Origin of the sequence: Myroides albus (assembly GCF_009711045.1) — a bacterium.
Lineage (GTDB): Bacteria > Bacteroidota > Bacteroidia > Flavobacteriales > Flavobacteriaceae > Flavobacterium > Flavobacterium album_A.
Map to the genome: position 1 here is coordinate 57,672 of NZ_WMJX01000011.1, position 45,438 is coordinate 103,109.

Sequence of the window (45,438 nt, forward strand, 5' to 3'; positions counted from 1 at the left end):
ATGGTTGAGGGCAAGGCTGTTATCGCTTTGCACGTAGATGGTACGTGGGCTGGTTTTTGTTATATCGAGACATGGAGTCACGGTGATTACGTAGCCAACTCTGGACTGATTGTCAATCCTACTTTTAGAAAAGAAGGGTTGGCCAAAGCGATTAAAAAACGCGTATTCGAATTGTCAAGAGAGAAGTATCCAAAGGCTAAAATATTCGGTCTGACTACAGGGTTTGCTGTGATGAAGATCAACTCAGAATTAGGCTATGAGCCTGTTCCTTATTCAGAATTGACACAAGATGAGATGTTCTGGAAAGGGTGCGAGAGTTGTGTTAACTTCCAAATTTTACAGAGCAAAGAGAAGAAGAACTGTCTGTGTACAGCTATGCTTTGGAACCCTGAAGACAAAGAAAAAGAGCTTCGCAATAAAATAGACCAAAAGGCGAAAGCAAAAGAAAGACTCAAAGGAATGCAAAAAAAGTATTCTTTGCTCAAGAGATTGCAAATGCAATTAAAGAAGACAGTCAAAAAAACGAATCTATTTTAATTTTAAATCCATCTATCATGAACAATAAGAAAGTAGTATTAGCATTTAGCGGAGGATTAGACACGAGCTTCTGCGTCATTTATTTAAAAGAAGAATTAGGGTATGAAGTACACTCTGTAGTGGTAAACACTGGGGGCTTCGACGCTGAGGAAGTGAAGGTTATCGAGGAGAAAGCGTATGCCTTAGGGGTGGCTTCTCATACGACTATAGACGAGACAGAAGATTACTATAACGATAGTGTGAAGTACTTGATATTTGGTAACGTATTGAAGAATGCGACTTACCCATTATCAGTAAGTGCTGAGCGTGTATGTCAAGCTACAGCTATTGCTAATTACGCTAAGAAGATAGGGGCAGAAGCAGTAGCGCATGGTAGTACAGGTGCTGGAAATGATCAGGTGCGTTTCGATATGATCTTTAATATTTTGGTGCCTAATGTACAGATTATTACACCGATTAGAGATTTAAAGTTAAGTAGAGAGGAGGAGATTGACTTCTTGCAAAAACACGGTGTTGAAATCAATGCAGAGAAAGCAAAATACTCAATTAATAAAGGATTATGGGGAACTTCAGTAGGAGGAAAAGAAACCCTAACTTCTCATTTATATTTACCAGAAGAGGCATGGCCTACACCGATTACTAAAGTTACTCCTGAAACAGTGGAGATTACTTTTGAGAAAGGTGAGCCAGTAGCTCTAAATGGTAAGCAACTAAAACCTACTGAGGTTATCCAACAATTACAAGATATGGCACAACCATTTGGTATCGGTAGAGATATCCACGTAGGGGATACGATCATTGGTATCAAAGGTAGAGTTGGTTTTGAAGCAGCAGGACCTATTATTTTAGTGAAAGCTCACCACACTTTAGAGAAACATACGTTGACGAAGTGGCAATTGAGCTGGAAAGAACAATTAGCTTCATTCTATGGTAACTACTTACACGAAGGACAATTCCACGATCCAGTAATGAGAGATATGGAAGCATTCTTGAGTAGTACACAGCAGACCGTAAGTGGAAAAGTTACAGTAGAGTTACACCCACACCGTTTTGTAGTGATAGGTATAGAATCAGCGCATGATCTGATGTCTAATAAGTTTGGTAGCTATGGAGAGATGAACAATGCATGGACAGGCGAAGATGTAAAAGGATTCTCTAAGATTTTTGGTAACCAAGTAATGATTTGGCACAAAGTTAATAACTAAGAGCAATAGAACTATGCAAACAATAAAAGCAGGAATAGTAGGTGGAGCAGGTTACACTGGAGGAGAGTTACTAAGACTTCTCTTACCTCATCCCGCAGTAGAGATTGCCTTTGTACACTCTAATAGTAGTGCAGGTAAGCCTGTATATGAGGTGCATACAGACTTGTTTGGAGATACAGACTTACAGTTTACGAGTACCTTGATGCAGGATATCGATGTACTGTTCTTGTGTATGGGGCATGGCGATTCTAAAGTATTCTTAGCAGAAAATGACATTGATAAGGAGATTAAGATTATAGACCTCAGTCAAGACTTTAGATTAAAAGACACAGCAGGAGAGTTCGTTTACGGATTGCCAGAGCTGAATAAAGAGAAGATAAAGAAAGCGAATTACATCGCTAATCCAGGTTGTTTTGCTACAGCTCTTCAGTTAGCCTTGTTGCCTTTAGCACATGCAGCTAAGATGCCTGAGTCTGTTTATATCAATGCTTTGACAGGATCTACTGGTGCAGGTCAGAGTCTATCTACTACATCTCACTTTAGTTGGAGAGCGAATAATATATCCGTATATAAAGCCTTCACTCACCAACACCTTAGTGAGATAGGAGAAAGCCTTGTACAGTTACAGCCAGACTATGTACAGAACATTAAGTTTATCCCAGAGAGAGGAGACTTTGCGAGAGGGATTTTTGCCAGTGTGATGTTTGAATCGACTTTGACAGAAGAGGAATTGTATAATGTTTATGAGAAGTATTATGCATCGCATCCATTTACGCATGTAAGCAAAAAGGGTATTGACTTAAAGCAAGTGGTAAATACGAATAAATGCTTGGTGTCTATCGTAAAGAATGGAAATGATGTATTAGTGACCAGTGCGATAGATAACCTACTAAAAGGAGCAAGCGGACAAGCTGTTCAAAACATGAACTTGCTATTCGGATTAGACGAAAAAACAGGTTTACAACTAAAAGCTTCGGCTTTCTAACAACGATTTATTATGATGAAATTATATGATGTATACCCACTGAACCCTATCGAGATTGTAAAAGGATTAGGGAGTAGAGTATATGACAACAACGGTCAAGAGTATTTAGACTTATATGGAGGGCACGCTGTGATCTCTATCGGACATACTCATCCGCACTATGTAGCGAGATTAACTGACCAATTAAACAAAATCGGATTTTATTCTAATTCTATAGAAATTCCTCTACAACAGCAATTAGCTGCCTTATTAGGGGAAGTAGCTGGGTTGGACAATTATCAATTGTTTTTGTGTAATTCAGGAGCAGAAGCAAATGAAAACGCTTTAAAATTAGCTTCTTTTTACAATGGTAAAAAGAAAGTAATCGCTTTTGATAAAGCTTTTCACGGGAGAACATCTCTTGCCGTTTCTGCTACTGATAACCCAAAGATAGTTGCCCCAGTTAATCAAACGGAGAACATTGTGTTCTTGCCTTTTAACGATGAAGAGGCTCTTGAACAAGCATTTGCCTCTTATGGTGATGAAGTAACAGCAGTGATTATAGAAGGGATACAAGGTGTAGGAGGAATACAAGTAGCGACTGATAGCTTCTTAGCGAAGATTAGAAGTCTTACTACACAGTACGGAGCTGTATTTATCGCAGACGAAGTACAGTGTGGATATGGACGTACAGGTTCTTTCTATGCAGTGAATGACGGTGGAGTGAGTGCTGATATCTATACGATGGCGAAAGGTATGGGGAACGGATTTCCTATTGGAGCAATGGCGATTGGAGAGCAGTTTAAGCCATGGCATGGACAGTTAGGAACTACTTTTGGAGGAAATCACTTAGCTTGTGCAGCAGCCTTATCTGTATTAGAGGTTATGAAGCAAGACAATCTAATGGCGAATACCGCCCAAGTAGGGAACTACTTAATCAATGAATTAAAGAAATTAGATAAGATACAGGAAGTAAGAGGAAAAGGACTAATGATCGGAATAGACCTTGCTCCTGAGTTAAAAGAGGTTCGCAAAGAACTATTAGTGAAAGATCACATCTTTACGGGTAATGCAAGCCCTAATGTAATTCGGTTGTTACCAGCATTAAATCTGACTCAAGCTGATGCAGATTTATTCTTGGATAAATTCAACAACAGATTACAACAATTCTAAAAAGACAATTACAATGAAACAATTTTTTTCCGTTAACGATATACCTTCCCTATCTAAAGCAGTAAATAGCGCATTAGCGTGTAAGGCAAACCCTTTTGCAGAAGAAACTCTTGGCAAGCACAAAACAATAGGTTTAGTATTCTTAAACCCAAGTTTGCGTACAAGGATGAGTACTCAGAAGGCTGCTATGAACTTAGGGATGAATGTAATGGTGATGAATATGACATCAGACGGTTGGGCTTTAGAGACTAAAGACGGCGTAGTGATGGACGGAAATACAGCAGAGCATATTAGAGAAGCCGCTGCGGTGATGGGTGAGTACTGTGATATATTAGGACTTCGTTCGTTCCCAGGGTTAAAAGATGCTGAGGAAGACTATAGCGAAGAATTGTTTAGCAAGTTCGCTAAGTACTGTGGCAAACCTGTAGTGAGCTTAGAGAGCGCGACAAGACATCCACTACAGAGCTTCACAGACTTAATCACGATAGTAGAGCACTTCGATTATAACTATGACGCTGCACAAGATAAATTAGTACCTCAAGGCAAAAAACCTAAAGTAGTATTGACATGGGCACCGCACGTTAAGGCACTTCCACAGGCAGTACCGAACTCTTTCGCAGAGTGGATGTGTAGAGCTCAGGCAGAAGGTCTTGTAGACTTTGTGGTGACTCATCCAGAAGGTTATGCGCTGAAAGAGGAGTTTACAGCAGGAGCTACAGTGACTACTAATCAGGACGAAGCTTTAGCAGATGCTGACTTCGTATATGTAAAGAACTGGTCGAGTTATGAAGACTACGGACAGATAACGTGTACAGATCAATCTTGGATGTTGACTTTGGATAAATTAGAAGCAACGAATCAAGCCAAAGTAATGCACTGCTTACCTGTTAGACGTGATTTAGTGATCTCGTCAGAAGTATTAGATAGCGATAGTTCTATTGTGATACAAGAAGCAGGAAACAGAGTATGGGCAGCACAAGCTGTATTAAAAGAAATGCTTAAAAACCAATAAATTATGCAAAGCCTTACAGTTATTAAGATAGGAGGTAATATCGTCGATGACGAGTCTGCGTTGAACGCTTTTTTAGACATCTATGCTCGTATAGAAGGCCCTAAGGTCTTAGTACACGGTGGAGGTAAATTAGCTACGCGTATGGCTACTCAGTTAGGGATAGAAACTCAGATGGTCAATGGGCGTCGTATCACTGATGAGGCGATGTTGCCTATAGCTGTAATGGTGTATGCAGGTTTGATAAACAAACAAATCACTGCACAACTTCAAGCAAGAGGTTGTGATGCGATGGGAATCTCAGGAGCAGACGCTAAGCTGATACAGAGTCATAAACGCCCTATCGAGCCGATAGACTACGGCTATGTCGGGGACTTTGAGGCAAGCGATGTGAATGTGATTCGATTACAACAATTGTTAGAGATAGGGATTAATCCTGTATTCTCTGCGATTACGGCTGATAAGGAAGGCCAACTACTAAACACCAATGCAGATACTATTGCTTCTAATATAGCAGTTGCTCTTGCTACTAAGTATAAAGTAGCCTTAGTCTATTGCTTTGAGCGCAAAGGGGTATTGCAGGACATTAACGATGAGAACTCTGTGATCACTACCATTGATCAAGAGAACTTTACACAACTAAAACAACAAGGGGTGATAGCTGATGGTATGTTGCCAAAGATAGAGAACGCTTTGGCGGCTGTCAACCAAGGAGTAGATAAGGTATGTATCAAGAAAGCAGAGGATCTATTAGATATAAAAGCTGGTACTACGATTCAACTTTAATAGAATATAACAAGACAACGACCCATAACTATATAAAACCACAATGAAAGACAACTTATCACAACAGGCAATAGCTTTATTAGAAAGCCTTATAGCATCACCATCTTTTAGTAAAGAAGAGCACTTGACTTCTGATCTAATAGCCAACTTTTTAGAGTCTCATGGAGTAGCTATTCACCGAGAGCTTTTTAATGTATGGGCGTTTAATAAGCATTATGATCCGAGTAAGCCTACGATCTTATTGAACTCTCACCACGATACCGTGAGACCAAATAAAGACTATACCCGTGACCCTTTTAAGCCTGAGGTTATAGATGGCAAGTTGTTCGGATTGGGGAGTAATGATGCTGGAGGGTGCTTGGTCTCTTTAATCGCTACATTTCTACACTTCTATGAGAAAGAGGGGATGAAGTATAACTTCTGTATCGCTGCTACGGCAGAAGAAGAGATATCGGGTAATGATGGCTTAGAATTTGTAATACCTAAATTAGGAGAATTAGAATTCGCTATTGTAGGAGAACCTACACAAATGCACTTAGCTGTAGCAGAACGAGGACTAATGGTACTCGACTGTGTAGCTCATGGGCGCTCAGGACATGCAGCGCGTAATGAAGGAGACAATGCGATATTTAAAGCGATAAAAGATATAGAGTGGTTTAATACCTATCAGTTCCCTAAGGTATCTGAGGAGTTTGGACCTATCAAGATGAGTGTGACGATGATCAATGCAGGTACACAGCATAATGTGGTGCCTTCTACTTGTGACTTTGTAGTAGATGTACGTGTGACAGATGCTTATACAAACGAAGAAGTATTAGAGATAGTGAGACAGCATGTAGACTGTGAGGTCAATGCGCGTTCTACTCGATTAAAGCCTTCGTCTATAGCTAAAGATCACCCTATCGTACAGGCGGGTATAGCCTTGGGTAGAGAGACCTATGGCTCACCTACGACGAGTGACCAAGCCTTGTTAAGTATTCCATCGCTTAAGTGTGGACCTGGCGACTCTGCTCGCTCGCATACAGCAGACGAATTCGTCTATGTAAAGGAGATAGAAGAGGGAATAGCCTTGTATATAGAGATGTTAACGCAAATCGTGTAGCAAATGAAATTATGGCAAAAGAATACCACTGTAGATAGTAATGTAGATACCTTCACAGTAGGACAAGATAGAGTGTTAGATATGAACTTGGCGGCATTTGACGTTATGGGGTCATTAGCACATACACAGATGTTAGAAAGTATAGGATTATTAGAGTCAGAAGACTTAGTCCTTATTCAAAAAGAATTAAAACAGATATACCAAGAGATATTAGCTGGTCAATTCGAGATAGAAGATGATGTAGAAGATATACACTCTCAAGTAGAGTTATTATTGACCAGAAGAATAGGTGAGGCTGGTAAGAAGATACACTCAGGACGTTCAAGAAACGACCAAGTATTAGTAGACCTTAAACTTTATTTTCGCCATGAGATAGAGGAGATTGTGACTAAGACGAAGGAGGTATTTGATACACTACAGCAATTGAGCAATCAGTATAAAGATGTATTACTGCCTGGCTATACGCATTTACAAATCGCAATGCCTTCGTCATTTGGCTTGTGGTTTGGGGCGTATGCAGAGAGCCTTGTAGACGATTTAGAGATGATGCTGGCTGCGTGGAAGGTGACGAATAAGAACCCATTGGGATCAGCTGCAGGTTATGGTTCATCATTTCCACTAAACAGACAGATGACTACAGACCTATTAGGCTTTCAGTCTATGAACTATAATGTAGTGTATGCACAGATGGGCAGAGGGAAGACGGAGCGTATCTTAGCACAAGGGTTAAGCGCTATTGCAGCTACTTTAGCTAAGTTCGCGATGGATGGATGCTTGTATATGAGTCAGAATATGGGCTTTATCAAATTCCCAGATCATTTGACTACAGGTTCGAGCATTATGCCACATAAGAAGAATCCAGACGTTTTAGAGCTTATTCGTTCAAGATGTAATAAGATACAAGCCTTGCCTAACGAAATAGCCTTAATGACTACTAATTTGCCTTCTGGGTACCACAGAGATCTTCAGTTGTTAAAAGAGAACTTGTTCCCAGCTTTCACTTCATTGAAAGAGTGTTTAGATATTCTGAAATTGATGTTGGACAATATAGAGGTGAATAAAGAGATATTAAGCGATCCGAAATACGACTATTTGTTTAGCGTTGAGGTAGTGAATGATTATGTGCTAAAGGGGATGCCTTTTAGAGAAGCATATAAAGAGATAGGGCTGTCGATAGAGGCAGGTACTTATCAACCGTCAAAAGAGGTAAACCATACACACGAAGGTAGTGTAGGTAACCTGATGAATGAAGCAATCAAAGGAGAGTTTGACCGTGTGTACACGTCATTCAACTTTGACCAAGTAAATGAGAAACTAGTAAGTTTAGTGTTGTGATAGATTGAAAGAGGCTTTTCCACGCGGTGGGAGAGCCTTTTTATTTATAATAGTTTATTTTGCCTTTTAATTGAAGCTAATGTGCATTAAAATAGGTAACGCTATTTTTTATGATATAAAGTAGATGAATTGTAAGTTTATTGCGCCTTATTTGTGCTTTTTTATAAAAAATATTTAAATTTTGTTAAAAAGTGAAATAAGTTTTGGTTGTCAAAAAAAATTAAATACATTTATACAAAATATGATAATAATCATATTTTAATTCCTGACTTTAATTCCTAAAACGAAGTAGGAGTGACCAATTAAATTAAAAGTGAAGCTAAGTTGAAAAAGAGGTTATATGAAAATATAACCTCTTTTTTGTTTTTTGTATGTAGTGATTATTGCCTTGAGCAATTTTTTAAATATCATCGTAATCAACGTAGATCTCATCAGAAGTAACAATTGCTTGACAAGACAGAATTAGACCATCTTCTACTTCTTGGTCCGTTAGAATACTGTTGAGTTTCATCGTAGCAGATCCTTTTATAATACGGCACATACAAGAACTACAGATACCACCTTGACAAGAATAAGGAGCATCTAGACCTGCCTCAAGAACACCATTTAACAACACTTGATCTTTTGCCATTTCGAAAGTAGTTTCATCATCATCAACCAAAGCAGTTACTTTAATTGTTCCTCCACCAGTTATTTCTATTGGAGCAGCTCCATCTGTATTAGGTGTAAAGATTTCAAATGAGATATTTTCCTTAGTGACTCCTCTATCTTGTAGAGTAGCACTTACTGTATCAATCATATCTTCAGGACCGCAAATGTAGAATTGTTGAAAGGTTGTATCCTTGTGTTTATTGTTAACTACAAAGTTGATTGCTGCTTTATCTATACGTCCAAAAATTGAATCGTTTTCTCTAATACGAGAGTAAACGAAGTGGATAAACAAACGTTCTTTGTACTGCTCTTGCAGTCTGTATAACTCATCGCGGAAGATTGTCTCCTCAGCATTTTTATTCCCATAGATGAGTACAAATTTGCTGTTTGGTTCTTGTTCTAATGTTGTTTTTAAAATAGCAATCACTGGAGTGATTCCACTACCAGCAGCAAATGCAGCATAGTTATTAGATACAGTAGCATTCGGTTCGAATGTAAATCTTCCTTCAGGAGCCTCAACTTCTAATTGATCACCTGCTTTCAGTATTTCATTTGCGTAACTTGAGAATATTCCATTTTCAACTTTCTTTACGGCAATTCTCAATTCTCCACTGGTAGGAGTTGAGCAGATAGAATAGGCTCTGCGAATCTCTTTCCCCTCATGTTGATATTTAATATTGAGATATTGCCCTGCTGTGAATTTATAATCCTGTTGTAAATCGGCTGGAATATCAAATGCTATTGATACTGCGTTAGGAGTCTCTCTGCGAACTTCTTTTACAGTTAATAGATTAAATCTTGACATAGTTAGTTTAGTTTGAACTGACAAAAATACAAAAGTGATTGAGTAAAAGGTAAACTTATTCTTATTATGAAGCTTTCTTTTACAGTTTATTAACTATTTAAGGTACATACTATTATGCGTGCATAGTTTTAATGCGCAGTTTATACTATAATCTACTTAGATTGTTTCTTTTGAGATGTCTTACTTTTTTTTTGAATAATTTTTCGAGTCAGCTGTAACAATGATTGAGAATGTACGTCTAATTGAAAATAGAAAGCCTTTTATTAATGCAAGCGATTCATGCGGAATATTTGATTTGTATTATTCTGTTGCCTTGGTTTGTTTTATTTTAGGACCTTAGAATAAAGGTTTTTTTATTGAATCTAAAAAGATAACATATTGTTTCTTAGTGATTTGATCTTGTTTCAAGTGTAAGGGATTATACTGTAGAAGAATTAGGGGGTAACCCATTGAATAGGAATATTTACTTTGTTTTGATTCTTTTGATGTTAGTTCAAAAGACGTAAAATTATAGCAGAGGTAATTATATTAGTTAGTAGTATGCAAAAAGGTCACTTCGAATGAAGTGACCTTTTATTATTGTGTATCTAATTAGAAACTTGCTTTAAATTGTTCTAAGAAGCGAACATCGTTTTCGTAGAACATACGGATATCTCCGATTTGGTATAATAACATTGCGATACGCTCAATTCCCATACCAAAGGCAAAACCACTATATTCGGTAGGATCGATATTACAGTTCTTAAGAACATTTGGATCAACCATACCACATCCCATAATCTCTAACCATCCAGTTCCTTTTGTAATTCGGTAATCTGTTTCGGTTTTAAGACCCCAATAGATATCTACTTCAGCACTTGGTTCAGTAAAAGGGAAATACGAAGGACGCAATCTAATCTTAGATTTTCCAAACATCTCTTTTGTGAAGTATAACAAGGTTTGTTTTAAATCAGCGAAAGAAACGTCTTTGTCAATATATAAACCTTCAACTTGGTGGAATATACAGTGTGAACGTGATGAAATAGCTTCGTTTCTAAATACGCGCCCTGGAGAAATAGTTCTCAATGGAGGTGTATTCTTTTCCATATAACGCACTTGTACAGATGATGTATGTGTACGCAGTAAGTGCTCTGGATTGGTTTGAACGAAGAAAGTATCTTGCATATCACGTGCTGGGTGATATTCCGGGAAGTTCAACGCAGAGAAATTATGCCAGTCATCCTCTATTTCAGGACCTTCAGATATATTAAATCCAATACTATTGAAGATATCTACGATTTGGTTTTTTACTAATGAAATAGGATGTCTTGAACCAATTTCTAAAGGGTAACCTGGTCTTGTAAGATCTCCATATAAACCTTGTATATCTTTTGACTCTAGTTCTTCTTGAATTGATTTTACTTTAGCCTCAACAATATTTTTTAACGAGTTGATTATCTGACCAAACTCTTTTTTTTGCTCGTTCGGCACAGTTTTAAAGTGTGCGAATAGGTCATTTAAGATTCCTTTCTTTGATAAGAATTTAATTCTAAATGCTTCAAGCGTCTCTTTATTATCGGTGTGAAATAACTCTGCTTCACCGATGTATTCTTTTATTTTATCTATCATCTTAAGTAAAGTAAAGCGCAAATTTACTGCTTTTCAATTAGACATTAAAATTTTAAAACCTTATTCTTTTGATAATTCTTTGTAATGTAGCTTATTCTATAAACTTATTCTCCAGGAAGTAATTTACAATTGCTTCTTTCATTAATACACTTTGTTCACCTGCTTTTAATGCTGGTAAGTGCTCTAAAGTTTTGTAGTGAGGCCAACCGTCATTGTCAAAGTATTCAAACTCATAGTACCCATAAGGCTCTAATAATTTACATATTGCAATGTGCATTAGGTTTATTTTTTCGTCTTTCTTATAGCGTTTTTTTATTTTTCCTAATTCTTGTACGCCTATTAAATATATAATTGCTTCTAAGTCTAATGTTTCACCATCTCCAAAGCGCTCTGATATTTTGGTAACAACCGATTGCCATCGTTGTTTTAATTGTTCATCTCTTGCCATATTATTTTATAATAAGTTGACAAAGATACAATTTGCAATTTGATTCTGTTTTATTCTGTTGAGGTTGATACCATATTTTACAAATTGGAATCATTATTGTATAACGGACTAAGATTGAATTGTTTTTTTGAGGTTTGTCTTTTTGAGATAATGCGCAAAAAGACCTGATTTTGGATGAATTATTTTTTAAAGTAAGTCATAAGATGAGTTTTTGTAATATATTCGTAATAAAAATAGGTTGATGGTTTTAGATATAATCACTGGTATTGTTTTAGTATATGGTATTTATATAGGTTTGAAGAAAGGTTTGTTTGTTTCTGTAGCAGCCTTTTTATCAATTCTTATTGGTATAATTGGCGCTTTGAAGTTTTCGAACGTTGTCAAAGAATTGCTGTTCACTAAATTAGGATGGGATACCTCTTTTCTGCCTATTATCTCTTTTATCTTGACCTTCTTCTTATCGATTTTACTTGTGAAATTCGTCGCTAATATGCTGACTAAGGTTTTCGAGACTGTTTATTTAGGTTTTGTTAATCGACTTTTTGGTGCTTTGTTCCAAATCCTTGTAGTTATCTTGGTAGGAAGTGTTTTTCTTAGTTTATTCGATGAGGTAAATAATATATTCAAGCTTGTGGAAACAGAAACTTTGCAGCAGTCTTATAGTTATAAGACTTACTTAGTTTTATCGGAAGACATTCTACCAAGTTTGTACAATATGGTTAAGTCCTTGTTTGCAAGAAGCGTGGACATGCTTACTACACCAGAGGAACCTACAGCTGTTTAATCGATTGTGTATAGGGCTAAAAATAAAAAAGGGGACAAAAGAAATTATTCTTTTGTCCCCTTTTTTACTATATCACTTTGATGGATTTCTTCTCTATCCAACCCTCTTCTTGGTTGTCCAATTGTACCTTTATCCAAAGAGATTTTTCTTCCAATACATGAACTCTTGTTCCTTCGTGGAGCTCTCTAATGGTATCAGAAGTATGTCGCGCTTCACTTTTTAGCTCTAAGACTTTGTCGAAAATGATTCCTGAATAAGCGTCACTTTTATAATGGTCTTCAAAGTAAGCGCTATAAGCTGTCACTAAACTTAAAAAGAGAAAGAGTATAAGGCAGGTAAAGCTTAGTTTCTTTACATTACTTTTAGTGGTTAAATAGTAGCAGATAAAGCAAATTAAGACTAAGAATGCTGCAAGTGTACTCAGAGTAGCCCATTGATTAACTGTTAGTATTCCTAAACTTTGGTGTATGATATCTTGTTGGTCGTATTCTTTTACAATAGTAATATCATCTTCAAGATTCTTTCGAGCATAATTTAGATTTGTGAGAAAGGCCTGGGTATCTGGAGCTAACTTTAGCGCTTTTTCATAATAGTAAATAGCATCTGTATTGTTATTTAATTTATAATAAGCATTGGCCAAATTGAAGAAAACCTCAGGAGAATTATCTTTCTCTTGGATTAACTCGTGATAGATTTCTATAGCCTTTGCATAATTCTCTTTTATATATAAGCTATTAGCATTGTCAAACTTCTTTTCCCACTGACTTTTGTCTTGTGCGAAAGAAACAGATGGTAAAGCAAATAATAGGATATAGATTATATATTTCATCATTGTTTACTTTAATTGTTTTTCTAATTGACTTATTACTTGTATAGCAGATTCGTAATCTTTGTTTGTATCTACCTGTTCAGTGGGAGTGTATCTTGCCCATTCACAAGCATTCTTTAGCTCCATAAATGCAGTAATTTGCTCCTCTGTCACTTGGTTATCTTGCAGTAGATCCTGAATTGTTTCATTACTCATCTCTGATGTTTCTATTTTTAGTTTAGCCTTAAGGAAGTTGTGTAAGCAACGTTCTAAAGCTTCATAGAAACTATCTTTGTCTTTTAAGTGCTTTTTAGCTTCCGATAAATATTTGCGCGCTAATCGGTTGTTCGTGCGTAATCGGTTTCCTTCTATGTCATTGTCTAAAGAGCGTTTTCTATTCACAGCCAATACAAAGAATGGAATTGCAGCTATTGGAAATAATGTCAATAGGTAATAAGTAGTCGACAACCAATAAGCTGTTTCGGATTCAGTAGAAATAAAAGTAGCCGTGTTCTCTATGGGTTGAAATAGTTCACTATTGTCTATTGCCTCAGAGTCTTGAGCATGTTGAATTGTTGTGTTTGTTGGCAATGCAGGCCCATCTATAACGGCAATCTTTAGACTATCTGTCGAAATGGTTTTATACGATTTACTCGATAGATCAAAGTATGAAAACTCCATAGGCTGAATATAGTAATCCCCTTTGTATTGCGGAATAATAGTATATTCATTTGCTCTTTTTCCCTGTAATCCGAATACAGTTGGAGTAACCTTCTCTGTGTAAACGGGGTCATATAACTCTAATGCCGAATGAGCTTTTGGCTCGGGAATCGTTAATAAATTCAGGTTCCCTTGACCAGATACTTCCACTTTTAAGGTGAATGGATCACCAGCTTTTAACTCTCTTTTGGAAGGAGTAACCTTAAAGTTGAGTTTTCCTACGCCACCACTGAAATTGAGTGGTTTACCTTGCTCTGGCAATGCTTTGCTATTTATAGTAACCTTATTGGTGCCAATTTCTTTTTCGACATAGCCAACTTCAGGAAAACCGAAGAAATCTCGTCTACCTGTATAAACTTGCGCTTGAACATCAAGAACAAGTGGATCTATAGTATAACTACCTACTTCTTGTGCCATAACTACATCTCTTTTGATTTCGATGTAGTTGTATGTTTCTCCTTTGTATTTCCCAACCTTTATTTCAGGTTGTCTTGTTGGGGGAATAGTATGTACCCAAAAATCTTTGTACGTAGGTATTTTTTTACCACTATAACCAGAGAGTCCTTCTTTAAAATATATTTTAAAACTAATGTTTACTGGCTCATTAACATAAGGATTCGCGTTGCTAACCTCGGTCACTAAATGTATGTGCTCGAGGGATTGTTGTTGAATTTGATTTAATTCACCACTACGTCCCCTGTTTGGAGTATTTTGCTTTTGTACTGCGTCAACAAAAGTAATGGATAGGGGATTAGTTTTATATTCTTTACCCTCAATCTCAATAGTGGCAGGTCCAATTTTGAAATTACCTTTTCGAGTCGATTGTAAGAAATAAGAATAAGTCTTCGAAAAAGTCTTTTTGCCATTTATCCATGACTGACTAACAGCTTGATTAGGCCCTCCAACGATTTTTAAACCATTGAAGTTTGGTGGGGTAAAGTTATCTCCATCACCATCCATTACGAAGTCAATACGAACATGTTCATTTAGGGGCACATTTTCTCTGCTAACTTTTGCTTCGAAAGTGTATTGTGCCCATAATGCTTGACTACAGATAAAACATATTAATAGTATGTATTTCTGAAATGATTTCATTTTCTACCAGTCTTTTTTGCGTTCATTCTTTTTGTCACCCGTATTTTTTCCTTGTGTGGCAGCCCCTTTGCCTTTGTTGATGATTCGTTGTTGTACTTGTTTCTCTTTTGTTTCAAGTGACTGTAATATCTGATTCATTTGAGCTTGTGTTGCCGTTTGTGGCATTTGACTCATATTACTTGGCATTGGCTGCTGTTGTGATGGTTGATTCTCTTTATCCTTGTCAGAGTTGTCTTTATCTCCATCTTTTTCATCAGAATCTTCCTTGTCCTCTTCTTTATTTTCTTGCTTCTTGTTATCCTTGTTTTGAGGTTTTTTATTTTCCTCCTCTTTGTTTTCTTCTCCTTTTTTATCTTTCGGATCTTTATCCTGATCCTTTTTATCTTTATCCTGACCATTTTGGTCTTTATCTTGACCTTGTTGATCTTTGTTTTGATCCTGTTGATCTTTGTTTTGATCCTGTTGATCTTTGTTTTGATCCTGTTGATCTTTATTTTGATCTTGTTGATCTTTATTTTGATCTTGTTGATCTTTATTTTGCTGCTGCTGATTTAGTTTTTTTGCGACAGCATAATTATACCTTGTTTCTTCATCTTTCGGATTATTTTTCAGTGCAGACTTGTATGCTTGTTCGGCTGCTTTATAATCCTTTAATTTCATATATGAGTTACCTATATTGTGGTAGGCAAGGTGTTTTTCAGATTTAGAATCGGCAACTTTAATAGCACGTTCATAAGCCGAAATAGCTTCTTTTGTTCTACCTTGTTTTAGCAAGGCATTCCCTAAATTATATTCGGCTGTAGCATTGTTTTCCAATTTAGAATTAGCTATTCTATAGGATGCTTCAGCTTGTGCGTAATGTTTTTGTTCATATCCTTCATTTCCTTTACTTAGGGCTCTACCAGCACTTTGTGCAAAAGTAGCTAAGGACATAAAAAAGAAAGTTATTATATATAATAAGTGCTTCATAATCAAAAATCATTAATCATTATCTTCATTCTTTTCATTGAACAGGTTTAGATTTTTCATCCATTGTGTTTTGCGCTCTAAAATGAATAAGTCAATGAAAATTAAAATAAATGCAAATGCCAAAAACCACTGAAATTGTGATTGATATTCAGAAATCTGTTGAGATTCAAAGTCTGTTTTTTGAATCTTATTCAAGTCATTTTTAACTAAATCAACGACTTCTTGGGTATTAGATCCATAGTAATATTTGCCTCCCGTTTTTTCTGCAATGTGTTTTAAAGTATTTGGATTGAGTTTTGTAATCACAATTTCGTTGTCCCAATCTTTTTTATACTCAACGCCTTTGGCAGTGCGAATAGGTATTGGACCTCCTTTTTCAGTACCCACTCCGATAGTGATAATCTTTATTCCTTTTTGAGAAGCAATAGCGATAGCGCCATCCATTTCTTCTCCGTGATCTTCACCATCAGAAATGAGGATCATCACTTTACTGGTATTTGGGTTATCATAAAAGTTACTCGCTTCATAGATTGCATCTTCAAAAGCGGTACCTTGAGAGGATACCATATCCGTATTCATGGTTTGCAAATACATTTTTGCAGCATAGTGGTCTGTTGTAATTGGAAGCATCGGGAAAGCTGTTCCAGCATAGCCAACTATTCCAACTCTATCAGGTCCGAGATTATTGATAATCTGTGAAACCAGTTGTTTCATTTTAGCCAAACGATCTGGCGCCATGTCCTCTGCAAGCATACTCTTAGAAACATCCAAGGTAAATACAATGTCAATACCCTGACGTTTGACTGTTATCAATTTGGTTCCAATTTTCGGATTAACTAATCCTATTACAATCGAAACTAATGCCATAAGATAAAGACCAGCCTTGATGATTGACTTATTCTTAGATCTGTTTGGCGCTAATATTTTCATTGCTTTGTGCGTAGCAAAAGTAGATTGCTTTCTTTTCTTCCATAGCAAATCAGCAATGATAAGACCTACAATTGCTGCAATTACAATTAATAAAAGAAAGTATTTTTTATTATCAAGTTCCCACATAATAAACTTATATAAATCCTCTAAAAAGAGTTTTTCTTAGTATTATTTCAATGCTTAAGAGAATAAAACTTATTAAAGCAAACAAGTGAAATTTCTCATCTGTATTAACGAACTTTTGCTCGTCTATTTTTGTCTTCTCTAATTGGTTGATTTCTTCATAAATATTTTTTAAGCTATCTGTGTCAGTTGCTCTAAAATATTGTCCTCCTGTCATCTGAGCGATTTCCTTCATTAATTCTTCGTCAATCTCTACTTGGACTTTTTCATATACAACTTCTCCATTAGGTTTCATACCTACTGGTGAATCTGCCAAACCATTTGTACCTATACCAATAGTGTAAACTTTTATGTTGTATTCCTTTGCTATTTTTGCTGCCAATATAGGATCAATTGCTCCCGTATTATTTACTCCATCTGTTAATAGGATAATGACTTTACTCTTAGCAGGACTATCTTTTACTCTGTTTATCGCTGTTCCCAATCCTACGCCAATAGCAGTACCATCTTCAATTTCATTGCTATACGTTATGGTGCGCAGTGCATTTAAGATAAGTGGCTTATCACTTGTAGCTGGAGTTTTTGTATAAGCTTCAGCAGCGTAGATTACAATTCCTATGCGATCACTTACGCGTTGTTTGACAAAGTCAGCAGCTACAGTTTTCAAGGCTTCCAATCGATTAGGCTGTAAATCTCTCGCTAACATACTTCCTGAGATATCCATTGCCATGATAATATCTATACCATGTGTAGAATGTATCTGATGATCCACACTGATTATTTGAGGTCGTGCTAATGCTACAATCAAGGTTGATAAAGCTAATAGCCTTAGTACAATAGATACAGGTAGTAGCTTTATGAGAATTGATTTACTATTTCTTATTCCTTTTGTCGTACTTAACTTTACTGTAGCATGTTGTTTTTTTCTATTGATATACCAAATATAAAATGCCACTGGTAGCAATAGAAAAAGCCAAAATAACTCTGGATTTAAAAAAGTTACATTTTTCATTATCATTTTTCTTCATTGTATTGAATTGATTCAAATACTCTTTGAACTAATTCAACTGCAAGTTTATCATTATTTCGATAGAAAACCCATATCTGACTACGGTTCTCACCATATTGGGTCAGTACTCCTTCAAATTCTATTTCTTCTATTTTACCTGTCTCCGTATCTTCTAATTTGAAACTACCAAATACTTCTGTACCTACTATACCTTTTGAGTTCTCAAAGTCATCTTCCTCATATTGTATATCCGTTACTTTGTAATTTTGCGTAATTGCCTTTATCGCATGAGCGATTATTTCCTTCTCAGTTGATTTGAACTCTTTAGTCGTTACTGAATTACTCAATATCATACTGATAGGGTCCTCCAAAGTTTTGAATCTAAACTGCTGTATTGATTCTAAACCATCAAGTTTCGCTTCTTGAATTACAGTTTCATTTTTGCGTACTAACACGACTGGAGTAGTAATAGTGATACCTGGATTTGACCCATACGTACTACTAATCCATTCTTTTTCCAATAGTTTCTTTGTGTTGTTAAACGTAAATAGACTGTACTCTCTTTCACTTGCAGTAGTGAAGTAATAGCCTATTCCTGTAAGTAACATTAAGAAAACGGATACGCCAATTGGCAACCAAATACGAAAGCGCATACGGCGTCTTTTCCTTTCTTCTCGTCTTCTAATTCGCTCTGTCTGAGTAGCTGCAGATATAGGATAAGCCTCGTTAATCTTATCTACGATTCCCTGTATCTTACTCGTATCTCCTTGGATTTCACTCTCAGTTGGTTGAGATTTGGCAAACTTTACTAAGTCAGCTGTTTCGAGAATTCTTTTGAACTCATTGATAACCTCTGGTTTTAGTTTGATATTCTTATCTCTTAAAGTGTTTTTTAAGAGTATCATAATCTCATAGGTGGTCATTTCTCTTGCAGAAATATCAAATGTATCTTCAAGAAAGTTTCTTACGACATTACTCATCTCTGAATAATATGGTTTAGCATCTCCTCTCGTCCAGTTCTTTTTCTCCTCAAGTTTTTTTAATTTCTTGACTGCTTTCTCATAAGGGGTTTTATATTTATCGTCCTCAGTTAGGTTTTTCTCCTGCTTGTATTTAATGAATAAGTACAATGCTATACCTACGACGATGGATAAAACGACGAAAATGATGTAATACCAGTAAGTAGAAAATGATGCACCCTCTTTTGAAATACCCTTAATTTCATATAATGGAGTTTTTAGAGTATCTACTTGTACAGGTAATACGTTAATTCTTACCGAATCAGTCTTGAACATTGATGCATCTACAATGACTGGTACCTGCGGAAGAGTGTAGGAACCTTCATCGAATTGCGTTAAATCATACTTCTTGATTAACTCTATATCATCTTGTTTTACAACTGTATCTGTCGGATAGTTCTCTATGACTTCAAAAGCTCCAATTTGTTCTGTTTCAGGAAAAGTAATCTTTGTCCCTTCTTTAGTATGGGCTGTAATTGTATAGGAGAAACTATCACCTATTTTTATTTGAGTGGTATCTACTTTAGACTCAATTCTATTTTGAGCGTACAGCGTACTACTAAAAAATAATAAAGTTGTGAGTATATATAGAAATTCCTTTTTCATGATTGTTATCTTGATTTGAAGTAGCCTAAGAGTTTTTTTACATAACTGTCATTTACCTCTATGTTGATTGTACCTGCTCCACATTTTTGAAATACTTTTAAGAATTTCTTTTCCTTTTTCTGGAAGTAGGCTTCATATTCTTTACGCGTACTTTGACTTGAAGTATTGAGTACCACTTCTTCTCTTGTCTCAGCATCAAATACTGTTATTAAACCGACATTAGGTATTTCTTGTTCGCGTTTGTCATAGACGCGAATACCAGTAATGTCGTGTTTCTTTGCAGTAATCCTCAATGTAGATTCAAAGTTCGGTGTGATAAAGTCTGAAAGGACAAAAACAATAGCTTTTTTCTTTAAAACTTTCGTAGCGTACTCTAACGCATGTGCTAAATCAGTATGCTGACTCTTAGGTTTGAAATCTAATAATTCGCGAATAATACGCAGAACATGCGTTTTTCCTTTCTTGGGAGGAATGAATAGCTCTATCTGATCTGAAAATAGAATTAGACCAATCTTATCGTTGTTTTGTGTAGCTGAAAAAGCTAAAGTTGCTGCTATTTCGGTTACGATTTCATTTTTAAAAGTATCTGTTGACCCGAAGTTTTCAGAGCCACTAACATCAACCATTAACATTAGTGTTAATTCGCGTTCTTCTTCGAAGACTTTGATATAAGGTTCGTTATATCTTGCCGTTACATTCCAGTCTATTGCTCTTACATCGTCCCCAAACTGATATTGTCTAACTTCGGAGAAAGTCATCCCTCTACCCTTAAAGGAAGTATGATACTCCCCTGAGAATATATGATCACTTAATCGCTTTGTTTTTATTTCAATTTTTTTGACTTTCTTTAAAATGTCTTTGGTATCCATAGCATATCTTTCAAAATGTTCAAACTTCAAAACCTATTTGTAGATCAGTACAAATAGGTTAAATCAATTACCAGAAGAACCTTAATTATTAAGGCACTTCTATTTCATTTACAATTTGATTTATAATATCTAATGAAGTGATATTTTCAGCTTCAGCTTCGTATGTCACTCCAATTCTGTGTCTTAATACATCTACTACTACTGCGCGTACATCCTCTGGAATAACATAGCCTCTGCGCTTAATAAACGCATAACACTTGGCAGCTGTTGCTAAGTTGATACTTCCACGAGGAGAAGCACCGAAACTAATAAGTGGTTTTAATTTTTCTAATTTGAATTGCTCAGGATATCTTGTTGCAAATACAATGTCTAAGATGTATTTTTCAATCTTCTCATCCATGTATACCTTCTTAACAACCTCTTGAGCTCGTTTGATCTGTTCTAAAGTTACAACAGGGTTTATTTGCGGTTTTTCTCCCGCTAAATTTTGACGAATAACAAGGCGTTCTTCCTCTAACTTTGGATAGTCAATCACCGTTTTCAACATGAAACGGTCCATTTGAGCCTCTGGTAATGGATAAGTACCTTCTTGTTCAACTGGGTTTTGGGTAGCCATTACCAAGAACGGTTGCTCTAATTTATATGTCTCATCACTGATAGTTACTTGTTTCTCTTGCATCGCTTCCAAAAGTGCAGACTGTACTTTTGCCGGTGCACGGTTTATCTCATCTGCTAATATAAAATTGGCAAAGATTGGCCCCTTACGGATACTGAAATCATTTTCCTTTACATTGTAAATCATTGTCCCTATAACGTCCGCAGGTAGTAAGTCTGGAGTAAACTGAATTCTATTAAAACTTCCATGTACTGCTTTTGAAAGTGTATTAATAGCTAAGGTCTTTGCTAAACCTGGTACTCCTTCAAGTAGAATATGACCTTGTCCTATCAATCCAATTAATAGACGATCAATCATATGTTTTTGTCCTACAATAGCTTTGTTCATTTCCATTGTCAACAAATCAATGAAAGAACTTTCTCTTTCAATTAATTCGTTTAATTCACGAATATCATAATTTGAAGCTGTATTATCCATACTTGTTTGTTTTGTTAAATAGACTCTTTTTTAAACCTTTACGCAAATTGGAAAAATATTCTTTATATAGTTGTTAATATATGGTTAAATGTAAAATGCTTAATTTGTAATTAAGCGTGAATTATGACTTTCTTTTTATAATTTTAAGAAGTAAAATTGAAATGATGTGATTAACAAACGTTTACTAATTAAAAATATACTCGGGTATTACGACGAAAATAGCTTCTACGATAAGAAAAGACAGCTTAATCTACATACTAAGTCAGGCAAAGCTAAGTTTCTAAAACATATCTGTGCCTTGTCTAATTCAAACCCTAACAACAATTCCTACTTGCTTGTGGGCATTGAAGATACAGATAATTATATTACGGGCGTAGATTTTTATGACGATAGTAAAATTCAGAATCTCGTAAACGCCTATTTGGAGAATGCACCCAGCATTGTCTACGACAATGTTCCTTTTGGTTTATTGCCTAAGGATAAGGTAGTTGGATTAGTGACGATTAAGCCAAATGGACTTCTAACTACGTTTAAAAGAAAAATTAATGAGATAGAGGAAGGGACCTTTTTTTACAGAGTTGGGAGTACTTCTGTTCCGAATGAAAAGGTACCTATCGAAGATAATAGCAAAGTTGTGACAAGTATCGAGAATGTTTCACAGATCGACTTTAAGACGCTTTTAGATACAGTTGTCAGTTTTGTAGCTGATACTCACAAGGATTTAAAAGCCAGATATAGTGTCTTTAAGGAGCAGTTTATCATTTGTTGGGCTGGAAACAAAATGAAAGTTCGCGGAACTCCTTTTTACTCCCGAGTGGATATCCTGTTTGTCAACGAGCAGATTCAGCTTTTTTACTCTGATTTGGATGCTGTTACTATCTACTATGACGACAATGAATTTGTTATTACTGAGTATCTAAATTTGGGTCTGAATGACAAAACATCTTATTATCCTTTCGAAGAGGTAGCTATTCACTTTTACGACAATGGAACTTATGGTATTTCAAATACTTTATTATTTGATCCGCCCAGCTACAATCGAAATATACTAGGGCATATTTATGGGAGTAGTATGAATGTCATTTATAAAATCCAAAATGAAATGCGATTGACCTCTAAAGAAGAACGCGTTTTAAACAAATTGTGTTTCAATATGATGTTGTGTTACCTCAATGGTTTCGACAAAGCTATTGACGAACTACTCGAGGTTAAAGATTACCTAAAAAAACACAGTGATCCTCAATTGTTTGTAGCCTTTAAAGAAGTAATGCGTATCTTGCGTAAGCTTAAATATGAAATGGATTAGGTAATGAATAGAACACTTGTTATTGGTGATATTCACGGTGGATATAAGGCTCTGCTACAAGTTTTAGACCGTGCAAATGTCACTGCAAATGATACTCTTATTTTTTTAGGAGATTATGTAGATGGATGGAGCGAATCCGCTCAAGTAGTAAACCTACTATTAGAATTAAAACTAAAACAGAAGTGTATCTTTCTTCGAGGAAATCACGAAACGCTTTTGGTACATTGGTTAAGAACGAAAGAAACGAATAAACTATGGGAGTATAATGGAGGAGATGCCTCTATGAAATCGTATAGTCAGTTAAGTGAAATAGAGGTACAGAAACATTTAGATTTTTTTGACTCTTTAATGAATTACTATATTGATGACAAAAATAGATTGTTTGTACATGCCGGGTTTACTAATCCAAGAGGTATTACGGATGAACATTTTGAAGAAAGTCTGTATTGGGATCGTACTTTGTGGGAGCTTGTCATGAGTATGAATGCGAATCTTTTTCCAGATGATATCTTGTACCCTCGACGCTTAAAGCATCACAGCGAAGTATACATTGGTCACACACCAGTGACTCACTTTGGTTTTACAGAACCAACAAACTTTGCTAATGTGTGGAATATTGATACAGGAGCTGCTTTTTTAGGAAAGATATCCATACTTGATATTGATTCTAAGGAGTTTTGGCAAAGTGACACCGTGGCCGCTATGTATCCAGATGAAGAAGGTAGAAACCATAAATAACTGAGTATTTTATTATATTTGCTGTTAAATCAAATTAGAATATGAAAAAACTATTTTTAGGACTAATGTTTTTAGCTTGTACTTTTGGAGCAAAAGCACAGGCTTTAAATGAGGTTAAAATAAATGTTTTGAATACATTAGTATTAGCTTCTGTTGAGTTAGGGTACGAACATTTTATCGATCATAACCAATCGATCGGTGCAAATTTCAATATCAATGATCGATTTTCTTATCACGCTGAAAAGAACAGTAAGAATCAAAAGTTTAAGACAAATAGTTTAATGGTTAATTACAACTATTACTTTGGAGGTAAGACTGGTGCTAATGGTAGTGGTTATGTGGTTACTCCTTTTTTGAAATACAGATTTGGAAACTTTGAAGAAGATAAATGGAATGAAATAGATGCTGTAGATCAAACTGTAAAAGTAGATATGGACAGTTTCATATTTGGTGTTGGAGTAGGGTACAAATGGGCTTTGGGTGATTCATTTACTATCAATCCATTTGCAAATATTGCAAGAAACTTCAGTAGTGAGGTGAACGACCGCTTTTCAGCTATTGAGTTTAATGCAGGTATCAATATTGGATATAGATTTTAGAACGTAATAAGAGATAAATACTTTTTCAAAAGGAGTTCCTTCAAGGAACTCCTTTTTTTTGACTTTATGCCCTATATTGATTGTGCTTATTTGTCTGTTATTCACTTCATTATTGGTGGTTTAATGTTTGATTTGTATAATTCTTTTAGTGTGAATTAGTGTAAATTTAGGTGATTGTTCAAGGATGTTTTTAAAGGGAATACTCTATTTCACTGTACTACATTACTGGCTTAGGTTGCTGTTTTGACTCTGCCTGGAGTAGTTGAGTTTAATTCTTTGATCGACCGTGCCTGCTTCAGTAGTAGTATATAATTAGCAATGAGGACTAGTATTAATTACCTAAAATATGATCTGTTATGAGTAGATTTCAAAAGACGGGAGCACTTGTCTGCTTCTTTTTTATACTTATTTTTAGTTTGTACCTTTCTTTTTTTAAGGGGAGTGGTATTAGTTTTTTGAACTATGAAATGTATCTTAACAATGCTGACTTTTATTTCAACCTACTTTTAATTTTGATTGCAGAGGGATTAGTTTTGTACTCTTTTTTAAAATTAATTAAATCCTTGTAAGATTGGTAGATGCGTTCGTTAATACGGCTCAGAATAGTGTATAGCGCGTGATTCATTGTAGCTTATAGAGATAAAATATAAAAAGGGTTCACTCAGTGAACCCTTTTCTGTGTATTGCGATAAGTATTTATTATCTATTCGTTTAGAAATCAAATTTAATACCTTGAGCTAAAGGTAACTCAGTTCCGTAATTGATGGTATTGGTTTGACGTCTCATGTATGCTTTCCAAGCATCTGATCCGGATTCTCTACCACCTCCTGTTTCTTTTTCTCCTCCGAATGCACCACCGATTTCAGCTCCAGATGTTCCGATATTGACATTGGCTATTCCACAATCTGATCCTGCATGAGATAAGAACAATTCCATTTCTCTCATGTTAGTAGTGAATATAGATGAAGATAATCCTTGAGGAACGCCATTTTGCATAGCTATTGCCTCTTGAATATCGCTGTATTTCATAACGTATAAGATTGGGGCAAAGGTTTCTGCTTGTATGATTTCGTAATCATTTTTACCTTCTATGATACACGGTTTTACATAGCATCCACTTTCATAACCTTCACCTGAAAGAACGCCTCCTTCTACAATTATTTTACCTCCTTCTTTTTTTGCTTTTTCTATTGCGTTTAAGTAATCTTGAACAGCGCCTTTATCAATTAGTGGACCTACGTGATTAGTTGCATCAAGAGGGTTGCCTATTTTTAACTGTGCATACGCTTTTTGAAGTACTTCAATGGTTTTGTCATATACGCTTTCGTGTACGATAAGGCGTCTTGTACTTGTACAGCGTTGTCCTGCTGTTCCTACTGCTCCAAAAACAGCACCAACTAAAACCATGTTGATATCTGCATGTTCAGAAACAATAATAGCATTATTTCCTCCTAATTCTAAGATGGTATTTCCAAATCTTTCAGCTACGGTTTTTGAAACGTGTCGGCCAATGCGTGTTGATCCTGTAAAGGAAACTAACGGGATACGGTGATCATTATTGATCAAATCACCACATTCGTTCCCAACTACGAGGTTACATACTCCTTCAGGAATATTGTTTTCCTTGAAAACTTTAGATACTATATTTTGACATGCTACTCCACATAGAGGCGTTTTTGAACTTGGTTTCCATACACAAACGTCTCCACAAACCCATGCAATCATTGTATTCCAACTCCAAACTGCTACTGGGAAGTTGAATGCTGAAATAACACCAACAACACCTATCGGGTGCCATTGCTCATACATCCTATGCTGTGGTCTTTCAGAATGCATCGTTAAGCCATACAACTGACGAGAAAGACCTACTGCAAAATCACAGATATCGATCATTTCCTGTACTTCTCCCAATCCTTCTTGTAAGCTTTTTCCCATTTCATAGGATACAAGCTTTCCAAGATATTCTTTGTTTTTGCGTAATTCATCACCTATTTGACGAACAATTTCTCCTCTTTTTGGAGCGGGTACATTTCTCCAAGTCTTAAATGCCTCCGTTGCCGTTTGCATTACTTTTTCATAATCATCAGCAGTAGATGCCTGTACTTTGCCAATTAAAGCGCCATTTACTGGAGAGTAAGATTCAATTATTTTTCCATTTGAAAATGAATTTAATCCCGTAGATGAACCGTGATTTATTTCTTTTAAGCCAAGCTTCTGTAAAGCTTCTTCAATACCAAATTGGTTATTTAAGTTTGCCATTTTCTAATTTATTAGGTTTTTATAGTTGATTGATTGCTAATATATAAAAATTGCGGCAAATGATTATAAGTGTCTTAAAATCTTTGAGATTACTGTTTGATTAGTTTACTTATTTCATTCATTTAAGGCGCTTTATCATAGCTATACGTGTTTTTTTGAACCTTTCATAGCCGTGTTTTATAATTTTCGTCTTGGGCAGTCAATAGGGGATAGCCGAGGCATTGTGGTTTCTTGTTATTCGAATTGTTTATTGCTTTGTTTTAGAATGGTGATTTGTGTTGTTTTCCTCGCACTTTTTCTGGGTATGCTTAGGGGTTTCTGGGAGTTTTCTTCGGAAAACACCCCTTTTTCCGAAGAAAAGTGCAAGAATACCCCAAGAAAGGTGCAAAAAACTCCCAAGGTATTGCCTCTTTTTTTGTACTTAGGAGGTCTTTAAGTCATTAGTCATTTTATCTACTTCGTAGAGGGGATTAAGGCTCTATTTTGAATGTGTTCTTGGGGTAAATTGGTTTGTTTAGTAACTGCTAATCTTTCAGTAATGTACAAGCATTTACGGAATAGAGAATTTTCACGGACTATATTTTTAGCATAGTCACTTATCTTTGGAATAGCTGATGCATTGCTATATGAAATTTTTAGTTCGTTAAAGAAAAATCCCCATTGTTATCTTTAAATAACAATGGGGATTTTTTATATGGATAGATTAAGTGTTATTTCACTTAGTGAATTTTGGGTCTGATTCCATAATGTGGTTACAGTTCTTACACGTTCTTAATTCTTCTGAGGAATAAAAGTCGTTAAAATGGGGTAAGAAGTCAGTTTCTATGTTTGTTAGTTCAAAGTAGACTTCGTGTAGTTTGTGGTTGCACTGCTCGCAATACCACAATAATCCATCTTTCGTATTTTGTCCTTTCGCTCTCTTCTTTTCAATCACTAAGCCAACTGAGTTCTCTGTTCTAATTGGTGAATGTGGAACTTTGGCTGGCAATAAATAGATATCACCTGCTTCTAAAGTGACTCTTTTTCGCTCGCCATTTTCTTGAATGTCAATGTAGATGGTCCCTTGTAGTTGAAAGAAAAACTCCTCTGCTTCGTTATAGTGAAAGTCTTTACGAGCATTCGGTCCTCCAACGACCATAACGATATAGTCATCTGATAACGGATAGATGTTTTTGTTGCCTACAGGAGGTTGAAGTAAGTTTTTATTATCTTCAATCCATTTATATATATTGATACTTTTTTGATTACTCATTGCTTTAAGCCTTTTTAATTACTTCTACTCAACCAAGATTGTGGATTGTTAATATCCGCATTATGAGTTAATAAGAATTTTAAGACAGTCTTACCACTGCTATTGGTATTAATGACACCAATGCTTTGTTTCAGACTTACACTATCTCCTTTTTTGACGTATACTTCACTTAGGTTTTGATATACTGTGATATAATCACCATGTTGAATAAGTACAGCCTTATTTCCCCCTGGTAATACTTGGACTTGTAGGACTTCTCCTTGAAAAACAGCTCTTGCTTGTGCTCCTTGTTCAGTCGAGATTTCTACACCACTATTGTGTATAGTCAAATGTTTTTGTACTGGGTGAGGCTGATCTCCGTACGACAGTGATATATATCCTTTTTCTACTGGCCAAGGAAGTTTTCCTTGGTTAGCTTTAAAGTTATCAGCGACTAATTTACCTTCTGGAGTTAATTCAAATGTAGCTGACGATGAAGTCGCCGTTGACTTAGTCGTTGTCTTACCCGCTTTGGCTGCTGCTTCTCTTGCTTTTCTATTTGCCTCGGCAATTGCTTCGCGGATAAGCTGTTGTATTTTTTTGTCTATTTCTTTTGTTTGTTCTTGTTTCTTTTTAATCTCGTCATTGTATTTCTTTTGATCTTTTTTGACGATTTCCATTAAATTAGTCTGTGAACTTAAATCTTGTTCTAATGCTTTTTGATTGCTTTTTTGCTCCTCAAGCAGAACTCTTTGTTTTTCTTTATCTATGGCAAGTTTGGCAATCTTTTTATCGAGAACTTCTTTTTTCTCCTGTAATTCATCCCCTTGTTCTTTTCGGTATTCAGCATATTGTTTCATATACTGTAGGCGTTTGTAAGCTTGCAGAAAGCTATCTGACGACAGTATGTACATTATGCGGCTTTGATTGGATTTACTTTTGTAGGATTTTTCTATAATATTAGCATAGTCCTTTTTTAGTTTCTCCAATTCAGCTTCAAGTACGTTGATCTCTTTTTGAGTTTTCGCGATATTGTTTGTCGTTACCGTAATTTGCTGTTGAACATTATTGATCAATTGGCGATTAAGGGATATTTTGCGATTGAATTCTTCTATTTCGGATAATATATTACGCTCTTTTGTTCTCTCTACTTGCAATAGCTTTTGCACAGACTTGATTTCGATCATAATCTGTTGCTTTCTGCGTTCAAGTTGTGCTTGAGTTTCTTTTTGTTGGCTCCAGCTGAATGCAGATGTAAGTAGTAGTGCTATTGTAATATATTTTGCTCTCATATGTAGCGAGGTTCCCTATTGATTTATTTTAATTTCTTTGTATCCGCTTGGTACTTTATATTGAAAATTGGTTTTTTCATTAAATGTTACCTTTTCATAACGAATGTTCAAATTTATGCTTTTTTCTTGTTCAGCCTTAATATTTATTTCAGTAGGCGCTGTGTACTTTCCAATTCGCTGATAATTTGGATAGCTGATAGTTACTTTTCTATTTTGCTGTGGTTCCGAAATTTCTTCTTTTTTCAACAGGCCATTTTTGTCCTCGAAATAATAGGTAGATTGTACATCAGTATCGATAGTTGATTCTATTTTATGTAAGCCTTCTGCAATACTTGATTGAAGGTTGTTTGTTTTGTCTTTGCTATCGAGCGCTTGTCCCAGTAATAGGTTTTGAAATCGGTTAAAATCCAATTCAGTACCAATCCATTGCGTAAGGATATCAAAGGTGCCTTTGAAGTAAACTTTGTTCCACTTATCATAGAATTGAACTTGCTCAGGTGTGATCAACGCTTTAGCTACTGGAAAACCAATGTAGCGTATATTGAGCATGATTTGCTTGTCTTTTTCTATGGAGATGTCTATAGCAAACTTTTGACTTTGCTTATCTGTTTCATAAGAGGCTGAACTTCGAATTAAGGTTGTCTTAAAGTTCTGTGCGTGTTTACTGTGTTCATTTAAGATAGTAAGGACAGTTTTTGTATTTGTCGCATTGCCTTCGTCAAGGTTTAAACTATTCTTGTTTTTTTTACAAGCTACTAAAAGGGTAAGACAAAATACCACCAACAAGATTTTTTTCATATCAAATTTGCTTCTTAAACGGGTTTAATGAACCAATATAACTAAAAAAAATCCGTTTTAAACTGCTTTTAAAACGGATTTAAGATTTTTTATTCTAAAACGGAATAATCTCCAATACTTATATTAGTGTGTTTGCCATCATAGACAGCGTGGTTTCCTACCATCGCATTGTCTAAGTTTGCATTGCGAATAATTGAGTTTGTTTGGATCAAACTGTTTTTGATTGTCGCATTTTCTACTTTTGTGTTTTCTCCTAAGGAAACATTTGGACCTACTGTAGCATTTCTTAAAACTACATTGTCTCCAATAAAACAAGGTGGTATGATTGTGCTGTTTTCATTTACTACAGTTGGAGAAATGTAATTTGCATTTTCAGCTTCTAAGAAACCAAGCATTCTATTGTTGGTGTCTACTGTTACATTTTTGTTACCACAGTCCATCCATTCATCTACTTGCCCAGGCATGAATAACATTCCTTTCTGTTTCATGTTTTCTAAGGCATCAGTTAGCTGATATTCTCCTCCCTTGATGATATTATTATCCAAGAGATATTCTAATTCACTGCGTAAAGTTTCTCCACTTTTGAAATAGTAAATCCCTATAATTGCTAAATCTGAAACAAATTCTTTCGGTTTCTCCACGAAATCGATAATTTGCTTTTTGTCATTCATTTTTACAACTCCAAAAGCACTTGGGTCTTTTACTTGCTTAACCCAAATAACGCTATCGGCATCTTTGTCTAAGTTGAAATCAGCGCGGAATAATGTGTCTGCATAAGCTACGACAATTGGTCCTTGCATACTTTCTTTAGCACATAGGATAGCATGAGCCGTTCCCAATGCTTCATTTTGATAACAAATGGTTCCTTTCGCTCCTAATTTCTCAGCAATAGTGATCAGATCTTTCTCAACATCCTTTCCAAAGCTTTCGTGAATAATGAATGCTATTTCTTCTATCTTGTCATTTAAAACCTTAGCAATATCCTCTACTAATCTGTGTACTATCGGCTTTCCTGCTATTGGTATTAAAGGTTTAGGTACTGTAAGTGTATGGGGGCGTAAGCGAGATCCTCGTCCTGCCATTGGAACTATAATCTTCATTTGTTAAATCTTTTTATTAATATTTTCTTTTACTATTTGCGACCTGTACTTCCAAATCCACCTTCTCCTCTTGTGGTTTCAGTTAATACTTCAACGGGTTGCCAAGCAATTTGTTCATATTTTGCTATAACCATTTGAGCGATTCTCTCTCCATTTTCGATTGTGAATGGCTCTTTGGATAAGTTGACTACAATCACTCCTATTTCTCCTCTATAGTCTGCGTCGATTGTCCCAGGACTGTTTAATAGAGTGATTCCCTTTTTTGCAGCTAATCCGCTTCGAGGGCGTATCTGTGCTTCATATCCTTCAGGTAGTTCTAAGTACAATCCTGTAGGTATAATTGCTCTTTCTAAACTTCCCAAAGTTACTGCTTCACTTAAGTTTGCTTTCAAATCCATACCTGCAGATTGTGCAGTTTCGTAATTTGGTAAAGAATGTTGGGATTTATTAATAATTTTTACTGTAGTCATAGTCTAATTTTAAATAGGTCACAAATATAAAAAAGTTATAGCTAAGTAAATAATATTACTCCTATTAGTAGACAATATATCCCTGTGATTGCTGTATTATGAGTTTTAATTTTCAAATAATTTGATTTCATTATGGGTGTTTTTGTTCGCTTTTCTAAGGTATAGACCTGGTTTCAATGGTAACTTTAGGTACTATTTACTTTTGTTGTATTTGATTAGTAAATGCTATAATAAGTTCCACTTTTGCGATGAAGAGTGCCATGGCTTTCTTATACCCAAAAGTGCTTAAGTGATTCAAAACAATTTCTATAGTAGTTTGTAATCAGCGAAAGGCAATTGACAACTTATTTTATAAATCCCTTTTTTAGAGTTGTTTGTTATTGTTAATCAGTTTGTTATATGGTGTTTTGGACTTTTGTGTGTAATGCTAAAGTTAGTAGCAAAGCATCTTTATTTATATTGATATAAAGGTTGTATTTTTGTTAGTCTAAGTTTTTTGCCGTGAAAGAGGAAATCAAGTGGTTTACATTAAGTACTATTTTAGGTAGGGTAAAACAGATATTTGACGAGTCTATATCTGGACATACTTTTTGGATGAAAGTGGAGATCTCTCAGTTTAAGAGAGATAGGAGAGGGCATGTTTATTTAGAATTGGTAGAGAATAGTGACGGAGTTATTCTTGCTAAAGCAAGGGGAACCATTTGGAATCACGTGGCGAATGTCATCTATTCTAAGTTGGATAAAGAGGCAAATAATATTCTAAAAGAAGGTGCTGAAATCTTGTGTTTATGTGAAGTTGTTTATAATGTGGTTTTTGGTCTTTCGGTTAATGTATTAGACGTTGATTTGAGTTTCTCATTAGGCGAAGTTGAACGAAGAAAGCAAGAGGCAATTAAGAAGTTAGAGGCTAATGGATTACTCGATTTGAATAAGAAGCTTTCTTTTCCTCTTGTTATTCAGAAGATTGCTTTAGTTGGATCCTTGAATACTGCTGGGCATATTGATTTCATTAATCAGTTGGAGTACAATGAGTATGGATTTGCCTTCGATATTGATTACTTTGATTGTCGTGTACAGGGAGATAATGCTCATGTGGAAATTATTAATAAGCTAAATCAGATTCCTGAAAATACCTATGATGTTGTTGTTTTGCTAAGGGGAGGTGGTGCAGCTTTGGACTTGGATGAGTTTAATAACTATGCCTTGGCAGAAGTATTAGCGAGATTGCACACAGCTGTATTTACTGGTATTGGTCATGAAGTCGATACAACCGTAGCTGATTTTGTGGCTAATAAAAGGTTTAAAACACCCAGTGCTGTCGCTGCTTTTATTGTTGAAAGAGCTGTTCAGTTTCACACGCAGGTAAAGAGCCTTTATGATAGTATCACTTCTATTGCCAAGCAGCAAGTTGAGATTCAGGGACATGTATTAGAAAAACTTAGTTCTCATTTGAAAATTGAAACTTCAAGAGTGTTGTTGTATGAGAAGAACAAGCTAAAATCGGATGTTAATTTGCTTGTTGTTGAATCGAATGGACGGATTCAAAAAGAGCGTTCGGCGATTAACCTTGCAAGTCAAACCATACATTATGCTCCAAGTTCAATTTGTTTAACTGAACGCAACAAACTGCGTGAGAAGGGAAGCCTGGTAGCGTACTTGTTTGGTGAGAATCTGAGAAGTAATAAGCAGAACATAGCACAACTCCGTGAGGTTTTGGAGTTGAGGGTTTCTTCGACTTTGAAAAAGGAAAAACTCAGAGTAGAACACTTGGAGCAGATTCCGAATTTATACGACTTGGATTCACTGATGAAAATGGGACTGGCTATTGTCTGGTATCAGAATAAGACAATTAATGAATTTACTTCACTTCGTGAAGGGGATGTCATTCAAGTGGATGTATTTAATAAACGTTTCGAAATTGTAATTAAAGATATAAAAGAGAAAGAAAAATGGAAACACTTACCTATGAAAGCGCAGTAAAAGAATTAGAAGCTATTCTAAGCGAATTAAAGGATAACCAAGTGACAATTGATGATTTGGCAGTTAAGGTGGAAAGAGCTTCTACGCTGATTGTATTCTGTAAGGAGAAGCTATCTAATACAGAGTTAAAAGTAGAGAATATTATTGAGAAATTAGGTTTATAGTCAATCACTTGGGTGGTGTATTGATGATCAAGTGATTGACTGTAAATCTCTTAATGTTTACTATTTGAAATGAATTGTCTCACGTCGTCAGAAGATGGTAATTCATATACTTCAAGGTGAAAATAATCTACTGCTGCAAAAACATGGTCAAAAATGTCTGCCATGACATTTTCGTAGAATACCCATTGTGTACTATTGGTAAACATGTATAGTTCAATTGGCAATCCATGTTCTGTAGGTTGTAAATGCCTTACCATTAAGAAATATTCCTTGTGGATATGGGGGTTTTGTTGCGCGTATCTCAATACATAAGCCCTAAACATTCCTATATTTGTTATTCTTCGGCCATTGACAGGCATTGATTGATCTGCACCAGTGTTGGCATTATATTCTTCAATCTCCTTTTGTCTTTCTTCGATATAAGGTTTTAATAGTTGAATCTTTTTGAGGTTCTCTATTTCATCTTTTTCTAAAAAGCGGATAGAGGACATTTTAATATTGATACTCCTCTTAATTCTCCTTCCTCCTGCATTGTGCATCCCTCTATAGTTTTTAAAGGAATCGCTAATTAGAAAATAGGTTGGTATTGTCGTAATTGTTTTGTCAAAATTCTGAACCTTTACAGTGCTCAAGTTTATCTCTAACACAGTTCCATCTGCACCAAACTTTGACATCTCAATCCAATCACCAACTCTTACCATATCATTGGTTGAAACTTGAATACTCGCCACAAATCCCATTATTGTATCCTTAAAGACCAACATTAGAATAGCCGATGCTGCTCCTAAGGATAAAAAGAGATTTGCTGGTGATTGACCTGTAATAGTTGTATAGATAAAAATTGCAGCAAAGAAATATAAGAATATTGACGAAACTTGCGAATAACTATCAATGGGTTTGTCTGCTAATTTTGGTTTTGTTTTGGCGTAATCTCTGATACTCTTGATGACTGATCTCAATACCAAAGTCAAAGCTATAATTAATAATATATTAGTTACAGCTATCATGAATTGGGTTAGATTAGGAAAGCCTTTAAAGAATATTGGAAAGAATATCTTAGCTACAAAAACAGGAATAAGATGCGTAAAATTGTGTAGTAACTTATTTTCGATTAAGATATCGTCGAATTTGGTTTTACTTTTAATAGCAAATGACTTCACTAATACAATAATAATGTTTTTGAGTACATAGTCAAATATAAACATTATAACAGTGAAGGTTAACAGTAGGGTAATAGTGGTCGTGATATGAGTTTCGTATTCTCCTAACCCAAATGCTTTGATCATTTTGTAGAACCAATTGTACAGCCCGTTAAAGTTTTCAGGATCAATGATGTTATCTATTGTAATTGAATTCAAGTTGTATTTGTTTTTTAATTACTATTCTAATGTGTTTTAACAATATAACATTATTATTTTGTTATGCAAGTTTAGTTGTTTTTAAGCTACGTTTTTCTTTTTTAACTTATGATTTTAAGTTGTGATAAGTAGTGTTTTTTGTTTTTCTGTATTTTGTTTAGGTATATTAAAAAAATGAGATAACAATTGTTATCTCATTTTATATTATAGTGCATTTAGCATTGAATTAATTTTGTCTAAGTTAGGGGTAAGTATAACTTCAATTCGCCTATTTTTCGCCTTACCTTCTGGTGTATCGTTTGATTGTAATGGTGCATATTCACTTCGCCCTGCGGCAGTTATATTGCTTTTGACTATATCTGGATTAGAGGTTATAATTTCAACGATAGCCAGGGCTCGTTTTGTAGACAAGTCCCAATTTGTTTTAACACCTTCTCCTAATTGGCCAACAATCTTGTCGTTATCTGTATGTCCTTCTATTAACACAGTTATATGAGGATTGTTTGCTAATACTTTTGACAATTCATTGACTGCTTGAGCTCCTTCCTGGTTTACAGACCAACTTCCAGATCGAAACAGCAACTTGTTTTCCATCGATACATATACACGGCCGTTTTTCTGTTCTATGCTTAAACCTTTTCCTTCAAAAGCGTTTAAAGCTGATGATAAGCTCTCTTTCAAATCGCGCATTTGCTTGTCATTCGCTGCAAGTATAGCTTCTAACTCCGCTATACGAGTTGATTTACTTGCAAGTTCACTTTTGGCTGAAGATAAGCGTGCCGCTTCAGCTTCTAAAGCATCGCGATTATTTTTTTGTAGTGTTTTATACGACTGTTCTAAATCCTTTAAGCGATTTTCAGCAGCTATGATTTCAGCATTGAGGTTCTTGCGTTCTTCTTGCAGTTCCTTTAACTGTTTAGCAAGTTCTTTCTTCCCTTTTTCTAAATCACTATTAGAACTATTAAGCATAGCTAAGTCATTAGAGAGATTGTCGTTTTCTTTGAGTGCTTCTTGATATTGCTCTTCTAAATCGTTGTATAATCTTCGGGTTACACATGATGAAAGTAATGCCGTGGCTATTAGGCCGAGTACGATCGTTCTAAGATTCATTTTTTAGCTTTTGCGTTTTATATTGCCTTTATTATTTTATAACTACTGAAATAGGACAGTGGTCAGAGTGTACAACGTCAGCTAATATTGACGCAGATTGGATGCGATATCTTAGCGTTTCTGTTACGAGGTTATAATCTATTCGCCATCCCTTGTTGTTGTTTCTTGCATTTGCTCTATAGGTCCACCAACTATAATTGTGTGGTTCCTTGTTAAACATTCTAAAGCTATCGATGAACCCATTGTTGATAAACTTGTCTAACCATGCTCTTTCTTCTGGCAAGAATCCTGATACTTTAGCATTGCGAACTGGATCGTGAATATCAATAGCTTGGTGACATATATTGTAATCTCCACAGATAACGAGATTAGGTACGTCCTTCTTAAGTTCTGTTATATAAGTGAAAAAATCATCCATATATTGATACTTAAAGTCTAAACGATCAATGTTTGATGCTGAGGGTAGATATAAAGACATCACTGAAATATCGTCAAAATCAACTCTTACATTTCTTCCTTCAAAGTCCATATAATCTATTCCCGTCCCATAAACTACATTGTTGGGTTTGTGTTTACTCAATATTGCTACACCACTATAGCCTGCTTTATTTGCTGAAAAGTAATATTGGTATGGATACCCTGCAGCAGCTAAGTCCTCTACTGGAATCTGGTCTTCTTTCGCTTTAGTTTCTTGTAAGCAAATGACATCTGCATTTTCTTCTTGTATCCAATCAATGAATCCTTTTTTGATTGCAGCACGTATTCCATTTACGTTATATGATATTATCTTCATTTTAAATTGTTTTAATAGCCCAAAAATAGAAAAATTATAAGTTTATGCTATATTACTTATGTATGTTTTAATCAGTTATTTAGGTTTTTTTTAAATGGTTTTGGAGTAAAAATCAGCTACTTATGTTGAAATAAAAGAGATTGCCTAAATATTTTAGTATATTTGTATTATTAATTATGATTATTAAATGGGGTTAGTAACAGCTAAAGAAGTAGCTAAGGCAATTAATGTTGACAAATACGGTGTTTTTGGCACATTGACTGGTTGGATGTTGATGAAAACGCTTAAGATTACTACATTAAATAAGATCTACAATAAGAATAAGCATCTTAACGATTTAGAGTTCCTAAATGCTATTTTAGAAGAGTTTCAAATTGATTTTGAGATAGATCCAGAAGAATTAAAGAGACTGCCAAAAAAAGGTCCTTATATTACTATTTCTAACCATCCTCTTGGTGGCATAGACGGTATTCTGTTGCTTAAATTGATGATGGAACACGATCCTGATTTTAAGATTATTGCTAATTTTTTACTTCACAGGATAGAGCCTCTTAAGCCTTTCATTATGCCTGTTAATCCTTTTGAGAATAACAAGGATGCGAAGTCTAGTGTGATAGGTCTTAAAGATACACTTCGCCATCTAAGTGATGGAAAACCCTTAGGGATTTTTCCTGCTGGAGAAGTGTCTACCTATAAGGATGGTAAATTAGTTGTTGATAAACCTTGGGAGGAAGGGGCAATTAAGCTGATTAAGAAAGCTAATGTTCCTGTCGTTCCTATTTATTTTCACGCACAGAATAGTAAGTTGTTTTATTTTTTATCTAAGATAAATCCAACTTTGCGTACCGCTAAACTTCCTTCAGAATTGTTAACTCAGAAGAATCGTACAATCAAGATACGCATAGGTCGTCCAATTTCAGTTGAAGAACAAAATGAGCATTATGATTTATCAGATTATGGTAACTTTTTGAGGTTTAAAACTTATTTGTTGTCTAATGCTTATAAAGGTGATATCAATCGTTGGATTAAGGTACCTTCCTTTAATTTTAAGTTGCCGAAAACGGTAAAAGAAATTGCATCTCCATCTTCGAATGATACTATTAAGTCTGAAATCGAAGCACTTCGAGAAGGTGATTTCCGTTTACTTCAGTCTAAGAATTATGAGGTTTTCTTGTGTAAGTCAGATAAGATACCGACAATTATGCGTGAGATAGGTCGCTTAAGAGAGATTACTTTTAGAGAAGTAGGAGAGGGAACAAATAATTCAACCGATATTGACCAATACGACTCTTATTATCACCATATGTTCTTGTGGGACTCAGAAGCTGAGCAACTCTGTGGAGCTTATCGTATGGGATTAGGATCTGAGATTTACAAGAAACACGGTATTAACGGTTTTTACTTGAACGAATTATTTCGCTTTGAGTCTGAATTGTATCCAATGATGGCTCAATCTATCGAAATGGGGCGTGCTTTTATTATTAAGGAGTACCAACAAAAGCCTATGCCGCTGTTCTTACTTTGGAAAGGGATTGTGCATACAACGCTGAGATACCCTGAACACAAGTATTTAATAGGAGGTGTGAGTATTAGTAATCAGTTTTCCGATTTTTCTAAATCGTTGATGATTGAGTTTATGAGATCTCACTATTTTGATCCTTTCATTGCTCAGTATGTTACTCCTAAAATGGAGTATAAGGTCAATCTAAAGGAATCTGATCGCGATTTAATTTTTAATGAGACAGATTCAGATCTGAATAAATTTGATAAAGTTATTGAGGATATTGAACCTGGTAAGTTGAGAGTACCTGTTTTGATTAAAAAGTATATTAAGCAAAATGCAAAGGTAATTGCTTTTAACGTTGATCCTTTATTTAATAATGCTATTGATGGTCTGATGTATATTAAGATTGCCGATCTACCTGAAAGTACTGTTAAACCTGTAATGGAAGAGTTTGAGGCAGAACTTGAACGCAAGATTCAAGAGGAAAATCAACAAAGAGAAAGAGAGAAGAGTATTTAATCTTTATATATTTAATTTCAACAGAAAGGGCTTAGTGTACACTAAGCCCTTTTTTATTGTATCGTGAAAAGCACAGTTACAGTTTTTTGATTTTATCTATAATTACTTGTGCTAGTTTTTCTTTACTCTCGATTGTCCATCCAGCAATATGTGGCGATAAAAGTACATTTTTAGCTTGTATTAAGTATTGCATTGGTTCTGGCAAGCTGTTCTCTGTGAACATATTTTCAAAACTTGATTTCTCATACTCTAATACATCTAATGCTGCACCTAATACTTTTTTTTCTTTTAATGCTTCAACTAAGTCTGCTGTATTAACAGCTTTACCTCTTGCTGTATTTATCAACCAAAATGGCTTCTTGCAATTCTCTATAAAAGCTTTGTTTACTAAGTTAATTGTTTGTGGAGTTTGCGGCGTATGTAAACTAATAATATCAGCTTCTTCTTGTAACTCATGAAGAGAAACTTGTTTGGCAAATTGATTTTCTAAATTGTCTTTTATATCATAGAAAATTACCTTACAATCAAAACCTTGTAGGCGTTTTGCAAATGCATTACCCATGTTGCCATAACCTATCAGACCAACAGTTTTACCCTCAATCTCTATACCTCGGTTGCCTTCTCTTATCCAAATGCCTTGTCTTACTTCTTGATCTACTAAATTCAATTTGTTTAGTAGTGAAAGCAGCATCCCTAAGGCGTGTTCACCAACTGCTGTCCTATTTCCTTCAGGAGCTGCAATAAGTTTTACACCTTTTTGTATGGCGTAATCACAATCTATATTCTCTAACCCTGCACCAACGCGACCTATAAATTTTAAATTTGTCGCCAAATCTAAGAATTGGCGATCGATTTTAAATCGACTGCGAATAATAATGCCTTCATATTGATGGATACTTTGCTCAATTATTTCTTTAGAAGTGGTATAATCTTCTACATTTTCATATCCTAGTAATGAAAGCTCTCTTATCATTAAGGGATGATTGCTGTCAATATGAAGTACTTTTCTTGTTTGCATATTACTTTTTAGTTTTTCGTTAGAATCCTAATATTACTTTCGCAATAGAGAAGTAAATTAAGATTCCAAATATGTCATTACTGGTAGTAATAAAAGGCCCTGTTGCTAAAGCTGGGTCAATACCGTATTTGTTTAAGAAAATTGGAACGAAGGTTCCTATTAAACTGGCTATAATGATCACGCTGATTAATGCGATAGAAACGGTTATACCTATAATATAATCGACTCCTAATAGGAAGTGACTTCCCAACATCATTAAAATAGCCAAGAGAAATCCATTTAGTAAGCTTAAGGTAACTTCTTTTAATAGGCGTTTCCAGATTGATCCAGTGATAGAATTGTTTGCAAGACCTTGTACAATGATGGCTGAAGATTGTACTCCTACATTTCCTGCCATAGCGGCAATTAACGGTGTGAAAAAGAAGAGTACTCCAAATTTTTCCATTGCTCCTTCAAAGCTTCTTGAAACATTTACAGCGACAAATCCCCCAATCATCGCCAAAACTAACCATGGCAATCGTGCGCGAGTTAACATTAGAATACTGTCATTGGCCTCAACGTCTTGCGAAATACCCGCTGCTAATTGGTAGTCTTTATCTGCTTCTTCTTTGATGACGTCGACAATGTCATCAATTGTAATTCTACCTACAAGTCTTCCCATCTCATCCACTACAGGGATAGCTTCTAAGTCATATTTTTGCATTATACGAGCTACTTCTACATCTTTGGTGTCTACTTTCACATAATCAACATTGCGTATATATACATCGCTAATATGTGTTGTAGTGGATGTCGTAAGTAAATCTTTTAGGGATAAACGCCCTTTTAATCTGCTCTCATCGTCAATAACGTATATAGAGTGAACTCTTGATACATGCTCAGCTTGCTTGCGCATTTCTTTTACACAAGTAAGTACGGACCAATTTTCATTAACAGAGACAAATTCTTTAGCCATTAATCCCCCTGCTGTATCCTCGTCGTATCGCAGTAACTCGACGATGTCTTTTGCATGTTCTAAATCTTCTAATTCAGAGAGAACTTCTTCCTTCTTACCCTCAGGTAACTCTGATATAATATCTGCAGCGTCATCTGTATCTAATTCGTCTAATTCTTCTGCAATTTCTTTTGGAGAAAGACCTCTAAGAATCTTTTCCCTTATATCTTCGTCTAATTCTAATAGAATTTCCGCTGTAATTTCACTATCAAGTATGTCAAATATATAGGAGGCCTCGTCGTTCGAAAGCTCATTCATTATCTCAGCAATATCCGCATAGTGCAAATCTTGTAAAATAACTAATAGTTCTTTTTCATCTTTTTTTGCGATTAACTCCTCAATTAACTCGATAGATTCTTTACAGATTTTGAACTCCATTTGCTTCTATTGTTTTAGTAATGTTGATAAACTCTTCAAAACCTAATTGTTCAGGTCTTAAGTTAAATATTTCTTGTTCTCTAATTTCTTCTGGTAGTTGAAAGCTTTTTAAACTGTTTCGCAAGGTTTTTCGACGTTGATTAAAAGCTGTTTTTACTACGTTAAAGAAAAGTCTTTCGCTACATGGTAGAGCGTAGTTTTCTTTTCTTCGCATTCTCATTACACCTGATTTTACTTTTGGTGGTGGATTGAATACGTGTTCTGAAACTGTAAATAGATATTCTGTTTCGTAAAATGCTTGTGTAAGAACAGAAAGTATACCATAGGTTTTACTTCCTTTTTTTTCGCATATACGCTCAGCTACTTCTTTTTGAAACATTCCTGAGAACTCAGGTACATAGTCTTTTAGTTCTAATACTCGGAAGACAATTTGACTTGATATATTATAAGGGAAGTTTCCAATTACTGCAAAAGGCTCTTGATTGAACGCTCTTACAATATCAAACTTTAGAAAATCTTGTCCAAAAATATGGTCGTGTAGCTTCTCATAGTGCAAATTTAGGTAATCTACTGACTCGGTATCAATTTCGACAACGAATGTCTCAATAGGCTTGTCCAAGATATATTTAGTTAGTACTCCCATACCTGGCCCTATTTCCAACACCTTCTTATACCCATCTAATGATAGAGTATCTGCGATGCGCTTTGCTACACTTTCATCAGTTAAAAAATGCTGACCTAAGTGTTTTTTAGCTCTTACTTTCTCCATTGTTGTCTTTTTAATATTCTCGTACTAGTTCTAATTCTGTTTTAAATGTAAGCATGAGCTCGCCAAATAATTTCTTTGCCTCGCTTTCAAAACGATCAAAATCTTCTTTATAAAATTGTTGTAACAATTCCTTGCTCTTAGTTTCAAATTGAACTGAGTACGTGATTCCACCCATGTCTTCTTCTACTAATACTTTTACCATTCTAGCTTTATCAAATTTTTTTGTTGCAAGAATCCCTGGTATATAAGCGTTCTCCATCCATTTTATCCACATTTCATGAGCACTTTCATGTATGTTGATTGTGATATTGTAAATAATCATTGTAGTTTTCTTTATAAGAAGTTATAATCGTTTGAGTTGTGCAAAGATAAAAAAAGCACCAAAGTCTTTGTAAGGGATTTGGTGCTTGATATTTTATTTGTATTCAATGTAAATATTAGTCTATAATATCAAATCCTGTATAAGGTCTTAAAACCTCAGGGATTACAATTCCTTCAGGAGTTTGGTAGTTTTCTAAGATTCCAGCTAAAACACGTGGTAATGCCAACGAACTTCCATTTAAGGTATGAGCTAATTGGTTTTTTCCATCGCTATCTTTAAAGCGTAGTTTAAGTCTGTTAGCTTGGAATGTCTCAAAGTTAGATACTGAACTAATCTCTAACCATCTATCTTGAGCGGTTGAGAATACCTCAAAGTCATAAGTAAGGGCAGAAGTGAATCCCATATCTCCTCCACATAATCTCAAGATTCTGTAAGGTAATTTTAATTCGTTTAAGATTCCTTTTACATGTTCTACCATTCCATCTAACGCTTGATATGAATTATCTGGATGCTCTATGCGTACAATTTCTACTTTGTCAAATTGGTGAAGGCGGTTAAGACCTCTTACATGCGCTCCATATGATCCTGCTTCTCTACGGAAACATGGAGTGTAAGCAGTACACTTAATTGGCAATTCACTTTCTTGTAAGATTACATCTCTGAAGATATTTGTAACAGGAACTTCTGCTGTAGGAATTAAATATAAATCATCTACAGTGCAATGGTACATTTGCCCTTCTTTATCAGGTAATTGTCCTGTTCCATACCCTGATGCTTCATTAATTAAATGAGGTACTTGGTATTCTTTGTATCCTGCTTCTGTATTCTTGTCTAAGAAATAAGAAATTAGAGCTCTTTGTAATCGTGCTCCTTTACCTTTATATACTGGAAAACCTGCTCCCGTGATTTTATTACCTAATTCAAAATCAATAATATCGTATTTTTTTGCTAATTCCCAGTGTGGTAATGCTCCTTCATGTAAGCTTGGCACTTCACCTGCTTCAAATACGTTTAAGTTATCATCTGCATCTTTTCCTGTTGGTACTATATCGTTTGGTACATTCGGGATAGTATAAAGTTTTTCAGTCAACTCAGCAGAAATTGCGTTTAATTGCTCTGTAAGTTGTTTGCTCTGATCGCGTAAGTTTGATGTTTTTTCTTTGATAAGTTCTGCTTTTGCTTTCTCACCATTCTTCATTAACTCACCAATACTTTTGGATAGCTTGTTAGATTCTGCTAATACATTGTCTAATTCCACCTGTGTGCTTCTTCTTTTCTCGTCCAAAGCCAACACTTCCTCTAGCAACGCCGTAACATCAAGATTTCTCTTTGCTAATCCTTTAGCTACTTGCTCTTGATTTTCTCTAATAAAAGCTATCTGTAACATATCTATTATAATTAATTAATAGAGCAAATTTAGAAAATACTTTTCTATTAGTAGCTTTTTTGTCTAATTGTCTTACTATTTTTATGTGTTTTGTTGCTATTGACCCTTTTTATTGTCTGTCATGTTGATTTTATACCCCTTTTTTATGTGAAAGAATTGATAAATAAATTACTATAGTAAAAAAAATATGAATTACTAAAAGTAATATTCTATTTTTGTCTACTTATAGTTAAGATTGTAATATTACAAAATGGAAATACTTATTAAATTATCTCAGTTTTTATTGAGTTTATCGCTGCTTATTATTTTACACGAGTTGGGTCATTTTATCCCTGCTAAGTTATTTAAAACTCGTGTTGAAAAGTTTTACTTATTTTTTGATATTAAGTTTTCTTTATTTAAAAAGAAGATTGGTGATACGGTTTACGGAATTGGTTGGCTTCCTTTGGGTGGATATGTGAAGATTGCTGGTATGGTAGATGAGAGCATGGATACTGATCAGTTAGCTGGTGAACCACAGCCTTGGGAATTTAGATCTAAACCTGCTTGGCAACGTTTGATTATCATGTTAGGTGGTGTTTTTGTGAACTTTGTTTTAGCTTTTATTATATACATCGGAATGACTTATGCTTATGGGGACTTGTATGTTTCAAATAAGGATATGAAACACGGGGTATGGGTTCAATCGGATTTAATGAAGAATATAGGTTTGAAGAATGGGGACCGAATTGCAAAAGTTGATGGTAAAGAGTTTGAACATTTTAACGATGTTAGTTATGCTGTTCTTATGGGACATCAAATAGAAGTAGAAAGAAGTGGTGAAATGCTGACAATAGATTTGCCAACTGATTTGTTAGGTCAGCTAAGTAGTGGAGCACAAGCAGGACCTTTATTCGGATTGCGCGTTCCTTTTATTGTTACTGCTTTTCCTGAGAATTCTCCTAACGAAGGTAATTTAAAGGCTAATGATATTATTAAAAGTATCAATGGCATTGATACTCCTTTTGCTGATATGGTTATGGAACAATTAGAATTGTCTAAGGGATCTACTGTTGATGTGGTTGTAGAAAGAAATGGTAATGACGAGAAGACTGTTGCTCAAATTAACGAAGAAGGTAAGTTGCAAGTTGTTTTTGCTGCGATGCTTCCTATAAGTAATCACGAGAAACTTGGAAATTATACGATCGTTCAAGAGAAGTATTCTTTTATTGAATCTATCCCTGTCGGTATTGTAAAAGGTAAAGATAAGGTTGTTGGCTATCTTGATCAATTGAAGAAAATGGTTAAACCAGAAACAGGAGCTTATAAAGGTGTAGGTGGTTTCAAGGCTATATACGATATTTTCCCACAATATTGGAGCTGGGAAGTGTTTTGGAATATTACTGCAATGCTTTCTATTATGCTTGGAGTGATGAATTTACTTCCTATTCCTGCTTTAGACGGTGGACATGTAGTGTTTTTACTTTATGAAATGATTTCTGGGAGAAAACCAAGTGATAAGTTCTTAGAGAATGCACAAATGGTTGGTTTCTTTATACTTATTGGCTTGCTTTTATTTGCTAATGGGAACGATATTTACAAAGCAATCTTCGTGCGATAGATAAATAGTAAAAAATATGCTTATAGTGTTTGCAGGTTTTAAAAATCGTTTTATATTTGCACCGCAATAAAGGTAACACACCTTCCTCCTTAGCTCAGTTG

Annotated in this window: 41 protein-coding genes (1 of these 41 cut by a window edge); 16 read left to right on the top strand and 25 right to left on the bottom strand. The window is 35.2% G+C overall.

Annotation, left to right across the window (positions count from 1 at the left end):
* The 8 genes in view from GJV76_RS07115 to argH are tightly spaced (at most 43 nt apart) and all read left to right on the top strand, a layout consistent with a single transcriptional unit that may run on beyond the window.
* Positions 1-537: the 3' portion of a GNAT family N-acetyltransferase gene (locus GJV76_RS07115; RefSeq protein WP_155091951.1), read on the top strand. 144 nt of this gene lie to the left of the window's left edge; the window shows 537 of its 681 coding nt (coding positions 145-681); the start codon falls outside the window, past its left edge; it ends in the stop codon at positions 535-537.
* Between the two features lie 17 nt (positions 538-554).
* Positions 555-1,742 (top strand): argininosuccinate synthase, encoded by a 1,188-nt coding sequence (gene argG, locus GJV76_RS07120; RefSeq protein ID WP_155091952.1) that lies wholly within the window; start codon positions 555-557, stop codon positions 1,740-1,742.
* A 13-nt stretch (positions 1,743-1,755) separates the two neighbouring features.
* Complete coding sequence (gene argC / locus GJV76_RS07125; protein WP_155091953.1) at positions 1,756-2,727, top strand: N-acetyl-gamma-glutamyl-phosphate reductase; 972 nt, start codon at positions 1,756-1,758, stop codon at positions 2,725-2,727.
* Between the two features lie 12 nt (positions 2,728-2,739).
* Positions 2,740-3,879, top strand: a complete 1,140-nt coding sequence (locus GJV76_RS07130) for an aspartate aminotransferase family protein (protein WP_155091954.1) — start codon at positions 2,740-2,742, stop codon at positions 3,877-3,879.
* Positions 3,880-3,892: 13 nt separating this feature from the next.
* On the top strand, positions 3,893-4,891 hold the full coding sequence (locus GJV76_RS07135) for a Rossmann-fold NAD(P)-binding domain-containing protein (RefSeq protein ID WP_155091955.1): 999 nt from the start codon (positions 3,893-3,895) through the stop codon (positions 4,889-4,891).
* Positions 4,892-4,894: 3 nt separating this feature from the next.
* Positions 4,895-5,674, top strand: coding sequence for an acetylglutamate kinase (gene argB, locus GJV76_RS07140; RefSeq protein WP_155091956.1), 780 nt, complete (start codon positions 4,895-4,897; stop codon positions 5,672-5,674).
* A gap of 43 nt (positions 5,675-5,717) precedes the next feature.
* Positions 5,718-6,776 carry a M20 family metallo-hydrolase gene (locus GJV76_RS07145; protein WP_155091957.1) on the top strand — a complete coding sequence of 353 codons (1,059 nt, stop codon included), beginning with the start codon at positions 5,718-5,720 and terminating at the stop codon, positions 6,774-6,776.
* A 3-nt stretch (positions 6,777-6,779) separates the two neighbouring features.
* The gene (gene argH, locus GJV76_RS07150; protein ID WP_006257999.1) at positions 6,780-8,111 is read left to right on the top strand and encodes an argininosuccinate lyase; all 1,332 of its coding nucleotides are present in this window, start codon (positions 6,780-6,782) and stop codon (positions 8,109-8,111) included.
* 400 nt (positions 8,112-8,511) lie between these two features.
* On the opposite strand, the gene GJV76_RS07155 is transcribed toward argH, so the two are convergent.
* The 3 genes from GJV76_RS07155 to GJV76_RS07165 all read right to left on the bottom strand — a co-directional run bounded on the left by GJV76_RS07155 (position 8,512) and on the right by GJV76_RS07165 (position 11,623).
* Entirely contained in the window at positions 8,512-9,567 is a 1,056-nt protein-coding gene (locus GJV76_RS07155; RefSeq protein WP_155091958.1) for a ferredoxin--NADP reductase, read from the bottom strand.
* A 591-nt stretch (positions 9,568-10,158) separates the two neighbouring features.
* Positions 10,159-11,175: a phenylalanine--tRNA ligase subunit alpha gene (gene pheS / locus GJV76_RS07160; RefSeq protein WP_155091959.1), complete on the bottom strand. Its 1,017-nt coding sequence runs from the start codon at positions 11,173-11,175 to the stop codon at positions 10,159-10,161.
* 91 nt (positions 11,176-11,266) lie between these two features.
* Entirely contained in the window at positions 11,267-11,623 is a 357-nt protein-coding gene (locus tag GJV76_RS07165; protein WP_155091960.1) for a hypothetical protein, read from the bottom strand.
* 241 nt (positions 11,624-11,864) lie between these two features.
* Between GJV76_RS07165 and GJV76_RS07170 the strand changes: the two genes are divergently transcribed.
* Positions 11,865-12,407 carry a CvpA family protein gene (locus tag GJV76_RS07170; protein WP_155091961.1) on the top strand — a complete coding sequence of 181 codons (543 nt, stop codon included), beginning with the start codon at positions 11,865-11,867 and terminating at the stop codon, positions 12,405-12,407.
* A gap of 67 nt (positions 12,408-12,474) precedes the next feature.
* Here GJV76_RS07170 and GJV76_RS07175 read toward each other — a convergent pair whose 3' ends face one another.
* The 8 genes from GJV76_RS07175 to GJV76_RS07210 form a co-directional block, all read right to left on the bottom strand.
* Complete coding sequence (locus tag GJV76_RS07175; RefSeq protein ID WP_230381507.1) at positions 12,475-13,239, bottom strand: tetratricopeptide repeat protein; 765 nt, start codon at positions 13,237-13,239, stop codon at positions 12,475-12,477.
* A 3-nt stretch (positions 13,240-13,242) separates the two neighbouring features.
* Entirely contained in the window at positions 13,243-15,030 is a 1,788-nt protein-coding gene (locus GJV76_RS07180; RefSeq protein WP_155091962.1) for a BatD family protein, read from the bottom strand.
* Between the two features lie 3 nt (positions 15,031-15,033).
* Positions 15,034-15,999 carry a tetratricopeptide repeat protein gene (locus GJV76_RS07185; RefSeq protein ID WP_155091963.1) on the bottom strand — a complete coding sequence of 322 codons (966 nt, stop codon included), beginning with the start codon at positions 15,997-15,999 and terminating at the stop codon, positions 15,034-15,036.
* A gap of 12 nt (positions 16,000-16,011) precedes the next feature.
* Positions 16,012-17,055: a VWA domain-containing protein gene (locus GJV76_RS07190; protein WP_155091964.1), complete on the bottom strand. Its 1,044-nt coding sequence runs from the start codon at positions 17,053-17,055 to the stop codon at positions 16,012-16,014.
* 7 nt (positions 17,056-17,062) lie between these two features.
* Positions 17,063-18,064 (bottom strand): vWA domain-containing protein, encoded by a 1,002-nt coding sequence (locus tag GJV76_RS07195; RefSeq protein WP_155091965.1) that lies wholly within the window; start codon positions 18,062-18,064, stop codon positions 17,063-17,065.
* Between the two features lie 2 nt (positions 18,065-18,066).
* Positions 18,067-19,686, bottom strand: a complete 1,620-nt coding sequence (locus GJV76_RS07200) for a BatD family protein (protein WP_155091966.1) — start codon at positions 19,684-19,686, stop codon at positions 18,067-18,069.
* A gap of 5 nt (positions 19,687-19,691) precedes the next feature.
* Positions 19,692-20,555 carry a DUF58 domain-containing protein gene (locus tag GJV76_RS07205; protein ID WP_155091967.1) on the bottom strand — a complete coding sequence of 288 codons (864 nt, stop codon included), beginning with the start codon at positions 20,553-20,555 and terminating at the stop codon, positions 19,692-19,694.
* An 88-nt stretch (positions 20,556-20,643) separates the two neighbouring features.
* Entirely contained in the window at positions 20,644-21,648 is a 1,005-nt protein-coding gene (locus tag GJV76_RS07210) for an AAA family ATPase (protein WP_155091968.1), read from the bottom strand.
* A gap of 166 nt (positions 21,649-21,814) precedes the next feature.
* Between GJV76_RS07210 and GJV76_RS07215 the strand changes: the two genes are divergently transcribed.
* Genes GJV76_RS07215 through GJV76_RS07225 form a run of 3 tightly spaced genes read left to right on the top strand, consistent with a single transcriptional unit; the run spans position 21,815 to position 24,291 of the window.
* Complete coding sequence (locus tag GJV76_RS07215) at positions 21,815-22,954, top strand: DUF5929 domain-containing protein (RefSeq protein WP_160339722.1); 1,140 nt, start codon at positions 21,815-21,817, stop codon at positions 22,952-22,954.
* 3 nt (positions 22,955-22,957) lie between these two features.
* Positions 22,958-23,692 (top strand): metallophosphoesterase, encoded by a 735-nt coding sequence (locus GJV76_RS07220; RefSeq protein ID WP_155091969.1) that lies wholly within the window; start codon positions 22,958-22,960, stop codon positions 23,690-23,692.
* A gap of 41 nt (positions 23,693-23,733) precedes the next feature.
* Positions 23,734-24,291 (top strand): DUF3575 domain-containing protein, encoded by a 558-nt coding sequence (locus GJV76_RS07225; protein WP_155091970.1) that lies wholly within the window; start codon positions 23,734-23,736, stop codon positions 24,289-24,291.
* Between the two features lie 711 nt (positions 24,292-25,002).
* Here GJV76_RS07225 and amaB read toward each other — a convergent pair.
* The 6 genes from amaB to dut all read right to left on the bottom strand — a co-directional run bounded on the left by amaB (position 25,003) and on the right by dut (position 31,441).
* Positions 25,003-26,550, bottom strand: coding sequence for an L-piperidine-6-carboxylate dehydrogenase (amaB, locus tag GJV76_RS07230; protein ID WP_155091971.1), 1,548 nt, complete (start codon positions 26,548-26,550; stop codon positions 25,003-25,005).
* Positions 26,551-27,265: 715 nt separating this feature from the next.
* Positions 27,266-27,802, bottom strand: a complete 537-nt coding sequence (locus GJV76_RS07235; protein WP_155091972.1) for a 3-hydroxyanthranilate 3,4-dioxygenase — start codon at positions 27,800-27,802, stop codon at positions 27,266-27,268.
* 14 nt (positions 27,803-27,816) lie between these two features.
* Entirely contained in the window at positions 27,817-29,073 is a 1,257-nt protein-coding gene (locus tag GJV76_RS07240; protein WP_155091973.1) for a murein hydrolase activator EnvC family protein, read from the bottom strand.
* A 15-nt stretch (positions 29,074-29,088) separates the two neighbouring features.
* Positions 29,089-29,871, bottom strand: coding sequence for a DUF4292 domain-containing protein (locus tag GJV76_RS07245; RefSeq protein ID WP_155091974.1), 783 nt, complete (start codon positions 29,869-29,871; stop codon positions 29,089-29,091).
* An 89-nt stretch (positions 29,872-29,960) separates the two neighbouring features.
* Complete coding sequence (locus GJV76_RS07250; RefSeq protein ID WP_155091975.1) at positions 29,961-30,971, bottom strand: sugar phosphate nucleotidyltransferase; 1,011 nt, start codon at positions 30,969-30,971, stop codon at positions 29,961-29,963.
* A 32-nt stretch (positions 30,972-31,003) separates the two neighbouring features.
* Entirely contained in the window at positions 31,004-31,441 is a 438-nt protein-coding gene (dut, locus tag GJV76_RS07255; RefSeq protein ID WP_155091976.1) for a dUTP diphosphatase, read from the bottom strand.
* Positions 31,442-31,942: 501 nt separating this feature from the next.
* Between dut and xseA the strand changes: the two genes are divergently transcribed.
* Positions 31,943-33,421: an exodeoxyribonuclease VII large subunit gene (gene xseA / locus GJV76_RS07260; RefSeq protein WP_155091977.1), complete on the top strand. Its 1,479-nt coding sequence runs from the start codon at positions 31,943-31,945 to the stop codon at positions 33,419-33,421.
* Positions 33,391-33,585, top strand: coding sequence for an exodeoxyribonuclease VII small subunit (xseB, locus tag GJV76_RS07265; protein ID WP_155091978.1), 195 nt, complete (start codon positions 33,391-33,393; stop codon positions 33,583-33,585). Before xseA ends, xseB begins: the two co-directional genes overlap by 31 nt.
* A gap of 50 nt (positions 33,586-33,635) precedes the next feature.
* Here xseB and GJV76_RS07270 read toward each other — a convergent pair whose 3' ends face one another.
* The 3 genes from GJV76_RS07270 to GJV76_RS07280 all read right to left on the bottom strand — a co-directional run bounded on the left by GJV76_RS07270 (position 33,636) and on the right by GJV76_RS07280 (position 36,846).
* Positions 33,636-34,943, bottom strand: coding sequence for a mechanosensitive ion channel family protein (locus tag GJV76_RS07270; protein ID WP_155091979.1), 1,308 nt, complete (start codon positions 34,941-34,943; stop codon positions 33,636-33,638).
* A gap of 204 nt (positions 34,944-35,147) precedes the next feature.
* Positions 35,148-36,053 (bottom strand): OmpA/MotB family protein, encoded by a 906-nt coding sequence (locus GJV76_RS07275; protein WP_155091980.1) that lies wholly within the window; start codon positions 36,051-36,053, stop codon positions 35,148-35,150.
* A 31-nt stretch (positions 36,054-36,084) separates the two neighbouring features.
* Entirely contained in the window at positions 36,085-36,846 is a 762-nt protein-coding gene (locus tag GJV76_RS07280) for an exodeoxyribonuclease III (protein ID WP_155091981.1), read from the bottom strand.
* Positions 36,847-37,033: 187 nt separating this feature from the next.
* Here GJV76_RS07280 and GJV76_RS07285 point away from each other — a divergent pair, with 187 nt between their 5' ends.
* Positions 37,034-38,869, top strand: coding sequence for a GNAT family N-acyltransferase (locus tag GJV76_RS07285; protein ID WP_155091982.1), 1,836 nt, complete (start codon positions 37,034-37,036; stop codon positions 38,867-38,869).
* A gap of 76 nt (positions 38,870-38,945) precedes the next feature.
* Here GJV76_RS07285 and GJV76_RS07290 read toward each other — a convergent pair whose 3' ends face one another.
* From GJV76_RS07290 to serS, 5 genes are all read right to left on the bottom strand, one after another.
* Positions 38,946-39,887: a 2-hydroxyacid dehydrogenase gene (locus GJV76_RS07290; RefSeq protein WP_155091983.1), complete on the bottom strand. Its 942-nt coding sequence runs from the start codon at positions 39,885-39,887 to the stop codon at positions 38,946-38,948.
* 19 nt (positions 39,888-39,906) lie between these two features.
* Positions 39,907-41,259 (bottom strand): magnesium transporter, encoded by a 1,353-nt coding sequence (mgtE, locus tag GJV76_RS07295; RefSeq protein ID WP_155091984.1) that lies wholly within the window; start codon positions 41,257-41,259, stop codon positions 39,907-39,909.
* A complete protein-coding gene (rsmA, locus tag GJV76_RS07300) occupies positions 41,240-42,028 on the bottom strand; it encodes a 16S rRNA (adenine(1518)-N(6)/adenine(1519)-N(6))-dimethyltransferase RsmA (RefSeq protein ID WP_155091985.1) in 789 nt (262 codons plus the stop codon). Before rsmA ends, mgtE begins: the two co-directional genes overlap by 20 nt.
* A 10-nt stretch (positions 42,029-42,038) precedes the next feature.
* Positions 42,039-42,350: a DUF4286 family protein gene (locus tag GJV76_RS07305; protein WP_155091986.1), complete on the bottom strand. Its 312-nt coding sequence runs from the start codon at positions 42,348-42,350 to the stop codon at positions 42,039-42,041.
* A gap of 115 nt (positions 42,351-42,465) precedes the next feature.
* On the bottom strand, positions 42,466-43,737 hold the full coding sequence (serS, locus tag GJV76_RS07310) for a serine--tRNA ligase (protein ID WP_155091987.1): 1,272 nt from the start codon (positions 43,735-43,737) through the stop codon (positions 42,466-42,468).
* 250 nt (positions 43,738-43,987) lie between these two features.
* Here serS and rseP point away from each other — a divergent pair, with 250 nt between their 5' ends.
* On the top strand, positions 43,988-45,337 hold the full coding sequence (gene rseP, locus GJV76_RS07315; RefSeq protein WP_155091988.1) for an RIP metalloprotease RseP: 1,350 nt from the start codon (positions 43,988-43,990) through the stop codon (positions 45,335-45,337).
* The last annotated feature ends 101 nt before the right edge of the window (positions 45,338-45,438 follow it).

Coding starts and splice junctions, on each gene's coding strand:
- amaB (WP_155091971.1), bottom strand. CDS start 26,550: ATGGCAAACTTAAATAACCAATTTGGTATTGAAGAAGCTTTACAGAAG.
- xseB (WP_155091978.1), top strand. CDS start 33,391: ATGGAAACACTTACCTATGAAAGCGCAGTAAAAGAATTAGAAGCTATT.
- dut (WP_155091976.1), bottom strand. CDS start 31,441: ATGACTACAGTAAAAATTATTAATAAATCCCAACATTCTTTACCAAAT.
- serS (WP_155091987.1), bottom strand. CDS start 43,737: ATGTTACAGATAGCTTTTATTAGAGAAAATCAAGAGCAAGTAGCTAAA.
- pheS (WP_155091959.1), bottom strand. CDS start 11,175: ATGATAGATAAAATAAAAGAATACATCGGTGAAGCAGAGTTATTTCAC.
- GJV76_RS07280 (WP_155091981.1), bottom strand. CDS start 36,846: ATGAAGATAATATCATATAACGTAAATGGAATACGTGCTGCAATCAAA.
- GJV76_RS07175 (WP_230381507.1), bottom strand. CDS start 13,239: ATGATGAAATATATAATCTATATCCTATTATTTGCTTTACCATCTGTT.
- GJV76_RS07275 (WP_155091980.1), bottom strand. CDS start 36,053: ATGAATCTTAGAACGATCGTACTCGGCCTAATAGCCACGGCATTACTT.
- GJV76_RS07130 (WP_155091954.1), top strand. CDS start 2,740: ATGATGAAATTATATGATGTATACCCACTGAACCCTATCGAGATTGTA.
- GJV76_RS07235 (WP_155091972.1), bottom strand. CDS start 27,802: ATGAGTAATCAAAAAAGTATCAATATATATAAATGGATTGAAGATAAT.
- GJV76_RS07185 (WP_155091963.1), bottom strand. CDS start 15,999: ATGAAGCACTTATTATATATAATAACTTTCTTTTTTATGTCCTTAGCT.
- GJV76_RS07170 (WP_155091961.1), top strand. CDS start 11,865: ATGGTTTTAGATATAATCACTGGTATTGTTTTAGTATATGGTATTTAT.
- mgtE (WP_155091984.1), bottom strand. CDS start 41,259: ATGGAGTTCAAAATCTGTAAAGAATCTATCGAGTTAATTGAGGAGTTA.
- argH (WP_006257999.1), top strand. CDS start 6,780: ATGAAATTATGGCAAAAGAATACCACTGTAGATAGTAATGTAGATACC.
- GJV76_RS07210 (WP_155091968.1), bottom strand. CDS start 21,648: ATGGATAATACAGCTTCAAATTATGATATTCGTGAATTAAACGAATTA.
- GJV76_RS07180 (WP_155091962.1), bottom strand. CDS start 15,030: ATGAAATCATTTCAGAAATACATACTATTAATATGTTTTATCTGTAGT.
- GJV76_RS07135 (WP_155091955.1), top strand. CDS start 3,893: ATGAAACAATTTTTTTCCGTTAACGATATACCTTCCCTATCTAAAGCA.
- GJV76_RS07220 (WP_155091969.1), top strand. CDS start 22,958: ATGAATAGAACACTTGTTATTGGTGATATTCACGGTGGATATAAGGCT.
- GJV76_RS07200 (WP_155091966.1), bottom strand. CDS start 19,686: ATGAAAAAGGAATTTCTATATATACTCACAACTTTATTATTTTTTAGT.
- GJV76_RS07165 (WP_155091960.1), bottom strand. CDS start 11,623: ATGGCAAGAGATGAACAATTAAAACAACGATGGCAATCGGTTGTTACC.
- argB (WP_155091956.1), top strand. CDS start 4,895: ATGCAAAGCCTTACAGTTATTAAGATAGGAGGTAATATCGTCGATGAC.
- GJV76_RS07205 (WP_155091967.1), bottom strand. CDS start 20,555: ATGGATACCAAAGACATTTTAAAGAAAGTCAAAAAAATTGAAATAAAA.
- argC (WP_155091953.1), top strand. CDS start 1,756: ATGCAAACAATAAAAGCAGGAATAGTAGGTGGAGCAGGTTACACTGGA.
- GJV76_RS07225 (WP_155091970.1), top strand. CDS start 23,734: ATGAAAAAACTATTTTTAGGACTAATGTTTTTAGCTTGTACTTTTGGA.
- GJV76_RS07145 (WP_155091957.1), top strand. CDS start 5,718: ATGAAAGACAACTTATCACAACAGGCAATAGCTTTATTAGAAAGCCTT.
- GJV76_RS07250 (WP_155091975.1), bottom strand. CDS start 30,971: ATGAAGATTATAGTTCCAATGGCAGGACGAGGATCTCGCTTACGCCCC.
- GJV76_RS07290 (WP_155091983.1), bottom strand. CDS start 39,887: ATGCAAACAAGAAAAGTACTTCATATTGACAGCAATCATCCCTTAATG.
- GJV76_RS07305 (WP_155091986.1), bottom strand. CDS start 42,350: ATGATTATTTACAATATCACAATCAACATACATGAAAGTGCTCATGAA.
- GJV76_RS07190 (WP_155091964.1), bottom strand. CDS start 17,055: ATGTGGGAACTTGATAATAAAAAATACTTTCTTTTATTAATTGTAATT.
- argG (WP_155091952.1), top strand. CDS start 555: ATGAACAATAAGAAAGTAGTATTAGCATTTAGCGGAGGATTAGACACG.
- GJV76_RS07155 (WP_155091958.1), bottom strand. CDS start 9,567: ATGTCAAGATTTAATCTATTAACTGTAAAAGAAGTTCGCAGAGAGACT.
- GJV76_RS07285 (WP_155091982.1), top strand. CDS start 37,034: ATGGGGTTAGTAACAGCTAAAGAAGTAGCTAAGGCAATTAATGTTGAC.
- rseP (WP_155091988.1), top strand. CDS start 43,988: ATGGAAATACTTATTAAATTATCTCAGTTTTTATTGAGTTTATCGCTG.
- GJV76_RS07240 (WP_155091973.1), bottom strand. CDS start 29,073: ATGAGAGCAAAATATATTACAATAGCACTACTACTTACATCTGCATTC.
- GJV76_RS07245 (WP_155091974.1), bottom strand. CDS start 29,871: ATGAAAAAAATCTTGTTGGTGGTATTTTGTCTTACCCTTTTAGTAGCT.
- GJV76_RS07195 (WP_155091965.1), bottom strand. CDS start 18,064: ATGAAAAATGTAACTTTTTTAAATCCAGAGTTATTTTGGCTTTTTCTA.
- rsmA (WP_155091985.1), bottom strand. CDS start 42,028: ATGGAGAAAGTAAGAGCTAAAAAACACTTAGGTCAGCATTTTTTAACT.